Origin of the sequence: Sphingomonas gei (assembly GCF_004792685.1) — a bacterium.
In the GTDB taxonomy this organism is placed as follows: Bacteria; Pseudomonadota; Alphaproteobacteria; order Sphingomonadales; family Sphingomonadaceae; genus Sphingomonas; species Sphingomonas gei.
The window spans coordinates 115,183-172,853 of sequence record NZ_SRXT01000008.1; the positions used below are offsets into that span (position 1 = coordinate 115,183).

43 protein-coding genes (2 of these 43 only partly in view) are annotated in these 57,671 nt (G+C 65.7%); 18 read left to right on the plus strand and 25 right to left on the minus strand.

All coding sequences use genetic code 11. The features are described 5' to 3' along the window. Both argJ and E5A73_RS19265 read left to right on the plus strand, forming a co-directional pair. A protein-coding gene (gene argJ / locus E5A73_RS19260; RefSeq protein ID WP_135965473.1) for a bifunctional glutamate N-acetyltransferase/amino-acid acetyltransferase ArgJ crosses the window boundary here: on the plus strand, nt 1–141 show its 3' end. 1,086 nt of this gene lie to the left of the window's left edge; 141 of the gene's 1,227 nt are visible here — the last part of the coding sequence; its start codon lies beyond the left edge, outside the window; the stop codon is at nt 139–141. A 3-nt stretch (nt 142–144) separates the two neighbouring features. Continuing rightward, nucleotides 145–564 (plus strand): GFA family protein, encoded by a 420-nt coding sequence (locus E5A73_RS19265; RefSeq protein ID WP_135965474.1) that lies wholly within the window; start codon nt 145–147, stop codon nt 562–564. Nucleotide 565: 1 nt separating this feature from the next. Here E5A73_RS19265 and cobA read toward each other — a convergent pair whose 3' ends face one another. The 8 genes from cobA to E5A73_RS19305 all read right to left on the minus strand — a co-directional run bounded on the left by cobA (nt 566) and on the right by E5A73_RS19305 (nt 12,010). Next, nucleotides 566–1,345 carry a uroporphyrinogen-III C-methyltransferase gene (cobA, locus tag E5A73_RS19270; RefSeq protein WP_420822589.1) on the minus strand — a complete coding sequence of 260 codons (780 nt, stop codon included), beginning with the start codon at nt 1,343–1,345 and terminating at the stop codon, nt 566–568. After that, complete coding sequence (locus E5A73_RS19275) at nt 1,338–3,923, minus strand: nitrate reductase (RefSeq protein WP_135965526.1); 2,586 nt, start codon at nt 3,921–3,923, stop codon at nt 1,338–1,340. Before E5A73_RS19275 ends, cobA begins: the two co-directional genes overlap by 8 nt. A 2-nt stretch (nt 3,924–3,925) precedes the next feature. After that, on the minus strand, nt 3,926–4,264 hold the full coding sequence (nirD, locus tag E5A73_RS19280; RefSeq protein ID WP_135965476.1) for a nitrite reductase small subunit NirD: 339 nt from the start codon (nt 4,262–4,264) through the stop codon (nt 3,926–3,928). Next, nucleotides 4,261–6,765 carry a nitrite reductase large subunit NirB gene (gene nirB, locus E5A73_RS19285; RefSeq protein ID WP_135965477.1) on the minus strand — a complete coding sequence of 835 codons (2,505 nt, stop codon included), beginning with the start codon at nt 6,763–6,765 and terminating at the stop codon, nt 4,261–4,263. Before nirB ends, nirD begins: the two co-directional genes overlap by 4 nt. Before the next feature lie 269 nt (nt 6,766–7,034). Beyond that, nucleotides 7,035–8,291 carry a nitrate/nitrite transporter gene (locus E5A73_RS19290; protein ID WP_135965527.1) on the minus strand — a complete coding sequence of 419 codons (1,257 nt, stop codon included), beginning with the start codon at nt 8,289–8,291 and terminating at the stop codon, nt 7,035–7,037. A gap of 247 nt (nt 8,292–8,538) precedes the next feature. Continuing rightward, nucleotides 8,539–9,744, minus strand: coding sequence for a CmpA/NrtA family ABC transporter substrate-binding protein (locus E5A73_RS19295; RefSeq protein WP_135965478.1), 1,206 nt, complete (start codon nt 9,742–9,744; stop codon nt 8,539–8,541). Beyond that, on the minus strand, nt 9,741–10,322 hold the full coding sequence (locus tag E5A73_RS19300; RefSeq protein WP_135965528.1) for an ANTAR domain-containing response regulator: 582 nt from the start codon (nt 10,320–10,322) through the stop codon (nt 9,741–9,743). The genes E5A73_RS19295 and E5A73_RS19300 overlap by 4 nt, the downstream gene beginning before the upstream one ends. A gap of 14 nt (nt 10,323–10,336) precedes the next feature. Further along, on the minus strand, nt 10,337–12,010 hold the full coding sequence (locus E5A73_RS19305) for an MFS transporter (protein ID WP_135965479.1): 1,674 nt from the start codon (nt 12,008–12,010) through the stop codon (nt 10,337–10,339). 99 nt (nt 12,011–12,109) lie between these two features. On the opposite strand from E5A73_RS19305, the gene E5A73_RS19310 reads away from it, so the two are divergent. From E5A73_RS19310 to E5A73_RS19335, 6 genes are all read left to right on the plus strand, one after another. Further along, on the plus strand, nt 12,110–12,376 hold the full coding sequence (locus tag E5A73_RS19310) for a DUF6356 family protein (RefSeq protein WP_135965480.1): 267 nt from the start codon (nt 12,110–12,112) through the stop codon (nt 12,374–12,376). A gap of 4 nt (nt 12,377–12,380) precedes the next feature. Continuing rightward, nucleotides 12,381–13,727, plus strand: coding sequence for an FAD/NAD(P)-binding protein (locus tag E5A73_RS19315; protein WP_135965481.1), 1,347 nt, complete (start codon nt 12,381–12,383; stop codon nt 13,725–13,727). Between the two features lie 62 nt (nt 13,728–13,789). After that, nucleotides 13,790–14,830: a 4-hydroxyphenylpyruvate dioxygenase gene (hppD, locus tag E5A73_RS19320; RefSeq protein WP_135965482.1), complete on the plus strand. Its 1,041-nt coding sequence runs from the start codon at nt 13,790–13,792 to the stop codon at nt 14,828–14,830. A gap of 191 nt (nt 14,831–15,021) precedes the next feature. After that, on the plus strand, nt 15,022–16,302 hold the full coding sequence (gene hmgA / locus E5A73_RS19325; RefSeq protein WP_135965483.1) for a homogentisate 1,2-dioxygenase: 1,281 nt from the start codon (nt 15,022–15,024) through the stop codon (nt 16,300–16,302). A 102-nt stretch (nt 16,303–16,404) separates the two neighbouring features. Beyond that, nucleotides 16,405–16,761, plus strand: coding sequence for a Rieske (2Fe-2S) protein (locus E5A73_RS19330; protein ID WP_240700282.1), 357 nt, complete (start codon nt 16,405–16,407; stop codon nt 16,759–16,761). 81 nt (nt 16,762–16,842) lie between these two features. Then, nucleotides 16,843–17,991 (plus strand): isovaleryl-CoA dehydrogenase, encoded by a 1,149-nt coding sequence (locus E5A73_RS19335; protein WP_135965484.1) that lies wholly within the window; start codon nt 16,843–16,845, stop codon nt 17,989–17,991. A 51-nt stretch (nt 17,992–18,042) separates the two neighbouring features. Here E5A73_RS19335 and E5A73_RS19340 read toward each other — a convergent pair whose 3' ends face one another. Next, nucleotides 18,043–20,115 carry a M13 family metallopeptidase gene (locus E5A73_RS19340; protein WP_135965485.1) on the minus strand — a complete coding sequence of 691 codons (2,073 nt, stop codon included), beginning with the start codon at nt 20,113–20,115 and terminating at the stop codon, nt 18,043–18,045. 123 nt (nt 20,116–20,238) lie between these two features. On the opposite strand from E5A73_RS19340, the gene E5A73_RS19345 reads away from it, so the two are divergent. From E5A73_RS19345 to E5A73_RS19375, 7 genes are all read left to right on the plus strand, one after another. After that, the gene (locus tag E5A73_RS19345) at nt 20,239–21,840 is read left to right on the plus strand and encodes a carboxyl transferase domain-containing protein (RefSeq protein WP_135965486.1); all 1,602 of its coding nucleotides are present in this window, start codon (nt 20,239–20,241) and stop codon (nt 21,838–21,840) included. A 101-nt stretch (nt 21,841–21,941) separates the two neighbouring features. Then, a complete protein-coding gene (locus E5A73_RS19350) occupies nt 21,942–22,412 on the plus strand; it encodes a nuclear transport factor 2 family protein (RefSeq protein WP_240700283.1) in 471 nt (156 codons plus the stop codon). Further along, nucleotides 22,409–22,717 carry a DUF3088 family protein gene (locus tag E5A73_RS19355; protein WP_135965488.1) on the plus strand — a complete coding sequence of 103 codons (309 nt, stop codon included), beginning with the start codon at nt 22,409–22,411 and terminating at the stop codon, nt 22,715–22,717. The genes E5A73_RS19350 and E5A73_RS19355 overlap by 4 nt, the downstream gene beginning before the upstream one ends. A 148-nt stretch (nt 22,718–22,865) precedes the next feature. Then, a complete protein-coding gene (locus E5A73_RS19360) occupies nt 22,866–24,791 on the plus strand; it encodes an acetyl/propionyl/methylcrotonyl-CoA carboxylase subunit alpha (protein ID WP_135965489.1) in 1,926 nt (641 codons plus the stop codon). A gap of 157 nt (nt 24,792–24,948) precedes the next feature. Further along, the gene (locus E5A73_RS19365) at nt 24,949–25,413 is read left to right on the plus strand and encodes a GNAT family N-acetyltransferase (protein ID WP_135965490.1); all 465 of its coding nucleotides are present in this window, start codon (nt 24,949–24,951) and stop codon (nt 25,411–25,413) included. Beyond that, nucleotides 25,413–25,865, plus strand: coding sequence for a MaoC family dehydratase (locus E5A73_RS19370; RefSeq protein ID WP_135965491.1), 453 nt, complete (start codon nt 25,413–25,415; stop codon nt 25,863–25,865). The genes E5A73_RS19365 and E5A73_RS19370 overlap by 1 nt, the downstream gene beginning before the upstream one ends. 242 nt (nt 25,866–26,107) lie before the next feature. After that, on the plus strand, nt 26,108–27,634 hold the full coding sequence (locus E5A73_RS19375; protein WP_135965492.1) for an FAD-dependent monooxygenase: 1,527 nt from the start codon (nt 26,108–26,110) through the stop codon (nt 27,632–27,634). Here E5A73_RS19375 and E5A73_RS19380 read toward each other — a convergent pair. The 4 genes from E5A73_RS19380 to E5A73_RS19395 all read right to left on the minus strand — a co-directional run bounded on the left by E5A73_RS19380 (nt 27,573) and on the right by E5A73_RS19395 (nt 32,976). Beyond that, a complete protein-coding gene (locus tag E5A73_RS19380) occupies nt 27,573–28,889 on the minus strand; it encodes a serine hydrolase domain-containing protein (RefSeq protein ID WP_135965493.1) in 1,317 nt (438 codons plus the stop codon). The genes E5A73_RS19375 and E5A73_RS19380 overlap by 62 nt on opposite strands. An 84-nt stretch (nt 28,890–28,973) precedes the next feature. Continuing rightward, on the minus strand, nt 28,974–30,017 hold the full coding sequence (locus E5A73_RS19385; protein WP_135965494.1) for a rod shape-determining protein: 1,044 nt from the start codon (nt 30,015–30,017) through the stop codon (nt 28,974–28,976). Between the two features lie 153 nt (nt 30,018–30,170). Beyond that, nucleotides 30,171–31,778: a phytoene desaturase family protein gene (locus E5A73_RS19390; RefSeq protein WP_135965495.1), complete on the minus strand. Its 1,608-nt coding sequence runs from the start codon at nt 31,776–31,778 to the stop codon at nt 30,171–30,173. A gap of 1 nt (nt 31,779) precedes the next feature. Then, nucleotides 31,780–32,976 (minus strand): aromatic ring-hydroxylating oxygenase subunit alpha, encoded by a 1,197-nt coding sequence (locus E5A73_RS19395; RefSeq protein ID WP_135965496.1) that lies wholly within the window; start codon nt 32,974–32,976, stop codon nt 31,780–31,782. A 50-nt stretch (nt 32,977–33,026) separates the two neighbouring features. On the opposite strand from E5A73_RS19395, the gene E5A73_RS19400 reads away from it, so the two are divergent. Continuing rightward, nucleotides 33,027–33,620 carry a TetR family transcriptional regulator C-terminal domain-containing protein gene (locus E5A73_RS19400; protein WP_135965497.1) on the plus strand — a complete coding sequence of 198 codons (594 nt, stop codon included), beginning with the start codon at nt 33,027–33,029 and terminating at the stop codon, nt 33,618–33,620. Here E5A73_RS19400 and E5A73_RS19405 read toward each other — a convergent pair. From E5A73_RS19405 to E5A73_RS19425, 5 genes are all read right to left on the minus strand, one after another. Continuing rightward, nucleotides 33,586–35,187, minus strand: coding sequence for a sensor histidine kinase (locus E5A73_RS19405; protein ID WP_135965498.1), 1,602 nt, complete (start codon nt 35,185–35,187; stop codon nt 33,586–33,588). The two genes, E5A73_RS19400 and E5A73_RS19405, sit on opposite strands and share 35 nt — an antisense overlap. After that, complete coding sequence (locus E5A73_RS19410) at nt 35,184–35,888, minus strand: response regulator transcription factor (protein ID WP_240700285.1); 705 nt, start codon at nt 35,886–35,888, stop codon at nt 35,184–35,186. The genes E5A73_RS19405 and E5A73_RS19410 overlap by 4 nt, the downstream gene beginning before the upstream one ends. Nucleotides 35,889–35,899: 11 nt before the next feature. After that, nucleotides 35,900–37,513, minus strand: a complete 1,614-nt coding sequence (locus E5A73_RS19415; protein ID WP_135965499.1) for a DUF4153 domain-containing protein — start codon at nt 37,511–37,513, stop codon at nt 35,900–35,902. Nucleotides 37,514–37,618: 105 nt separating this feature from the next. After that, the gene (locus E5A73_RS19420) at nt 37,619–38,947 is read right to left on the minus strand and encodes a sugar MFS transporter (RefSeq protein ID WP_135965500.1); all 1,329 of its coding nucleotides are present in this window, start codon (nt 38,945–38,947) and stop codon (nt 37,619–37,621) included. Between the two features lie 93 nt (nt 38,948–39,040). Continuing rightward, nucleotides 39,041–39,988, minus strand: coding sequence for an ROK family protein (locus tag E5A73_RS19425; protein ID WP_135965501.1), 948 nt, complete (start codon nt 39,986–39,988; stop codon nt 39,041–39,043). A 111-nt stretch (nt 39,989–40,099) separates the two neighbouring features. Between E5A73_RS19425 and E5A73_RS19430 the strand changes: the two genes are divergently transcribed. Continuing rightward, nucleotides 40,100–41,428: a sugar porter family MFS transporter gene (locus E5A73_RS19430; protein WP_206366549.1), complete on the plus strand. Its 1,329-nt coding sequence runs from the start codon at nt 40,100–40,102 to the stop codon at nt 41,426–41,428. A 31-nt stretch (nt 41,429–41,459) separates the two neighbouring features. After that, the gene (locus E5A73_RS19435; RefSeq protein ID WP_135965502.1) at nt 41,460–42,659 is read left to right on the plus strand and encodes an ROK family transcriptional regulator; all 1,200 of its coding nucleotides are present in this window, start codon (nt 41,460–41,462) and stop codon (nt 42,657–42,659) included. A 253-nt stretch (nt 42,660–42,912) separates the two neighbouring features. Here E5A73_RS19435 and E5A73_RS19440 read toward each other — a convergent pair whose 3' ends face one another. The 7 genes from E5A73_RS19440 to E5A73_RS19470 all read right to left on the minus strand — a co-directional run. Then, nucleotides 42,913–45,231, minus strand: coding sequence for a GH92 family glycosyl hydrolase (locus E5A73_RS19440; protein ID WP_135965503.1), 2,319 nt, complete (start codon nt 45,229–45,231; stop codon nt 42,913–42,915). A gap of 5 nt (nt 45,232–45,236) precedes the next feature. Then, the gene (locus E5A73_RS19445) at nt 45,237–46,670 is read right to left on the minus strand and encodes a glycoside hydrolase family 125 protein (protein ID WP_135965504.1); all 1,434 of its coding nucleotides are present in this window, start codon (nt 46,668–46,670) and stop codon (nt 45,237–45,239) included. Then, nucleotides 46,667–49,021 (minus strand): GH92 family glycosyl hydrolase, encoded by a 2,355-nt coding sequence (locus E5A73_RS19450; protein ID WP_135965505.1) that lies wholly within the window; start codon nt 49,019–49,021, stop codon nt 46,667–46,669. The genes E5A73_RS19445 and E5A73_RS19450 overlap by 4 nt, the downstream gene beginning before the upstream one ends. Nucleotides 49,022–49,169: 148 nt before the next feature. Next, nucleotides 49,170–50,225 (minus strand): glycoside hydrolase family 43 protein, encoded by a 1,056-nt coding sequence (locus tag E5A73_RS19455; protein ID WP_135965506.1) that lies wholly within the window; start codon nt 50,223–50,225, stop codon nt 49,170–49,172. A gap of 149 nt (nt 50,226–50,374) precedes the next feature. Continuing rightward, nucleotides 50,375–53,368, minus strand: a complete 2,994-nt coding sequence (locus E5A73_RS19460; protein ID WP_135965507.1) for a TonB-dependent receptor — start codon at nt 53,366–53,368, stop codon at nt 50,375–50,377. A gap of 192 nt (nt 53,369–53,560) precedes the next feature. Beyond that, entirely contained in the window at nt 53,561–55,519 is a 1,959-nt protein-coding gene (locus E5A73_RS19465) for a glycoside hydrolase family 2 protein (RefSeq protein WP_240700286.1), read from the minus strand. 11 nt (nt 55,520–55,530) lie between these two features. Beyond that, nucleotides 55,531–57,671 carry the 3' portion of a GH92 family glycosyl hydrolase gene (locus tag E5A73_RS19470; protein WP_135965509.1) on the minus strand. It continues 229 nt past the right edge of the window, so the window shows 2,141 of its 2,370 coding nt (coding positions 230–2,370); its start codon lies beyond the right edge, outside the window; its stop codon occupies nt 55,531–55,533.

Below are 57,671 nucleotides of genomic sequence, written 5' to 3' on the forward strand. Positions count from 1 at the left end.
GAGGCCCCTGTGGCCGCGCATCTCAAGGGCCGAGAAATCGAGATCGGGGTCGATCTCGGCCTGGGCGAGGGCCGCGCCACCGTCTGGACCTGCGACCTCACCCACGGCTATATCTCGATCAACGCCGATTACCGGAGCTGAGCGATGGAAGGTGGCTGCCTCTGCGGCGCGGTACGCTATCGGCTGGCGTCCGCGCCCGATGACGCGGGCTGGTGCCATTGCCGCACCTGCCAGCTGAACTCGGGCAGCCCGGCAATGGCGTTCGCCACCGTGCCGACCGACGATTTCGTCTTCACGCAGGGCGTCGATCTGGTTGGCAAGATCGCGTCGAGCGACTTCGGGCACCGGCGTTTCTGCACGCGCTGTGGCACGCCGTTCCTGATGCAGGTGGACCACCAGCCCGACACGGTCGATTTCAGCATTGCGACGCTCGACGAGCCCGACGGGGTGACCCCGGGATTTCACATCTTCTACGCCAGCCGGATCGCCTGGGCCGAAGCCTGCGACGCCCTTCCACGACACGACCGGTTCCGGCCCGACACGCGCGGGCTGTCGCCGGATTAAATTAACTCGCTTCCGCGCGATCGGCTATCCGCAGCGCGACCGCGTCCTTCACCCGCACTGACTCCCCGACCAGGATCAGCGTAGGCTTGCCTTCAGCTACTGCCTCCACGGCCAGCGGCAGCAGATCGAGCCGGGTGCGCAGGCAGCGCTCGCTGGCGAGGCTGACGTCGCAAGCGATCAATACCGGCGTCTTCGGGTCTAGCCCGTGCGCGATCAGATTGCGGCTGATGTCCGCGGCGGCCGATCGGCCCATGTAGAAAGCGGTGGTGCAGCCGGGATCGGCGAGCTGCGTCCAGTCGAGATCGAGCGGTTCGCCGGCTTTGGCATGCGCCGTGACGAACTGTACGCGGCGCGCGAGCCCGCGCAGCGACAATGAGATGCCCGCCGATGCCGCGGCGGCGCTGGCGGCAGTGACGCCGGGGCAGATTTGCGCACGCACGCCGATTTCGGCGAGCGCCGCGACTTCCTCCATCGAGCGCCCGAACATCGACGGATCGCCGCCTTTCAGCCGCACGACGCGTTCGCCGGCCAGCGCGGCCTCGACCAGGAGCACGTTGATCGAACCCTGATCCTTCGAATGCCGGCCCGAACGCTTGCCCACCGGCACCTTACGCACATGCGCCGGGATCAGCCCGAGCACTCCTTCGCCGACCAAAGCATCATAGAATACCACGCTCGCCGCGCAGAGCAGGCGTTCGGCCTTGCGGGTGAGCAAGTCGGGATCGCCCGGCCCCGCGCCGACCAGCCACACTTCGCCCAGCCCGATGATTGCGTCACGCATTGGCCGCACTCCTGTTCTGCTCGATCAGCCGGCGGATCGCCGGGCGGCACGAGCCGCAATTGGTCCCCGCCGAAAGCGCCGTGCCGACCGCCTCGACGCTGGTCAGTTGTTGCGACGCGACCGCGTGGACGATCGTCTTGAGCCCGACGTCGAAGCACAGGCAGACGATCGGCCCGCGATCCTCGCGCGCGCCGGGCGCAGTGCCGGCCAGTACTGTCGGGCTCGCCGCTTCACCGATCTGCGCGATCAGCCAGTCGCGCGACGGGAGCAGCCCCTCGCGCGTGACGAACAAGGCCGCGGCCAGCTTGCCGTCCTGCAAGACTGCGAGGCGTCGCGACCCGCGAGCGCGATCCAGCGCCTCGATGCGCTCGCCTTTGGGCAGCAGCGCGTCGAGCTGCGCCGGATCGCCCTCGCCGGCGAGTTCGTAGAGCACACCGCCCGGCACCTGCACCCGCGTCGCCCACAGGCAATCGGGCGGGCGCACCTCGCCCGCAGCGAGCAGGAAACCGCGCCATGCTACCGCGACCGGCGCGATCGCCGCAGGAGTCGATTTGAACCCCGGCTGCCCCGAATGCGGATCGACCAATGGGCGGGGCAGCAGCCCGGCACGCCCGCCAGTCGCGTGCTGGTCGGTCCAGTGGATCGGGACGAACAATTCGCCGCGCCTTTGTCCCGCGCTGAAGGTCACCCGGAACACGCTTTCGCCCTGCGGGGTCGAAACGCGCGCCAGCCCGCGATCGGCAAGCCCTAGTTCCACCGCGTCCTCCGGATGCACCTCGACCAGAGGCTCGTCGCGATGCCGCGCCAGCTTGGGGCTCAGTCCGGTGCGCGTCATCGTGTGCCAATGGTCGCGATAACGCCCCGTATTCAGCGTCATCGGCCATTTCGCCAGCGGATCCTGCGGCGCCATCTGCTGCACCGGGATCAACCGTGCCTTGCCGTCCGGCGTCGGGAAACGCCCGTCCGCGAAGGCGTCGCCGCCCCAGCGATAGGGCTCGAGCGCGTCATAGGCTGCATTGCCGAGCGCCGCCTGTCCGGGAAGCGCAAACAGCCGCGCACCGCCATTCTGATACGTCGAGAGCCGCGCGTGCTCGCGAAAGATGTCGGCAGGCCGATCATAAGCGAAGGCCGTCCGCCACCCCATCCGCGCGGCGACTTCCTTGACGATCCACCAATCGGGCATCGCCTCCCCCGGCAAGTCGAGCATCGCGCGCTGGCGGCTGATCCGCCGCTCCGAATTGGTGACCGTGCCGTCCTTCTCGCCCCATGCCGCGGCCGGCAGGCGGACATGCGCGAACTTGCTGGTATCGGTCTCGGCGATGACATCGGAAACCACGACGAATGGGCAGGCCGCCAGCGCGTCGCGCACCCGCCCGGCATCGGGCATCGAGACCGCGGGATTGGTCGCCATCACCCATAATGCCTTGATCCGCCCCTCGCCCACCGCGCGGAACAGGTCGACTGCCTTGAGCCCCGGCTTGCACGCCATGCTCGGCGCCGCCCAGAAGCGCCCGACCCGCGCGACATCGTCGGGCGCGAAACCCATATGCGCCGCCAAGGTCGAAGCGAGCCCGCCGACCTCGCGCCCGCCCATCGCATTGGGCTGGCCGGTGATCGAGAACGGCGCCGCGCCGGGCTTGCCGATCCTTCCTGTCGCGAGGTGGACATTGGTGATCGCGTTGACCTGATCGGTGCCGCGCAGCGACTGGTTCACACCCTGGCTGAACATCGTGACGGTGCGTGGGTTTGCAGCGAACAATTCGAAGAAGCGCCTGAGGTCGGCGGGCGGCAAGTCACACGCCTTCGCCACCGACCACAGGTCGCTCCCCTCTCCAACCTTGTCCCAGAAGTCATCCGGTACGCTGACGCTGCGGGACAGGTAGGTCTCGTCGATCAGTCCATTGATGCGGCAATGCGCGAGCAGGCCGTTCATCAGCGCGACGTCGCTGCCCGGCTTGATCGGCAGATGCAGGTCGGCCTCGTCGGCGGTCTCGGTGCGGCGCGGATCGATCACCACCAATTTGGCGCCCGCGTCGCAGCGTGCGCGTATCCGCTGATAGACCACCGGATGGCACCAAGCGGTGTTCGATCCGACCAGCACGATCAGGTCCGCGGCATCGAGATCGTCGTAGCTCGCCGGCACCACGTCCTCGCCGAACGCGCGCATGTGTCCGGCGACCGCGCTCGACATGCACAGCCGCGAATTGGTGTCGATGTTCGCCGAGCCGATGAATCCCTTCATCAGCTTGTTGGCGACGTAATAATCCTCGGTGAGCAATTGGCCCGAAACGTAGAAAGCGACGCTGTCGGGTCCGTGCTCGGCAATCGTCTGGCGGAATCGCTTCGCCATCAGGTCGAGCGCCTTGTCCCAGCTCGCCTGGCGCTTGCCGATCATCGGATGGAGCAGCCGCCCATTCAGCCCAACCGTCTCGCCGAGATGCGTGCCCTTCGAGCAGAGCCGGCCTTGGTTGGCTGGATGCTCGTGATCGCCCTTGATCTCCACCGAGCGCGCACCGGTGCGCGTCGCAAGGATGCCACAGCCGACGCCGCAATACGCGCAGGTCGTGCGGACTTCGATCACTAGGCCGCCGCTTTCAGCGTGCTAGCCCGGCAGATCAACACCCGCCCACCACTGACCTTCACCGGCACAACCGGCGTACACCCCTTGTCCTCGCCCTGCGCCGAGCCCGTCGCCAGTGCGATGTTCCAATTATGCAGCGGGCAGGCAACGCTGTGCCCATGCACGATCCCCTGGCTGAGCGGCCCGCCCTTGTGCGGGCAGCGATTGACCAATGCGAACACCTGATTGTCGCCGGTGCGGAACACCGCGATTTCTTCGCCCCCGGCAACCGGCACGGTGCGCGAGCCGCGCACAGGAATCTGCTCCAGCCAGCCGATGTCGAGCCAGTCCGCGGTCATGCCATTGCTCCTTCGGGACGAAATTCGGCCATGTGCGCATGCTGGCGCGCATCGTCGGCGACGCGCTCGGCCCAAGGGTCTTCCTGGCTGAAGCTCTGCGAGAACAGGAAGCGCGCGGCCAGCGCGTCGCGGCCCTCGGCATCGTCGGCGATCCGAGCCTTGATATAGTCGACGCCGACTCGCTCGATCCACGGCGCGGTGCGCTCCAGATAGCGCGCTTCCTCGCGGTAAAGCTGCACGAAGGCGGCGCAGTAATGCATCGCCTCGGCCTCCGTCGCCACCTTGCACAGGAAATCGGTGGCGCGGACCTTGATCCCGCCATTGCCCCCGACCGACAATTCGTAACCGCTGTCGACGCAGACCACGCCGAAATCCTTGATCGTAGCTTCAGCGCAATTGCGCGGGCATCCCGACACCGCGATCTTGAATTTGTGCGGCATCCACGACCCCCAGGTCATCCGCTCGATCTGGACGCCAAGGCCCGTCGAATCCTGCGTGCCGAAGCGGCACCATTCGGAGCCCACACAGGTCTTCACCGTGCGCAGCGACTTGCCGTACGCGTGCCCCGAGACCATCCCCGCGGCGTTGAGATCGGCCCAGACCGCGGGCAGATCCTCTTTCTTGATCCCGAAGATGTCGAGCCGCTGGCCCCCGGTGACCTTGACCATCGGCGCCTCGAACTTCTCGACCACGTCGGCGATCGCGCGCAGCTCGCGCGGACTGGTGATCCCGCCCCACATCCGCGGGACGACCGAATAGGTGCCGTCCTTCTGGATATTGGCGTGCATCCGCTCGTTGACGAAGCGGCTCTGCTGGTCGTCCTTATAGTCGCCGGGCAGCGCGCAGAGCAGATAGTAATTGAGCGCCGGGCGGCAGCTCGAGCAGCCGTCGGGCGTGCTCCAGTGGAGCATCTGCATCACTTCGGGGATCGATCGCATCCCCTGCGCGACGATCTCGCGGCGAACGTCGTCATGGCCGAAGCTGGTGCATTTGCACATCGTCTTCGGCCCCGCCTGGACCGCATCGCCAAGCGTGACCGCGAGCAAAGTCTCGACCAGCCCTGTGCACGAACCGCAACTCGCCGAAGCCTTGCACCCGGCGCGCACCGCATCGAGGCTACACGCACCCTTGTCGATGCAGGCGACCACCTGCCCCTTGGAAACGCCGTTGCAGCCGCAGATCTCGGCATCGCCCGAGAGCGCCGCAACGGCCGCCTTAGGGTCCGCCTGCCCCCCTCCTGAGGCGAAGGCTTGGCCGAAGATCAGCATTTCGCGGAGTTGGGAGACATCTTCCTGTTTTCGCAGCAGGTCGAAATACCAGCTCCCGTCGCCGGTATCGCCGTAGAGCACCGCCCCGACGATGCGATCGTTCCTGACCACGAGCCGCTTGTAGACCCCGCGCGAGGCGTCGCGCAGCACGATGTCCTCGGCGCCGTCACCACCCGAAAAGTCGCCTGCGGAGAACACGTCGATCCCCGAGACCTTGAGCTTGGTCGACGTGACCGAGCCCCTATACCCGCTATGCTTGTCGACCAGCCCGTCGGCGAGTGCGCGGCACATTTCCCACAGCGGCGCGACGAGGCCGTAGACGAGTCCGGCATGCTCGACGCATTCGCCGACCGCGAGCACATTGGCATCGCTGGTCACCATGTGATCGTCGACCTGGATGCCGCGCCCGACCGCAAGCCCCGCTGCGCGAGCGAGCGCAGTGCTCGGGCGGATGCCGACCGCCATCACCACGATGCTCGCGGGGATCACCGTGCCGTCCTTGAGCCTGACACCCTCGACCGCATCGGTGCCGAGGATCTCGGCGGTGTCGGCGCCGGTCAGAATCGTCTGCCCGCGCGCCTCGAGCGCCGATTTGAGGAGCCACCCCGCTGCCTCGTCGAGCTGGCGCTCCATCAGCGTCGGCATCAGGTGGATGACCGTGACCTTCATGCCGCGCAGGCTCAGCCCGTGCGCAGCCTCGAGCCCGAGCAGTCCGCCGCCGATCACCACTGCGTCGCCGCCTTTGCCCGCCGCGGCCAACATCGCATCGACGTCGCTCATGTCGCGGAAGCTGATCACCCCGGGCAGATCCTTGCCCGGCACCGGGATGATGAACGGATCCGAGCCGGTCGCGATCAGCAATTTGTCGTAGCCAAGCGTGCGGCCGCTGCGCGAGGCAACTATTCTGGCTTCGCGGTCGATCGCGACGATCGGATCGCTGGAGATCAGCTCGATCCGGTTGTCGCGATACCAGTCATGCCCGTTGATCACGATCTCGTCGAAGGTCTTCTCCCCCGCGAGCACCGGCGAGAGCATGATCCGGTTGTAATTCACATGCGGCTCGGCACCGAAGATCGTCACGCGGTAGCGCAGCGGATCGCGCGCTAGCAATTCCTCGACCGCGCGGCACCCAGCCATGCCGTTGCCCACCACCACCAGATGCTCGCGGCGCACCGGCACGTCGGGTGCCCCCTCCGCCGCCTCGCCGGTCCAGCCTTCGCCAATCAGCTCCATGCTCAAGCTCCAGAACGCAAAAAGGCCGCCATGCCGGCCGCTGGAGAAATCCAGCGCCTGCATGGCGGCCTTGCCAATCACCCTGACCGGCGGTCTGCCGGTCGATGCACCACCGGTTCCCGACCTTGGGAGCGGCAGCTATGTCTTGTTCGAGCGTCCTTGCCCGATACAGAGCATGATGCTGATTCGCGCCGGTTTGTTCAAGTGCGAATTTTGCATTGCAGCACGAGCATTTCGCTTGTCCCCAAACCGTCACCACCCGCGCCAGTTCAGATGCGCGCGCCGCTCGTCCAGGTTGCTCGCCACCGCCCCTCCACCAGCCGCAGCCCCCCCAGCGCCACCAGCGCCAGCCCGGCGAAGATCAAGAACCCCGCCGAGAAGCTCCCGGTCAGTTGCTTGGCGAAACCCAGCGACGAAGCGAGGTAGAACCCGCCAATCCCCCCGGCCATGCCGACCAGCCCGGTCATCACGCCGATTTCGACTTGAAAGCGCTGCGGCACCAGCTGGAACACCGATCCGTTGCCGGTGCCGAGCGCGAGCATCGCCAACACGAACAGCGGCAGTGCGCTCGCCACGCTCGACGCCGCGCTCACCCCGGCCAGCGCGACCGCCGCGACCACGAACACTGCCGACAGCGCCTTCACCCCGCCGATCCGGTCGGCCAGCGCGCCGCCCAGCGGCCGCACCAGCGATCCGGCGAACACGCAGGCCGCGGTGCAATAGCCGGCGGTGATCGTGCTCAGCCCGAACCGGTCGGTGAAATAGATCGGCAGCGACGCCGCCAGCCCGACGAACCCGCCGAAGGTAACCGCGTAGAACCCCATCAGCCACCACGCGTCGGGCAGCTTGAGCGGCTGGAAATAGGCGGTCAGCTTCTTGGGCGCAGGCGCATTCGGCGCGTCCTTGCCCATCAGCATATAGGCGACGAACACGACCGCAAGCGGGATGCAGGCGAGCCCGAGCACCGAATTCCATCCGAACAGCTTGGCGAGCGTCGGAGCGAACAACGCGGCGAGCACCGTCCCCGAATTACCCATTCCCGCGAGCCCCATCGCCTTGCCCTGATGCTCGGGCGGATACCAGCGGCTCGCGAGCGGCAATGCGATCGCGAAGCTCGCCCCGGCGAAGCCGAGGATCACGCCCAGCGCGAGCGTCCCCGCGAAGCTGTTCACGCCCAGCACCCAGGCCGTGAACAGCCCGACGATCACGATGATCTGGCTGATCGCCCCGGCACGCTTGGGCCCGATCCGATCGACCAGCAGCCCGTTGACGACGCGCAGCAGCGCCCCCGCCAGGGTCGGCGTCGCGACCATCAACCCCTTTTGCGCCGCGGTCAGCTGCAACGTCTTGGCGATGTCAGGCGCGAGCGGGCCGAGCAATACCCAGACCATGAACGCCAGATCGAAATAGAGGAATGCCGCGATCAACGTCGGCGTGTGTCCCGATTGCCAGAAGCTCGACTTTGCCCGTGCCGGCGCCGGATCCACATCCGCGCCGCCCCCGGCATAATCGAAGCCTTCGCGCATTAGCTCTGCAATCTTCATCGCCCGAACTCCCCTGTGCCCTAGGCACCGAACAAAGCTGCGCCGCAGGCACGAAAAAAGCCGCCTCCGGCCTCGTGCACATGCAGGGACCGGACAGCGGCTTTGCTGATGATATCGAGAAGGACCGCCCCCGCGCTGGGGCATCCTCCATGGACGCGCATCATCGCGCGTCGACCCTAAAGCTTCCTCAATTCGATTCTTTTCGCAAGTGCAAAAAACTTATCCACGATCAGCGCGCAAGTGCAGCAAGATATCCGCTGATATCCTCGGGATCGAACACCGCACCGTCAAAGAAGCGGTCGGGGCCGAGAGTCAGTGCCCCGCGATGCGCGCCAACCGGCAGCGGCGCGGTCAGCGCGCCTTCCAGCTTCATGCTCGCGCCGGGCATCGGCAGCCCTGCCGCCCCCAGCGCGCGACGATACACATCGGGCCGGAACACGTCTGCCGCCTGGCGCTCGGTGGCGGGATCTGCCTCGACCATCCCCCAGCGCACCAGTTGCGAATAGATCCACAGCGCCTGGCTCCGCCACGGGAACCCCGAAGCCTCGCGGTGGAACAGCACGAACTCGGGAACGGCAACCGGAGCGTCGCCGCGGCGCAGCATCAACTGGCCACTGAGCCCCGCCATGATCCACTCGGCAGGCTGGCCGACATGCTCCGGCCGCTCGAGCATTTGCGCCAGTTCCTCGCGATTCGCCGGGTCGTCGCACCACGCCGCCGCTTGCGACACGGCGACGAGCAGTCGATCGACGGTTTCGGCATTGGCCTCCATCCAGTCGGTGCGCATCGCCAGCACCTTCTCGACTCCGCGCCGCCAGATATTGACTCCCGCCGCCACGATCTCGCCCGCGCCCTCGGCCACGGCGACGCTGTTCCACGGCTCGCCGGCGATGAACCCGTCGATCTCGCCCAGCCGCAATGCCTCCCCCATGAACGACGGCGGCAGCACGCGCAGATTGACGTCGCGATCGGGATCGACCCCGCCATACGCCAGCCAGTAGCGCAACATCAGCGCATGGCTGGAGAAGCGATGCACCACGCCGATCACCGGCTTGCGCTTGTACAGTCCGATGGCGTTGGCAAAGTCGTGCGCGGTCGCCTCGGGATCGTTCACGCGCTTGGCCGGCTCGGGGTCGAGCGCCAGCGCGAACGCGCTCGCCATCACCAGCGCATTGCCGTTGACGTTGAGCTTGAACGGCGCAGAGATTGCCGCCGGATGCTGGCTGAGCCCAAGGTTCACAGCGATCGCCAGCGGCGCGAGCATGTGCGCGGCCTGCACCTGGCCGTAGACCAGCCGATCTCTGAGGGTCGCCCAGGAAGTGGTGCGCACGAGGTTGAGATCGATGCCTTGCCCCTCGGCAAAGCCCTTCGCCCGGGCGACGATCAGCGGCGCGCTGTCGGTCAGCGGCAGGAAAGCAAGCGATAGCGGAGTCATGGCTGCCCCCCGAGCAGGCTGTGCGCGGTGATCAGCGCGTCGGCGACCTCGGCGATTCGCTTGTTCTGGCGCATCGCGGTCGAGCGCAGCAGCGCGTAGGTGTCGGGCTCGGACAGGCTGCGGGTCTGCATCAGGATCGCCTTGGCCTTGTCGATCGTCTTGCGATCGGCGAGCGCGGTGCGCGCCTCGTCGAGCTCGCTCTGCATCCGGGCAAACGCATTGAAACGGCGGATCGCAAGATCGAGGATCGGCTTGACTCGGTCTTTGCGTAGCCCGTCTACGACATAGGCCGAGACCCCCGCATCGATCGCCGCACCGATCATCGCATCGTCGGACTGGTCGACGAACATCGCGATCGGCCGCGCCAGCGCGCGGCTCACCGCGAGCATCTCCTCGAGCGTGTCGCGGCTCGGACTGCCAAGGTCCATCAGCACCACGTCGGGCGCCATCCGCTCCAATTTGGCGACGAACGCGCCCTGCGGCAGCACGACATGGATGTCGTCATAACCCGCCTCGCGCAGCCCCTCTTCGAGCACGGACGCGCGCAAGCCGCTGTCGTCGACGATCACGATCCGCAAGGTCGCAGCCGGGGTCAATCGTCGATCGAGCGCTTGTAGGTCTCGGGCAGCAGGAACAGCCCCAGCACGAGCGTCGCCAGCGCCGCCACCACCGGATACCAGAGCCCGTAATAGATGTCCCCGGTCGCCGCGACCATCGCGAATGCCGTCGCCGGCAGGAATCCGCCGAACCAGCCATTGCCGATATGATAAGGCAGCGACATCGACGTGTAGCGGATCCGGCTCGGGAACAGCTCCACGAGCATCGCCGCGATCGGCCCGTAGACCATCGTCACCAGCAGCACGAGCAAGGTCAGCACCAGCACGACCATCGGCTTGTTGATCGCCGCCGGATCTGCCTTCGCCGGATAGCCCGCGCCGACCAGAGCCGCCTTGGCCGCATCCTGGAAGTCGGCGATCCCGATCGCCGGCACCGCGCCTTCGGTCAGCGCGTCCTTGCGCGGATCGTAGACCGGGATCTGCTGCGCGCCGACCTGCACCGTCGCGGTCGTTCCCGCCGGTGCCTCGACATTGCGATAGCCGACGCCCTGCTTGGCCAGGAAGGTCTTCGCGATGTCGCAGCTCGAGCCGTCGAACTTGTTCCTGCCGATCGGATCGAACTGGAACGAGCATTCGGCAGGATCGGCGGTCACCGTCACCGGGGAAGTCCGCAGCGCATGCGCCAGGGCCGGATTCGCCGCCTCGGTGAGCATCCCGAACAAGGGGAAATAGCTCGCCGCGGCGATCGCGCAGCCCGCCAGGATGATCGGCTTGCGGCCGATCCGGTCGCTCAGCCAGCCGAAGAAGACGAAGAACGGCGCGCCGATCGCCAGCGCGATCGCGATCAGGATGTTGGTCGTCCAGCCGTCGACCTTGAGCGTCTTCTCGAGGAAGAACAGCGCATAGAATTGTCCGGTATACCAGACCACCGCCTGCCCGACGACGGCGCCGAACAAGGCGATCAGCACGATGCGCAGATTGCCCCAGCGCGCGAATGCCTCGGTCAGCGGCGCCTTGGAGGTGGTGCCCTCATCCTTCATCTTCTGGAACACCGGGCTCTCGCTCAGCTGGAGCCGGATCCACATCGATACGCCGAGCAGGACGATCGAAACGAGGAACGGCACGCGCCACCCCCAGTCGGCGAACGCTTCCTCGCCGATCGCCCAGCGGGTGCCGATCACGACGAGCAAGGCCGCGAACAGCCCCAGAGTCGCGGTCGTCTGGATCCAACTGGTGTAGAGCCCGCGCTTGTTGTTCGGGGCATGCTCGGCGACATAGGTCGCGGCGCCGCCATATTCGCCGCCCAGCGCAAGGCCCTGCGCCAGCCGCAGCACGATCAGGACCACCGGCGCGGCGACTCCGATCGAGGCGTAGCTGGGCAGCAGCCCGACGGCGAAGGTCGAAAGCCCCATGATCGCCATCGTGACGAGGAAGGTGTTCTTGCGCCCGACGAGATCGCCGATCCGGCCGAACACCAGCGCGCCGAACGGCCGCACCGCAAAGCCGGCCGCGAACGCCGCCAGCGCGAAGATGAACCCCGTCGTCTCGTTGACCCCCGAGAAGAATTTGGTCGAGATGATCGTGGCGAGCAGCCCGTAGAGGTAGAAATCATACCATTCGAACACCGTGCCGAGCGACGATGCCGCGATCACCAGCTTCTCGTTCTGCGTCGCCTTGTGGTGATCGGGCTGCCCCGCGGTCTCGGCCATGAATCGCTCCCCTCTTGTTATCGCTACCCAACCACAAGCCGGCGCGGCTGCAAACCCCTCGCGCTTCACAGCGGCGGCACATCGTTCTAGATAGCCAGAATGATCGACCGCTACTTCCTGTCTCACCCGCGCAGCGTCGGCGAAAGCTATGGCGAGCACGCCGCCACCGCCGCACGCTTCGGCTTCACCATGATCCTGGGCGGCGCCGCCTGCGTGATCCACGCGGTGCTGCCCAACCTGTTCACCCGCACCGCGAGCGACACGGTCAAGCGGCTCTACGGCCAGATGAAGGCGCGCCAGCCCGCTTTCTCGCAGGAGCGCCCGGCGTTCCAGCAGCCCGAGTGGCAGATCGAATACGAAATCTAGCCGGGTGATCGAACACGTCGCCATCATCGGCGCAGGCTTTTCGGGGACGCTGCAGGCGATCAACCTGCTCCGCCACAAGGGCCCGCGCGCCACGCTGATCGAGCGCGCGCCGGTCGCCGGCACCGGGCTCGCTTATGGCGCCGCGCACCCGAGCCATGTGCTCAACGTCCGCGCCGGCAACATGAGCGCCTTCCCCGACGACCCGTCGCACTTCGTCCGCTGGATCGAGGCGCGCGGCGTGGCCGACGCGCCCAGCGCGTTCATCCCGCGCGTAATCTATGGCGAGTATCTTCGCGAGCTGCTCGAAGCCGCGCTGCGCGATCCCAGCGGCCGGCTCACCCTGCTCCGCGACGAGGTCCAGGACGTCAAACTCGACGGCGGCGTGAAGGTCCGGCTCCGCGACCACACGCTCGAAGCCGATGCCGCCGTGCTCGCGGTCGGCAACCTGCCGCCGCACGACCCGCCCGGGCTCGACCCGGAAAAGCTCTCGGCGCATCGCTACAAGGGCGATCCCTGGGACGCCTCGGTCCCCGAAAACCTCTCCCCCGACGATACCGTCCTCGTCATCGGCACCGGCCTCACCATGGTCGATGTCGTCCTCTTGCTCGACGCGCGCGGCTTCCGCGGCAGGATCGTCGCGCTCTCGCGGCGCGGCCTCCTCCCGCGCCCGCACGGTCCCGGCACCGACTGGCAGAGGATCGACGAGCGCCCCGCCAGCACTGCCTCGCGCCTCCTCCAGTCGGTCCGCAGCCGCGGCGACGCGGTCGGCTGGCGCAACGCAGTCGACGAGCTCCGCCCGTTCACCCAGGCGATGTGGGGCAATGCCAGCGAAGCCGAGCGCAGCCGCTTCCTGCGGCATTTGCGCCCGTGGTGGGACGTCCACCGCCACCGTCTCGCGCCAGAAGTCTTCGCTCGTCTGACCGCCGTGACCCAGCGCGGCCAGCTCGAAGTGATTGCCGCTAAGACGCTCGGCTTCGCCGAGCAGCCGGACGGCATCCAGATCGACTTCCGCCGCCGCGGTACCGACGCTGCCGAAACGCTGCTCGCCCAGCGCATCGTCAACTGCACCGGCCCGCTCGGAGACCTGGCCCGCACCCAGGAACCCTTGCTCCAGAAGCTCGCGGCACGCGGGCTGATCCGCCCCGACGCCGCCCATCTGGGCATCGACGTCGACAATCAGGGCCAGACGATCGCCGCCGACGGCCGCGCCAACCCGAACCTCTACGCTCTGGGCCCAATGACGCGCGGAGCGTTCTGGGAAATCGTCGCCGTGCCCGACATCCGGACACAGACCTGGAACGTAGCCCGCCGCCTCTCCAACGCCCATTGGGTCGGCGGCGAAGGGCTCTAGCGTTACGCCGGACAGAGTTGGTATCAATTGACACTATCTGGCGGGTCGCGTATTTCCCCCGCATGGAAAACCCCGCAAATCCGCTCGGCCTCAACGGCTTCGAATTCGTCGAGTTCACTTCGCCCGACCCCGACGCGATGGCGCGCCAGTTCGAGCAGATGGGCTTCGTCGCCAGCCACACGCACCCGCGCAAGCACGTCACCCGCTACAAGCAGGGCCGCATCAACCTGATGTTGAACCGCGATGAGACCGGTCGCGTTGCCGAGTTCCGCGCGGCGCACGGCCCGTCCGCGAGCGCGATGGCGTTCCGCGTCGCCGATCCCGTCGCCGCGATGGCATGGGCGCTCGAAAACGGCGGCGAGCGCACCGACGAGGACGACACCGTCATCCGCGGGATCGGCGGCTCGTATCTCTATTTCATCAGAGACGGCGCCGACCTCTATGCCGATTGGGACGAGGTCCCCGGCTGGCAGCAGGCGGAGGCCGAGAACAATGTCGGGCTCGATCTGCTCGACCACCTCACACACAATGTCCGCCGCGGGCAGATGCGAGTGTGGTCGGAATTTTACAAGACGCTGTTCGGCTTCGAGGAGCAGAAGTATTTCGACATCAAAGGCCAGGCGACCGGGCTGTTCAGCCAGGCGATGATCGCCCCCGACAAGGCGATCCGCATCCCCTTGAACGAGAGCCAGGACGACAAGAGCCAGATCGAGGAATTCATCCGCGAATATCACGGCGAAGGCATCCAGCATCTCGCGCTGACCACGCCCGACATCTACGACACCGTCGAGCGGCTGCGCGCCCGCGGCGTCAAGCTGCAGGATACGATCGAGACCTATTTCGAGCTGATCGACAAGCGCGTCCCTGGGCATGGTGAGGATATCGAGCGGCTCAGGAAGAACCGCATCCTGATAGACGGCAGCGTCGAGAGCGGCGAGGGCCTGCTGCTCCAGATCTTCACCGAGAACATGTTCGGCCCGATCTTCTTCGAAATCATCCAGCGCAAGGGCAATGAAGGCTTCGGCAACGGCAATTTCCAGGCGCTGTTCGAGAGCATCGAGCTCGACCAGATCCGCCGCGGCGTGATCAAGGTCGACGCCTGAGATCAAAAGAAGATAGAGGTTCGCGCGGAGACGCGGAGCGTTTGCTTGCGCCAGCCGCCTTCCGTTTCTGGCTGCGGAAATCCTGCCGCCAAGGCGACGGGACGCATGGGCTGCAGGCACAAATCTCCGCGTCTCCGCGCGAACCAATTTCTTCTTCCTGCCCACGCCGAATGCTATTCCCGGAGGCCAGAATGACCGACTATTTCCCCGGCTTCGGCAACCATGTCTCGACCGAGGCCGTCCCCGGCGCCCTTCCCGTCGGCCGCAACAGCCCACAACGCCCCGCCTTCGGCCTTTACGCCGAGCAGCTTTCGGGCACCGCGTTCACTGCGCCGCGGCACGAGAATCGTCGCTCGTGGCTCTATCGCCTGCGCCCGAGCGCCGAACATCCGCCCTTTACGCGCTACGAAGGCGCAAAGAACTTCGCCCCTGGTGCCGTTCGGGCGCCCCTCGCCCCCAATCGCCTGCGCTGGGACCCAATCGAAGCACCCGCCCCGAACACCGATCTGATCGACGGCATGACGACGATGCTCGTCAATCGCGACCCCGCCGATCTGGAGGGCGTCGCGCTCCACCTCTATGCCGCCAACCAGGATATGGACGCGCGGGTCTTCGTCGATGCCGATGGCGAATTGCTGTTCATTCCGCAGGCAGGCCGGCTGCAATTGCTTACCGAACTCGGCCGGATCGACATCGCCCCAGGCCAGATTGCGCTGATTCCCCGCGGCGTGAAGTTTCGTGCGTTGGTCCCCGACGGCGAGGCGCGCGGCTATGTCGCCGAGAATCATGGAAGCCTGTTCCGCCTCCCCGATCTCGGCCCGATCGGCGCCAACGGACTCGCCAATCCGCGCGATTTCGAAGCCCCGGCGGCGTGGTTCGAGGATCGCGACGAGCCGTTCGAGATTGTGCAAAAGTCGTTGGGAAACCTGTGGACAACCACGCTCGACCATAGCCCGCTCGACGTGGTTGCGTGGCACGGCAATTTCGCGCCGTGGCGCTACGATCTCGCCCGCTTCAACACGATCAACACGGTCAGCTTCGACCATCCCGATCCGTCGATCTTCACTGTGCTCACCAGCCCGAGCGACGTGCCCGGCCGCGCCAATGTGGACTTCGTGATCTTCCCGCCGCGATGGATGGTCGCCGAGGACAGTTTCCGCCCGCCCTGGTTCCACCGCAACGTGATGAGCGAGGCGATGGGACTGATCCACGGCGCCTATGACGCCAAAGCCGAGGGCTTCGCGCCGGGCGGTCTCTCGCTGCACAATTTGATGTCGGGCCACGGCCCCGATGTCGCCAGCTGGGAACGCGCGAGCAACGCAGATCTCAAGCCGCACAAGATCGAAGGCACGATGGCGTTCATGATCGAGACCTGCTGGCCGTATCGGCCGACAGCGTTTGCGCTGGAGCGGGCACAGCCGGATTACGACGCCGCGTGGCAGGGTTTCCCCAAGGCGAAGCTGCCGCAGTGAAATCACTCCCTCTCCCCGTTCGTGCTGAGCTTGTCGAAGCACCGTTCTTCTTTCGAACGGAAGAACAAGAACCGCCCTTCGACAATCTCAGGGCGATCGGTTGTGGGTGATCGCCTCACCACCACGCCCCCCAACGTCACGCTCGGCCCGCTCACCATCGTCGTCGACGGCCGCGCGCGCGGGTTCGTGCTCGAGATGCGCGCCGGGCGCTTCCACGGCTTCGTCGTGCGTCGCGGCGAAGAGGTCCATGGCTATGTCGATCGCTGCCCGCACATGGGGCTGCCGCTCGCGCGCGATCTCGACGAATATGTCACGCCACGCGGCGACTTGCTGATGTGCTCGTGGCACGGCGCGATGTTCCGCATCGAGGACGGGTTCTGCGTGGGCGGCCCCTGCGGCGGCGCTTCGCTCCAGCCTTGGCCGGTCGCAGTGAAAGACGGGATGCTCGTGACCGCCTGACGGCTTGCGATCGGGCGCGAGATCGGCGAAAAGCGTGCCAAATAGGACAGCATTACTGACACGTCCTCAAGGAGAGGCAGCATGGAACCCACGCTCGATTTCGGCCTCGGCGAAACCGCCGACATGATCCGCGACACCACCGCGCGCTTCGCCAGGGAGCAGATCCAGCCGCTGGCGGCGCGCATCGACGCCGAAGACTGGTTCCCGCGCGAACTCTGGCCGGCAATGGGCGAACTGGGCCTGCACGGCATCACCATCGACGAGCAATATGGCGGCCTCGGGCTCGGCTATCTGGAACACGTTATCGCTTGCGAGGAGGTCAGCCGCGCCTCGGCGTCGATCGGACTCAGCTACGGCGCGCATTCGAACCTGTGCGTCAACCAGATCGGCCGTTGGGCGAACGACGCGCAGAAGGCCAAATATCTGCCCAAACTCATCTCGGGCGAACATATCGGTAGCCTGGCGATGTCCGAAGCCGGCGCCGGCTCGGACGTGGTCTCGATGAAGCTCCGCGCCGAGAAGACCGCCAATGGCTACGTCCTCAACGGCACCAAATTCTGGATCACCAACGCAGCCTATGCCGACACGCTCGTCGTCTACGCCAAGACCGGCGAAGGCAGCCGCGGGATCACCACCTTCCTGATCGAGAAGGACATGCCCGGCTTCTCGATCGGCCAGAAGATCGACAAGATGGGCATGCGCGGCTCGCCCACCGCAGAGCTCGTCTTCAACGACTGCGAAGTCTCCGACGAGCAAGTGATGGGCCCGCTAAACGGCGGCGTCGGGGTGCTGATGTCGGGGCTCGATTACGAGCGGACCGTGCTCGCCGGGATCCAGCTCGGGATCATGCAGGCGTGCCTGGACGTCGTGCTCCCCTATTTGCGCGAACGGAAGCAATTCGGCCAGCCGATCGGCCATTTCCAGCTGATGCAGGCGAAGGTCGCGGACATGTATGTCGCGCTCAATTCGGCGCGCGCCTATGTCTATACGGTAGCGAAGAATTGCGACGCGGGGCGGACGACGCGGTTCGATGCGGCAGGCGCGATCCTGCTGGCTTCGGAGAATGCCGTGCGGGTATCGCTCGAGGCGATCCAGGCGCTCGGCGGCGCGGGCTATACCAAGGACTGGCCGGTCGAACGCTTCGCCCGCGACGCGAAGCTGCTCGATATCGGCGCGGGGACCAACGAAATCCGGCGCATGCTGATCGGGCGGGAGTTGGTGGGGGGCTGAAGCCCCCTCGGGGAGGGCGCTTGTCTGCGCAACCGCAGGCGATGTCCCCCCTTACCAGACCTTCACCCGCTGCTCGGGCGTCAGGAATAGTTTCTGCCCCGCCTGCACCCCGAACGCCGGATACCAGGCATCGAGATTGCGTACCGTCTGCGCGCGCCAGCGCGCTGGCGCATGCGCATCGGTGGCGATCCGCGCGCGCAACGCCTGTTCGCGCGATTTGTCGCGCCATGCCTGGGCATAAGCGAGGAAGAAGCGCTGGTCGCCGGTCAGCCCGCCGATCACGGGCGGCTCCTTGCCACTTAGCGAAGCGCGATACGCCTCATACGCCGCGGTGAGCCCCGCCACGTCGGCAATGTTCTCGCTCAATGTCTGCTGGCCCCTGAGGCGCAGCCCCGGCAGCGCTTCATAGGCATCGTATTGCGCCGCCAGCGCCCTGCCGCTTGCCTTGAACCGCGCCAAGTCGGCGGGAGTCCACCAGTTGCGCAGCCGGCCACCGGCATCGAAATTGGCGCCTAGATCGTCGAAGCTGTGGCTGATCTCGTGCCCGATCACCGCGCCGATCGCGCCGTAATTGGCCGCGGCGTCGGCGCCCGGATCGTAGAACGGCGCCTGCAGGATCGCGGCGGGGAAGTTGAGCGCGTTCTGCAGCGGCAGATTGACGGCGTTCACCGTCTGCGGAGTCATCCACCATTCGCCGCGGTTCACCGGCTTGCCGAGCTTGGCGAGTTGGTGACGATATTCGGCAAGCTCGGCGCGGCGCAGATTGCCGACCGGATCGTCGGCCCTCACGTCGAGACCGGCATAGCTGCGCCACGTCTCGGGATATCCGATCCCGACCTGCATCCCGGCGATCTTCCTGCGGGCTTCGGCCTTGGTCGCCTCCGCCATCCACGGCAGCGCCGCGACGCGCCTATCGAACGCTCCGAGGATGCCCTTCACCATCGTCTGGATGTCGGCCTTGGACGAGGCGGGGAAAAACTCCTTCACGTATAGCTGGCCTACTGCGTCGCCGAGCCACGCATTGACCGATCCGATCGCCCGCTTGTCGCGCGGGCGCGGCTTGGGCTGGCCGTTCAGCGTGTGGCTGAAGAATTCGAAATGCGCCTGGTCGAAGGCGGCGGGGAGGACATCGGTGACTTCGTCGATGCGATGGAAGGTCAGCCAGTCCTGCCACGCCTGGAGCGGCTCGCTGGCGACCAGCCTGGCCATCGCCGCCACGGTCTGCGGATGCCAGACGATGAAGTCCTGCTGCCCGCCCAGGCCCGCCGCGGCCCAGAAAGCATCCCAGTCGATCCCAGGCGCCTTCTTCGCAAAGTCGGCCTTCTTCCACGGGTTGTTCGCCCTGTGGATGTCCTGGCTGGTGACAATGTCGGTGTGCGCGCGGGCGATCTTGCTCTCGAGCTCGAACACCCGCTGTGCCCGGGCATCGGGCTCGGTAACGTTGGCGAGGCTGAGCAGCTTGCCGATATAGGCGCGATACTGATCGCGGATCGCCGCCATCTCGGGCTTGTCCGACAGATAATAGTCGCGCTCCGGAAGCCCGAGTCCGCCCTGCAGCAGATAGGGCACATTGGTGTCGGGGCGATCCAGCGCCTGGCTGATGAACAGCCCGAACAGATTCGCCGTCTCGAAATTGGTCGCATTGAGCGGGTCGACGTCGGCACGGATATTGGCGCCGAGCATCGTCGACAGTGCCTTATTGTCTTTGAGCGTCGCGACCGCGTCCATTTCAGAGCCAAGCGGCGCCAGCCCGCGCTGCTCGATCGCGGCGGTGTCGGTGAAGGCATTGTACCAGTCGGCAATGCGGCGCTGATCGGTGCCGGGCGCGGCATTGGCCTTGAGCGCGGCCTGGACGATCGCGGCGTTGTTGGCCTCCGCCTTGTTGAACACTTCGAGGAAGGCGCCGGTGCTCGAACGATCGGCGGGGATTTCGGTGTGGGCGCGCCAGCCGCCATTGGCATATTCTTCGAAATCGTCGCCGGGCTTCACATTCCTGTTGAGCGCCGCGACATCGACTCCGATCGCCGCCCCCGCCTCGGCAGTCTCGTTCCCCGGAGTGCCGCCACCCGGCGTGCAGGCCGCGGTTGCGAGAAGCAGTGCAAACAAAGCCGCGCGAGTCTTCACCTAGGGCTCTCCCACTGAATCGAACGTCGTGGGTGCTACTCCGCCAGCGCGGCGCGCGCCAGTCTTCCCAAGCGGCGGCACGCAGTGTAGGCAGGGCAAAACTAGGACAGGAAGGATGCCCTAATGAGCGCTCCGGTGCTCGACAGCAAGGTGTCGCCCGATGGGGAGGAATATCGCGCCCGCGCCGCGCACAACCGGGCGCTGGCAGAGCGGCTGCGCGCCGATGTCGCCACGGCGGCGCTCGGCGGCTCCGAGGCCTCGCGCGACCGCCATACCAGCCGCGGCAAGCTGCTCCCCCGCGAACGGGTGGAGCGGCTGCTCGATCCCGGATCGCCGTTCCTCGAGATCGGCCAGCTCGCCGCCGGCGACATGTACGAAGGCGAGGTCCCCGGCGCCGGAATGATCGCCGGGATCGGCCGCGTCTCCGGCCGCACTTGCATGATCGTCTGTAACGACGCGACGGTGAAGGGCGGCACCTATTACCCGATGACGGTCAAGAAGCATCTTCGTGCGCAGGAGATCGCCGAAGCCAACCGCCTGCCCTGCATCTACCTCGTCGATTCGGGCGGCGCCAATCTTCCCCACCAAGCCGAAGTCTTCCCCGACCGCGACCATTTCGGGCGGATCTTCTTCAACCAGGCCAATATGTCGGCGCTCGGCATCCCGCAGATCGCCTGCGTGATGGGCAGCTGCACCGCGGGCGGCGCCTATGTCCCCGCGATGAGCGACGAGAGCGTCATCGTGCGCAACCAGGGCACGATTTTCCTCGCCGGCCCGCCGCTGGTCAAGGCGGCGACCGGCGAAGTGATCAGTGCAGAGGATCTCGGCGGCGGCGACTTGCACGGCCGCAAGTCTGGCGTTGTCGATCACGTCGCGGAGAATGACGAGCATGCGCTGACGATCGTCCGCGACGCCGTCAGCCATCTCCCTGCGGACCGCACGCCGGACATCGCATTGCTCGCCCCGCGGCCGCCGAAATACGCGCCGGAAGAGCTCTACGGCATCGTCCCCGAAGACGTCCGCGCGCCCTATGACGTCCACGAAGTCATCGCGCGGATCGTCGACGGCAGCGAGTTCCACGAGTTCAAGGCGCTCTACGGCACCTCCCTGGTGTGCGGCTTCGCGCATATCTGGGGAATGCCGGTCGGGATCATCGCCAATAACGGCATCCTGTTCTCGGAAAGCGCGCAGAAGGGCGCGCATTTCATCGAGCTCGCCTGCCAGCGGCGCATCCCCCTGCTCTTCCTCCAGAACATTTCGGGCTTCATGGTCGGTGGCAAATATGAAGCCGAAGGCATTGCCAAACATGGCGCCAAGCTCGTCACTGCAGTCGCCACCGCGACGGTGCCCAAGATCACCGTGCTGATCGGCGGCAGCTTCGGCGCAGGCAATTACGGCATGTGCGGACGGGCTTACTCGCCGCGTTTCCTGTTCAGCTGGCCCAACAGCCGCATCTCGGTGATGGGCGGCGAACAGGCGGCAAGCGTGCTGGCGACGGTCCACCGCGATGCCGACAGATGGAGCGATCAGGAAGCCGAAGCCTTCAAGGCGCCGATCCGCCAGCGCTACGAGGACGAAGGCAATCCGTGGCACGCCACTGCACGGCTGTGGGACGATGGCATCATCGATCCGGCGCAAACCCGCGACGTGCTCGGACTGGCGTTTGCCGCGACGCTCAACGCGCCGATCCCCGAACGCCCGGCGTTCGGGGTGTTCCGAATGTGAGGCCAGGCGATGCGCCTTGCTCAATCCTCCCCGCCCCGAGACACGCTCGGGTAGGAACTGAAAGGTTCGCTATGAAGCTTGTCGTCGCAGCCGTTCTCGCCATGGCCTCGCTGCCGGCCTTCGCGCAAACCACCCCCGTCGCGCCGATCGTGAAGGGCACCGCTTTGCCCCCGCCCGGCACCGAAGCCGCGGTGCTGGCCCCCGTCAACGCCCTGTTCGCCGGTCTCGCCAGCCGCGACGGCGCAGCGATGGCGGCAACGCTGCACGGCGATGGCGGGATCACCGTCGCCGTTGCCCAGCCCGACGGCACCAAGACAATCCGCCAGCAGAAATTCGCCGAATGGGCCGCCGGCATCAAGCCCGGCCCCGAGCGTTACGAAGAGCGCATGCCCGCCCCCGCGATCGAGATCGACGGCGACATCGCGATGGTGTGGGGCGACTATGTCTTCCTGATCGACGGCAAGCTAAGCCATTGTGGCGTCGACCATTTCAGCCTCGTCCGCGTCGATGGTCAATGGAAGATCACGAACCTCGCCTGGACCTCGCGCACAACCGACTGCCCCGCGCAATGAGCCGCGACACGCTGTTCCTGCTCGAACACGCATTCGCCGATCCGGCGCTCGGCGGCGAGCGCGTCTTCTATTGCAAGGACTGCATGACGATCGAAGGTCTGCTCGCGACCTTCCCCGAGCGCGCCGCAAATATCGACATCGTCCGCGTGCCCTGGCCGCGTCCACGCGAAGCCGTGGTCGAAGCGATCGGCGAGGCGCACCAGAATCTGCCAGCCCTCGTGTGGGACGGCGGCTTCGCCAACGAGATCGAGGCGCTGCTCGCCGCGCTGGCCGAGCGCCACGGCTTCCCGGAGCGGCACCCATGATCGCTGGTAATGTAGGATTTTCTCTGCTTCGACCGAATGACGGCGCAGCGAGTCAACTTGCCTTAAAACACGCGTTTCGAGTCAAGCAGAGTCAACTGCCGGGCTCATTTGCCGGCGCCGATTCGACCAGTTGGTGGACACGCAATCGATGATGAAGTCCCTGCTAATCGCCAATCGCGGCGAGATCGCCTGCCGCATCATCCGTACCGCAAGGGCGATGGGGGTGCGCACGGTCGCGGTCTATTCGGATGCCGACGCGAACGCGCTCCACGTCCGCCAGGCCGACGAAGCGGTGCATATCGGCCCCTCCCCGGCGCGCGAAAGCTACCTCGTCGGCGACAAGATCATCGCCGCGGCCAAGGCGACAGGCGCCGAGGCGATCCATCCCGGCTATGGCTTCCTCTCGGAGAATGCCGACTTCGCGCAGGCCGTGCTCGACGCCGGGCTGGTCTGGGTCGGCCCGCGCCCCGACAGCATTCGCGCGATGGGCCTCAAGGACGCCGCCAAGGCACGGATGATCGCTGCGGGCGTACCGGTCACCCCCGGCTATCTCGGCGAGGACCAGGCGCCCGAGCGGCTCCAGTCCGAGGCCGATGCGATCGGCTATCCGGTGCTGATCAAGGCGGTTGCCGGCGGCGGCGGCAAGGGCATGCGGCGCGTCGATGCTGCGCAGCAATTTTCCGAAATGCTGCAGTCGTGCAAGCGCGAGGCCGCCTCTTCGTTCGGCGACGATCGCGTGCTGCTCGAGAAGTACATCCTCAGCCCGCGCCACATCGAAGTCCAGGTATTTGGCGACACCCATGGCAATGTCGTCCATCTCTTCGAGCGCGACTGCTCGCTCCAGCGCCGCCACCAGAAAGTCATCGAGGAAGCCCCCGCCCCCGGCATGGACGAAGCGACGCGCGAGGCGATCTGCGCCGCCGCAGTGCGCGCCGCCAGGGCCGTCGACTATGTCGGCGCCGGCACGATCGAGTTCATCGCCGACGCGTCCGAAGGTCTGCGCGCCGACCGCATCTGGTTCATGGAAATGAACACCCGGCTGCAAGTCGAGCACCCGGTCACCGAGGAGATCACCGGGCAGGATCTGGTCGAGTGGCAGTTGCGCGTAGCGAGCGGCGAGCCCCTTCCCAGGCGGCAGGACGAACTCAGCATCGACGGCTGGGCGATGGAAGCCCGGCTTTATGCAGAGGACCCAGCGAAGGGGTTCCTGCCGAGCATCGGCCGCCTCGACGTGTTCGATCTCGATCCCTTCTACGGTGCCGCACGGATAGACGCCGGCGTGGAGCAGGGCGGCGAGATCAGCTCATTTTACGATCCGATGATCGCCAAGATCATTGGGCGCGGCGAATCGCGTGAAGATGCGCGAGAACAGATAATCGGTGAACTGCTCAACGCCACGATCTGGCCGGTCCGCACGAACGCGGGATTCATTGTCAGGTTACTGCGGCATTCCGGGTTCGAGCGGGGCGAGGTCGATACCGGACTGATCGGTCGGGACATCGATCAGCTCACCGCGCCAGAGCCGCCGAGCTCGGGTATCTTGAACGCCGCGCTCGGGGTTTTGGCCATGCCCGACGGCCGGGATGTCGTTGGCTGCGATGTCCTGGAGCACCAGATCGCCCAAGCCGCCCGTCCCTGGACCAGTTCCAGCGGCTTTCGCCTCAATCGCCCCGCGTCGCTCGCGGCGCGTCTCGTCGATCAATCCGGCACAGTATACGAATTCGATCGCGGTGACGGCATCGACCCGGCATTCGTCAGTCGCCGTGAGGAATGGGCCATTGTGCCCGAGCTCGGCACGACCTTCGCGTTCCGACCCTATGCAGTCCGCAGCTCAAACCTCGGCCCAGCCGCCGACGGCGCCATCCTCGCCCCGATGCCCGGCCGCATCACCGCGGTCGAAGTCACCCCCGGCGACACCGTCACCAAGGGCCAGCGCCTCGTCACGCTAGAAGCGATGAAGATGGAGCACAGCCTCACCGCCCCGTTCGACGGCGTGGTCGCCGAGCTCAACGCTGCACCCGGCGCGCAGGTGAACGAAGGCACGCTGCTGGTGAAGGTCGAACGTTCGGAATAGCTGTTCCCCGGCGAAGGCCGGGGCCCAGACTCGGCGTTGCTACTTTCAAGGCTGGACCCCGGCCTTCGCCGGGGAACAAGGAATAAGAAGATGACGGCCAGAATTTGGGACAACAAGTGGTGCGAGTCGTGAGGCTCCTTTGTATCGACGCGCCCGAATGAGCGACCTGCTGATCCGCAAGGCCGCGCCCGGCGACCTGCCGGCGATCCTCGCAATGCTCGCCGAGGACACAATCCCCGCCGACCGCGAGACCGATCCCGCCGACCCGCGCTATCGCGCCGCATTCGACGCGATCGCCGCCGACCCCAACCAGTTGCTCGTCGCCGCCGAGATCGACGGCCGCGTGGTCGGCACGCTCCAGCTCAGCTTCCTGCCCGGCCTGTCGTTCCGCGGCGCGTGGCGCGGCCAGATCGAGGCGGTGCGTATCGCCAGCGACCTGCGCGGGCGCCGCTATGGCGAGCAATTGATCGCCTGGGCGGTCGCGCGCTGCCGCGACCGCGATTGCTTCCTCGTCCAGCTCACCTCGTCCAACGCGCGCACCGATGCGCACCGCTTCTACGCGCGGCTCGGCTGGACGCAGAGTCACACCGGGTTCAAGCTCAAGCTGAAGGAGCCGCGCTGATGGCCGGACGCTTCTATGACGAATGGCAGATCGGCGACCGCGTCGAGCACAGCCTCCGCCGCACGGTCACCGAGACCGACAACCTCCTCTTCTCCGCCCTCACCCACAACACCCAGCCGCTCCACATCGACGCCGAGACCGCGCGCGCGAGCGAGTTCGGGCAGATCCTCGTCAACGGCACCTTCACCTTCAGCCTCATGGTCGGAATCACTGTCGGTGACACCACGGCGGGCACGCTCGTCGCCAATCTCGGCTATGACAAGCTCGCGATGCCGAAACCCGTGTTCCTCGGCGACACGCTGCACGCATCCTCCGAAGTGATCGAGCTGCGCCCCAGCAAATCACGTCCGGGCCAGGGGATCGTCACCTGGAAGCACAGCATGCACAACCAGCGCGACGAACTGGTCTGCGAGTGCCTGCGCTCCGCGCTGCTGCGGAGCCGTGCCGGCTGAGCGGCTGGCGGGCCAACCCCCGTTGCGCATCGGCCGCAACGATGTTAATCGAGCTGCGTCGGAAAAGGCAGACTTGGTCTGGTGAGCCCAAGTCCTTTCGGTAACGAAAGCTCTGGTCTTTGGCCTCGTGCTCGAGATCCCCACGACGAACGTCGGACACCGTGCAGGTGCCCAATCGTTCGTCCGTGTGGGTCTGAAGCTCAGGAACGCTCCGGTCGAACATTTCGACCAAGGAGTATTCTGTGCCCACTCAACTCTATCTTCATGATGTCGTAATTGCCGGCGCCGGCCCGGTGGGGCTGTTCCTGGCATGCGAACTGCGCCTGGCGGGCTGCTCGGTGCTGGTGCTGGAGCAGGCGCCGGATCCATATTCTCCGTTGAAGGCACTGCCGTTCGGACTGCGTGGCCTGTCGATCCCGTCGATCGAGAGCCTCGATCGCCGCGACCTGCTGGATGCCATTAAAGATCGCGCACTCGGCAGCGGCGCTCCGGCAGCTCCGCACTGGATGCAGCGACCGCGGCGCCCCGGTGGCCATTTCGCGGGCATCCAGTTCTTCCACGATCAAGTTGACAGCGCCGCATGGCCATACCGCCTGCCCGGCCCGGTCGGCAGCGTCGCCTCCGATATGGCGAGCATCGAGACCGTTCTGGCCACCCGTGCGACGGCGATTGGCGCTGAGTTGAAGCGCGGCCACAGCGTCGACGCTTTCGAGCAATCGAACGACGAGGTTACCGTCCGGGCGGGCCCCGAGACGTTTCGAGCGCGATGGCTCGTCGGCTGCGATGGCGCGCGCAGCATCGTACGCAAGACGGCCGACATCGCCTTTGTCGGAACCGATCCGGAATTTACCGGCTATTCGGCGCAGGTCGAGCTGGCGGGTCCGGACCTGCTCGAGCCCGGGCGTCACTATACGCCGCTGGGCATGTACACCTATGCACCGCCCGGCACGATCGCGATGATCGATTTCGACGGCGGTGCCTTCCATCGTAGGCGGCCCGTGACCCGCGATCACATCGAGGCAATGCTGCGCAAAATCTCTGGCAAGGACGTCCGACTGACGGCGCTGAAGCTTGCCACCACGTGGACGGACCGCGCCTGTCAGGCATCCGACTATCGCAAGCGCCGCGTATTGCTGGCGGGCGACGCTGCGCACATCCATTCTCCACTCGGAGGTCAGGGCCTCAACCTCGGGCTCGGCGACGCGATGAACCTCGGCTGGAAGCTCGCCGCCACCATCCGCGGCGACGCCCCGCCCGGGCTGCTCGACAGCTACACGCTCGAGCGACATCCGCAGGGCGCGCGAATTCTCGATTGGTCGCGCGCGCAAGTTGCGCTCATGCGGCCGAGCCCCGGTTCGCGCGCGCTCGCAGCCGTGCTCGGGGATCTAATCGAGAGACGCGACGGCGCGACCTATTTCGCGGAGCGCGTCTGGGGGGTCGGACTTCGCTACGATCTTGGCGGGGACCATCCGCTCGTCGGTCGCAGCATGCCTGACTTCGAATTGGCCGACGGAAAGAGGGTGAACGAACATCTGCGGCGCGCGCGAGGATTGCTACTGGATTTCGACGCGTGTGCGTCACGCCAAATGCTCATCGCGCATTGGGGCGATAGGATTGCCTATGCCGCGAATCACACGGAAAATCGGCTGGGTCTCAGCGCAGTGCTGGTGCGGCCCGATGGTATCGTCGCTTGGGCGAGCGACTCTCCTATCGATGATGAAAAGCTGGCGCAGGCGACGATGCGGTGGTTCGGAGAGCCGACGGGATAGCCAGCTTCGCGTCCACGAGATCCAGCCAATCGGTTGGTGCCAAGCCGTAGAGCATGTCGAAAAACTCGAGCTGCAGCCGCGCCGGCCTCGACTGGTTGCTGTTCCACAACATCACGATGCCACTCTTGTCCGCCGGATCGAACAGAATGAGCGAGCCATAACCGTCCACCGATCCGCGATGGCCGACCAATACATGACCGGCATAGGTGAAGCTGCGCCAGCCTAGCCCATAAGCGGCGTTTGCCAGCGCGCGATCCATCGGTCCGCGCCGCCCGTGGGGTGGGGTAGAGACCCGTGGCCGATGCAGGATGTCGAGCATCGGGAGCGGCAGCACGTTCGGTGCGTCCCCCATCTGCGCGCGCATCCACCGGATCAGGTCGCGGATCGACGAGTTGACGCCGCCCGCCGCCGGCACCCGATAATAGCTGTCGTTCACGATCGCGGGCGCCTTGTTCCGATGGTGCGGCCGCGCCCAGCTCGCAGCGCCCTGCAACCCGGCCCGACCGATACTCGCGTTGGTCATGCCGAGTGGGGTAAACAGCCGCGCACGGGCAATGCTCGCATAGTTTTGCCCCGTTACGCGCTCCACGATCTCGCTCGCAGTATCGAAAGCGATGTTCTGGTATGCGTAGCATGTCGCCGGCGGGCAAAAAGGCGGGAGCGTGCCGAGGGCGGCGCGGAGCAGCTTCGGATCCTCGCCTGCCTCCAGCCGCTCGTCCCAGGCGTTGCGGACCAGGCCGAGCCGGTGCGAAAGCACATCGGCAATTGTGACGCGGCGCGCGTCGCCGGGAAGCGTGAGCGTCGTACCCATCGTCGCCAGCGGCGCATCGAGCGACAGCCTGCCCTCCTCCGCTAGCTTGGCCACGAGTGCGGATGCCACACTCTTCGAGAGCGATGCCCAGCGGAACACCGTAGCGGGAGTGACTGGATCGCCCGAGCCTGCGACCGTCTCTCCAAACCCCCTGGCGAAGCGCACCTCCCCGCGCTCGACCGTCCCGACGGCGAGGCCCACCATGTCCGGGTCCTGCATCAGCGCGGTGATCCGTTCTTCCAGCCGCCGATAGTCGACCTTCGACGGCAAGCCGCCGGAAACCGGATCGGCAGACAGACTGCTGACAACGGCTCGCGCAGGTTGATCGGGCACGCTCAGCTTCGAGCGCGTTACCCCCAGCGTCACTGCCGCCCCCGCCACAAAGGCCAGCCCCAGGACCGCTGCCAGCCTCTTGCCCCGTGCCGCCTCCCTCACTCCGTCCATTCGCGTCCCGTCTTCTCCGGCATGCTCTGGCGATAGAGCATTCCTTCCACCTGACCCTGGCCAATTCCAGCCCTCTAGTCGACGCTAAGCGCCGGTCATCACGCCGCGATATACCGGGTCCTCCAAGGCACGCCCCGCGCCGTTCGCCACGCACATCAGAGCATTTTCGGCCACGACGACCGGCAAGCCGGTCGCCTTCGAGAGCACCTGGTCCAGATGTGTGAGCAAGCTGCCACCGCCAGTCATGACGATTCCCTGATCATAGATATCGGAAGCCAGCTCAGGCTCGGCCTTTTCGAGTGCGGAAAGCGCTGCTTCCACAATCTGCGCGGTCAGGTCGGCCAAAGAGTGGGCGATCTCTCCCTGGCTGACCTCCACTTCTGAAGGCATGCCCTTGACCAGGTCACGCCCCCTGACCTTGGTCACTGCGCCAACACCGTCTTCAGGCATTTGCGCCGTACCGATTTCGACCTTTATCCGTTCGGCCGTGGCTTCGCCGACCATCAAATTGTGCTTGCGCCGAATACCCGAGGCGATGGCTTCGTCCATTCGATCTCCGCCGACACGAATGGACGCGCTGTACGCCAGCCCTCGCAGCGAGAGGATTGCGACCTCGGTCGTCCCTCCGCCAATATCGACGACCATGGCGCCCAGCGGTTCGGTGACGGGCAAACCGGCACCGATCGCCGCCGCCATCGACTCCTCGATCAAATACACTTTGCGCGCGCCGGCATTCGTCGCAGCCTGCTGGATCGCACGACGCTCCACTTGGGTGGCGCTGCTGGGTATGCTGATTGCGATCTCCGGACCGCCCAAGAACCTGCTCGAGCCGCCCCGCGCCTTGTCGATGAAATACTTGATCATCTGTTCCGCAACGTCGATGTCGGCGATGACGCCGTCGCGCATCGGCCGGATCGTTCGGACATTGTCTGGAGTCTTGCCCAGCATGAGCTTTGCCTCCGCACCGATAGCGCGGACGCGGGATATCCCGTTGATCGTCTCCATCGCCACCACAGAGGGCTCGCTAATAACGATCCCTCTGTCTCGCAGGTAAACTACCGTATTCACCGTGCCGAGGTCGATCGCGAGATCGTAGGAAGCGCCTGGAAAGAAGCGAGGAAACCGCATCGAAGTCAATCTGTTGGCGTCGTTAGGGGCTCGCTGCGAAGCGAGCGGCTCATCGACTGCGTGGAGAGGTCCGGTGGGCTCGCGCAGAGGGCAGGTCAACCCGGTTAGCGGCTGCCCGAGTGGGGCGGGCGCCAACTCGATGTAGACAGAGGGTCAGAACGGCAGCAGCCGCGCGAGGAGCGAGCGATCCCGCAGAATCTCGTGTGCAGCATTATGTCCCGGCGCGCCGGTCACCCCGCCACCAGGATGGGTGCCCGAGCCACACATATAGAGCCCCCTGATCGGCGCGCGATAATCGCCATGCCCCAGCACCGGCCGCGCTGCCCAAAGCTGGTCGAGCCCCATTGCGCCGTGGAAGATGTCGCCACCGATCAGCCCGAACTTGCGCTCGAGATCGAGCGGCGAATGAATCTGCCGCGCGATCACGCTCGCCTTGAAATTGGGGGCATGGTCATTGACCGTCTCGATGATGAGATCGGCGACCTGTTCGCGCGCATCGTCCCAGCTGCGCCCGCCGGGAAGTTCGGGAACGAATTGCTGGCAGAACAGACTCGCGATGTGCATGCCCTTGGGGGCGAGGCTGTCGTCGATCGTGGTTGGCAGCTTCATCTCGATGATCGGCTTCTTCGACCAGCCATGGACCTTCGCGTCGTCATACGCTTGATCCATATAGTCCATGCCCGGCGCAATGATGATCCCGGCGGTATGATGCTCGGCCTTGTCCTTGCCGGGCAGCACGGTGAAGTCGGGCAGCTCGGTGAGCGCGACGTTCATCCGAAAGGTCCCCGATCCGATCTTGAAGTTCTTCATCCGCCGGTTGAAGTCGGCCGGCAGGTCGCTAGAGTCGAGCATCTGCCGAAAAAGCATCGCCGGACCGACATTGGCGGCTACGATCGGTGCGGCGATCTCCTCGCCGCTATCCAGCACCACCCCGGCCGCCTTGCCGCCATCGATGAGCACGCGCGCGACAGGCGCCTCGACGCTAATCTCCACCCCGGCCTCCTCGCAAGCGAGCGCCATCGCTTGGGTGATCGCGCCCATGCCGCCGACCGAATGGCCCCAGGCGCCGAACTTGCCGTTCACTTCGCCGAAGACGTGATGGAGCAGGACATAGGCCGAGCCGGGGGTCGAGACGCCGGCATAATTGCCGACCACGGCGTCGAACGCGAAGGCGGTCTTGACGTGGTCGTCTTCGTACCAGCCATCGAGGAAGTCGCGCGCTGATTTGGTGAAGACGTCGAGCAAGTCACGCTGCGCCTCGATCCCCAGCTTCGACAGCGGCCAGCCCTGCGTCGCTCCGGAAAGCAGCGTGCGCAATCCTCCCCCAGCATTGGGCGGGGTTTTGAGCGCGAGATCACGGAGCACCTGCGCGACCTTCTCCAGCGCCGCGTCATAACGCGGATAGGTGTCGGCATCCCGTTGCGAGAAGCGCGCGAACTCGGCCTGGGTGCGCGCGGTGCCGCCACCGAGCGTGATGTAATCGTTCTCGAACGGGAAGAAGTTGCTGATCGTCCGCTCGATGATCCGGAAGCCGCGGTCGTGCAGCTTCATATCGGCGATCACCTTGGGGCGGAGCAGGCTGACGGTGTAGCTCGCCGTCGAATTGCGGAAGCCGGGATGGAATTCCTCGGTCACCGCCGCGCCGCCGACGACGTGGCGCCGCTCGAGCACGCGGACCTTGAGCCCGGCGCGCGCGAGGTAGAAGGCGCAGACCAGGCCGTTATGGCCGCCGCCGACGACGATTGCGTCGTATTTCTTCATGCTACCCCCCGGAATCAACGCCATGCGGACGCCGCGACCATCCGGGAGCCGGTGCCCGGTGCAGCCGTGCTTCCGGAATGCGTGCCCGAATCTTCGCCGCAAAGCCGCGCAGACACACTTCGCTCGCGCCGATCGGTCCCACGGTGTAGCTGCTCGACGCCATGCCCTGCTGGATGCGCTCGATGAGCCAGGTATCCTCGGCGTTGACGACGCGGTTGATGCGCCAGTTGGCGTAGCGCACCAATTTCATCTCCCGGCGGTCATCCGGCAGCGCGAATGCCATCTCACGCAGCACGCAATTGGTCGGCGACATCGGCAGCCATTGCATGAAGTCGATCTGGTCGGCGTAGAGGTCGAACGCCATGTTGGGCCAGAGCTTGTAGTAGAGCCAGCGTCGCTGGTTGGCCTCGGGCAAGTGATCGACGGGCGGCAGGTTGCGCTGGTAGAAGGCTTCCCAAGGATTGGCCGAGGGGCGATCGACCAAGGTGCCCGACATCTTGTCGACCCAGCCGGAAGCCTCGATCGCATAGCTTTTGCCGAACAACCGGGACAGTCCGCCATGCGCGACCGGAATGTGGAGATTGTCCGAATAATTGTCGCCGACATTCTTCCAGTTTACCGCGCGTTCACGCGTGCGGATATCGCCGATCCGGCGCATCTCCTCGAAGCGATAGGGCGCGATTTCGGCATCATAGGGTGCCATCATCCTGGCGACCGAGGGGCCGCCATCGTCCTCGAGCCGCACGAACACGAAACCCCGCCAGATCGAGACGTCGACCGGCACGAGACCGCTCGTGTCCATGTCGAGCGTCGGATAATCGCGCCGCATCGGCACGCCGGAGAGGCGGCCATCGAGTTCATAGGTCCAGGCGTGATACGGACAGACCAGCTTCTGCGCACAGCCCGCATCGCCCTCGACGATCCGCATCGCGCGATGGCGACAGACATTGTGAAAGGCGCGGATTGCCCCGTCGCGGCCGCGAAGCGCAACGATATTCTCGTCGAGATAGCGGATCGTCCGCCAGTCTCCGGCCTTCGCCAGATCGCTTTCGTGGCACAGGATCTGCCACGACGGTCGCAGGATGCGCGCGCGCTCGAGCTCGAGGAATTCGGCGTTGCCGTAGATCCAGCCGGGCAGCGACCAGTCTGCGTCTGGATCGACGCCGGGGCTGGGCATGGATGCGGCGAGGGTCGCCATGGCCGGGCTCCGCAATTGCTTGTTGAACGATCGTATAATAAGCTTGAGCGATGAGCAAGCCCGCCTTCAACCGGGTCGCGCCCGATGCCAGGCGTCTGTCGCTGATCGAGGCGACGGCGCGGGTGCTGGCGCGCGGCGGCGCGAACGGCGCCTCGGTGCGCGCTATCGCTACCGAGGCCGGCGTGTCACCCGGGCTCGTTGCGCACCATTTCGGCGGCGTCGATGCGCTGATCGCGGCCACGTATGCGCAGGTAAGCGAGCAGGTTTCGGCCGCACTCGATGCCGCGGTCGCCGCGGCCGGCGACGATCCGCAGGCGCGGCTCAATACCTATGTGGCGGCGAGCTTCGCGCCGCCGATTGCTGATCCTGCATTACTCGCGACCTGGACGGCGTTCTGGGGGCTGGTGGTCGCGCAGCCGGCAATCGCTGCGCTCCACGACGCGCAATATGCGGGCTATCGCGCCGAGCTGGAGAAATTGCTCACCGCCTGCGGGCTTGCTCCGGCTGCAACGCGGCGGGCCGCGATCGCAATCACCGCGCTGGTCGACGGGCTGTGGCTCGAGCTCTGCCTGTCGCCCGCGGCGCTTGACGCGGACGAAGCCCGCGCCATCACCGAGGCGCAGATCGCGGCGCTGGTTCGGTAATCGCCGCCACCGGCAGCATGACGACGAACCGCGAGCCGTGTTCGACGCAAGGCGTGAGCGTGATCGCGCCCTGCTCGGCCTGGAGCAGCGACACGGCGATGGCGAGGCCGAGACCGGTGCCCCCCACCGCGCGGCGCGTGGTGAAGAACGGCTCGAAGACGCGCTCGGCATCGGCGGGCACGATGCCGCCGCCATTGTCGCTCACCGACACTTCCAGCGCATCGCCGGTCCGGCTCAGCGCTATACTGACTTCGGTAGCGTCGGCCTGACGGGCATTCTCGATCAATGTCGTCAGCGCCATCTCGATCGTCGAGGCCTGGACCGCGACACGCGGCAGTGTGGGCGGTTCGGCGATCTGCACACGGAAGCCCGGGCCGTCATGCGCATCGGCGACGCGGCGGACGATGGCCAGCGCATCGACCGTGACGTCGGGATCGGGCTGCGCCATGTCGGCGCGGGCGAGATCGAGCAGCCGCGTGACGAGCTGCGACAGGCGTGCGGCGTCGGCCTTGATGTTACCAAGGAAACGCTCGCGCTCGGCGAGCGTCATCGTCGCGCCGTGATCCTCGAACAGCTCGATCGCGCCCGAGATGCCGGCGAGCGGGGTCTTGAACTCATGGCTCACCGAGGCAGCGAAATCGCGCAGATATCGCGAGCGTCGGTCGATCGCCGCTGCCATTGCGCGGAAATTCTCGAACAGTGCGCGGATTTCGATCGCCGCGGTGACCGGCGTTTCCGGCACCGCTCCCGTGCCTTTGGCGACGCCACGAGTCGCTTCGCCGAGCGCCTCGATCGGTCGGGCGATACCGCGCGACAATAGTCCGGTCAGCACCAGCAGCATCACGAAAATCAAACCGATCCCAAGCAGGATCTTGCCGCGATCCTCATAGAGCCCGCGAAACAGCGCGCGCGGTGAACGGGACAGCAACAGCGCGCCGACCACGCGCCCGTTGACGATGATCGGCCGGACGTGGTGAATCCGCAGCGACGAGGCGCGGCTGAGCCACTCGAAGGCATAACGCTGGCTATAGGCGCCGTTGGTGCGCAGCACCGTTCCCACTTTGCCCCGCAGCGCCGCGGCGACTTCAGGCAGTTGGGCATAGCTCCCGCCCGCTTCATGGCCGATCAGAATAATGCCGTTGCGGTCGATCAACTGGAGCGAGGCGAGCGTGGTGCGCGCCGTGGCGACGAGGATCGGCTGGAGTCGGCGCGCCATCGCGATCGCGTCGGGAGCGGGTTGACCAGTACGCGGCAGCGCGTGTGGGCGTTCCGGAAAGACGTGGGTAGTGCGCAGGTCGATGGTCGACGCTTCCGCGCGCCAGGAACGCGGGTCGGCGGCGCTGGCCTCTACATCAGGCCACTGCGCCTGCGCAGCTGCGGCGAGTGCCGCCCCCTGTGCGATCAACTCAGCCTCGGTTTGCCGGACCAACGTGTTTTCGTAGACACGCAAGAACAGCGCGCCCGCGCCGGGCAGCGCCGCCGTGAACAGCAAGGTCCCGAACAGAATCGTCCGCAGCTTGAGCGCCGGCCAGTGCCGCTTGACGCCTGCCTTCAGTGCAGCGATCACGCCGCCGCGCCTGTGCAGCTCCCGATACGATAGCCCACGCCGGCGCGCGTCTCGATCACGTCGGTGCCACCGACGCCGGCGAACTTGCCGCGCAGATTGCGGATATGGCTGTCGATCGTCCGATCCGTAACGGCGAAGCCGGGGCCGTGAAGCCGGTCGATGATCGCATCGCGGCTGAATACCTTGGCAGGCATCACCGCGAGCGTACGCAGGATCGAGAATTCGGTGACGGTGAGCGCGATCTCGGCGCCCGCCCAGGTCGCGCGCCAAGCATCGACATCGAGCGCCAGCCGGCCATGCTCGATCCGCCGTCCTTCGTCCGTCGCGGGCGGCTTCGCGCTCGCCCGCCGCAGGATCGCCATCGACCGCGCGACCACTTCGCGCGGAGAGAACGGCTTGACGACATAATCGTCGGCACCGAGCTCGATACCGAGCACCCGGTCGATCTCGTCGTCGCGCGACGACAGGAACAGTATCGGCAAGTCGCCGGCGGCGCGCAGCCGCCGGCACGTTTCGAGCCCATCCATCCTGGGCATGTTGATGTCGAGCACCACCAGATCGACGCGCTGCTTGTCAACCAGATCGAGCACCGCCTCGCCGTCACCGGCCTCGATCGTGTCGAGCCCGGCCTTGGCAAAGGCGAAGGCGAGCAACTGCCGGATGTGCGGGTCGTCGTCGGCGATCAGGATGGTGCGCGGCATGGGGCACATGATCATTGCGCAGCCTCGTTCGTCAATGCCGGCCGTGGCAGGATCTGCTCAGCGACCGAGGGCGCGGGCGTGGCGGGTTCGACCGGGGGCGCGGGCTCCGGCGCGGGCGGCGGCAGAAGCGCACCGTCGCAACCCCGGCCAGCCGGGCCTCGCGATGGCGATGCGGGCAGCTTGCCTGCGGCGAGCATCGAGCGAACCTGTCGCAGCCGGCGCGAATTCCGCCACGTCCATTCGCCCCCCGATTGCCCGTCGATCATCTCAACCAGCACTTCATGGCGGACCCAAGCGACACGCTCGGCGAAATCGGGCTTCAGATCGAGGCGCAATTCGAGCGCGACCAGCGAAGTCAACGCCGACGGGCCGAGCTCGCGGAGATAGCATAGATCGAGCGCCGCCCCCTTGCCTCCGACCTCTCGCGCATGGCGGATATTCCACGCCGCGGAAGTCGAGCCAAGATCTGCCATCGTGCATCCCAGCAGGACCAGCAACGCGGCACCGGCATTGGCGTTGATCAACCATGCCGCGCTGCGGCCGCGCAACATCCTCCAGACGATCAGTACCAGGCCGAGCGCCACGAGTGCCATCCAGATCAGGGCTGCAATGCGCAGACCGGTCAGCGAATAGACTTCGATATAATCGACAGTACGGAGGATGCTGGAAGCAACGAGAAATACGTTCTGCGCGATCCACAGCACTACCAACCGCCGGATCGCCGGAATTGCTGCCGTGGACGAGCCGGGGCGGAGCGCGACGAGAACGAACAGGCCGGCAAGCAGCGCCGTGACGATCAGGGGATAGGCGCCGCGATGGGCATAATCGGCCAGCGTCACCCCCTCGGGCAACGGCGCGCCGCTCCACAGAAAGGCGAGATCGAGGCCGTTCTGCACTGCGAACAGCACATTGAACATCAGCAAGGCAAGCAGCACCGATCCGGTCGAGACACCGGGAAGTAGCAACGGCGCACCGGTCGAGGGTGCGAACGTTGGAAGATTGACCCGGCGCGGGCGCAACGTCGCCCAGACCGTTGTTGCGATCATCACCCAGAATACGAACCGGCCGATCGCTTCATCGTCGAAGCGCGGCGCACCGATGCGGTAGAGCGCATCGCCGATCACCGGGTTCGCGCTGGCGAACAAAGCGAGGAACATTGCGCCGCCGATCAGCGGCAGCGGCAGCAGCGGGAGGATACGCTGCTTCGGCAAATTCCGGCCCAGCGGCCCGCGCAGCCGCAACATATCGTGCCAGGGGCCGACGAGGCTGGTGGTTCCGTGCAGGATCAGCCGGAGCACCCAGCGCCCGGCATGATCGAAGCCGGCACTGCGGGGCAGCAACACCATCATCGTCAGGCAGGTCCAGAACAGCACCATGGCGCACATTCCGGGCGCATCAAGCAGCGGCACCGCCAGCAGCAATGCCCCGGCGGCGGCCATCCAGCTGCGGCGGTCGCGCCAAACCGTCGGGGTCAGCGCCAGCGTCGCGGCCGTCCAAGCCAGCGCAAACAAGCCGAGCGTGGAGCCGACCCCCTTGGGCACCCAGAACAGCCAGTCCGCCAGCCCGACCAACGCGGCCGCTGCCACGGCCTTGGCGATGAAGCTCGATGATATTCGCGACCGCATGGAAAGCTCCCATTGTCTGGGTGCCTTCTCGCTCGGCGATGTGCCGATCGCGCGGTGGTCCTCGTCAGCCTATGGCGCGCTTCCCGTGCAGATCCGGTGCAGAGCTCAGTGGACCGAAGTTGCCGCTTCCCGCCGCAGGATCGGCGCACGCCCCGCGAGGAACGCGAACACGCACAAGGCCAGATAGCAGGCCGCAGGCACGATCAGCGCGAAGGCATAGCCGTTCCCGTCGGACACCGCGCCGACAAGCAGCGGCAGCAACGCGCCGCCGACGATCGCGGTGCAGAGCAGGCCCGACGTCGACTCCACCGTTCCCGTCGAGCGCTCGAGGGTCAGCGTGAAGATCACAGGGAACATGATCGAATTGAACAGACCGATCGACAGCGCGACGAAGCCCGCGGTCACCCCGCCGACGGCGAAGACGTAGAAGCACATCGCCGACGCGATCGCAGTGAACAACGCCAGCAGCAGATGCGCGCGGACCACCGCGAGCAGCCCCGAGCCGATCGCACGGCCGACCATCGCGCCGAGCCAATAGAGCGCGACTGCCTTGCCGGCTTCCTGCAGCGAAACCCCGGGCACCCCGTCGCTGCCCATCAGATAGCCGAGCACCGGCACGCCGAACGCCGCATCCGAATGCCCCCACACACTGTTGTCGTTGAGCAAAAGCGCCATCTGGGTGCCGATCGACACCTCTGCGCCGACATAAAGGAAGATCGCCAGACCGCCGAACAAGGCCCAGCGCGAGTTGAGCGCAGAGAACAGGCCGGCTGTGGAAGCGACCGGCGGAGCGGCGTCGGTAACCACACGGCGGCTGAGCCAGAAGAACAATGCCAGCGCCGCGATCAAGCCGCAGATCCACAGATAGGCCGAATCGATCCCGGCAAGCGCATTGGCGCGGACCGCGTCGGTGATCACCTCGCCCGTCTTGACCTCGACGCCCTTGAGAAACAGGTGCGCGCCGAGCAGCGGCCCGAGAAAGGTGCCGAACGAATTGAAGGTCTGGCTGAGCGTCAGGCGGAGGTGGCTGCGCCGCGGATCGCCGAGCGCGGCGGCGAGCGGATTGGCGGCGACCTGCAGAATGGTGATCCCGCTGGCGAGGATGAACAGCCCGAGCAGCACCAGGGTGAACACCGCGAGGTTGGCCGCGGCAAGCATCACCAGGCATCCGGCGATCATCAGCCCCAGGGCGATCAGGATCGTCGGGATCGATTTGGCACGCGACAGCAAGGCGGCCGCTGGAAAAGAGACGAGGCCGTAGGCGATGAAGAACGCAAACGCTGCGGCCTGCGCCTGCAGATTGGTCAGCGTGAAGATCCCCTTCACCGACGCGACCAGCGGGTCGATCAGCGAGGTGATGAACCCCCAGGCGAAGAACAATGTCGTCACCGCGGCGAATGCCAGCGTGGTGCTCCGGGAGCTCGATCGCGCCAAGGCCTTATCCTTCCTGATGCCGCGAGCGCCGCTTCGTGCCCGCATTTCTTATGTTTGATTGGCTAATTCGCACGGCTTTGCCCAATTGGCGAGTCATGCCGCGTCCACCGCGGCTGCGGCCAGTGCAATCGAGCCGAGCGGCCCCGCCATGTCGCCGAGCGCAGGTTCGGTCACGTAATGCCCGCCCTCGGGCATCTGCATATAGCCGTTGAGGCTTTCGAGCAGCCGTTGCTCTATCCGCCCGAGAAGATGCGGCTGGGCAGTGAGCACCCCGCCGCCGATCGCGATCCGCCGCGGTGCCGCGCCGCAGACCAGCGCATGCGCCATCGCCGCGATATAGCCGACGATCGGTTCCCAGACCGGATCGTCCTCGGCGAGTTCGCGGACCGTGCGGCCGGCAAGGCGCGACACCAGGGCCGAACCCGAGGCCAGGCCCTCGACGCAATCATCGTGAAAACTGCAGACGCTGGGATAGGTGTCCGAAGCGAGGCGCGGTACGCGCATATGACCCCATTCGCCATGTGCGAACCCGCGGGTCGGCCGGCCATGCACGACCAGCCCGACGCCGACGCCGGTGCCGATCGTGACATAAGCGAAGTCGTCCATTCCCTTTCCGCAGCCCCAGGCGATCTCGGCCAGTGCCGCGCCGTTGACGTCGGTGTCGAAGCCGACCGGAACGTCGAAGGGCGCCGAGAGCACGCCGCGGACATCGGTTCCCGGCCAGCGCGGCTTGTTGGTCGCCAGGATCTGGCCGTAGCGCGGCGAGCGCGGGTCGAGTTCGATCGGGCCGAACGAAGCGATTCCGAGCGCAGCAAACCCGACTCCCTGGTGCCATTCGTGCAGCACCTCGAGCAACGCCGGGAGCGTCTCTGCGGGGCTGGTGGTCGGGACGGTGCGCTGGTCGAGCACGTGATCGGGCCCGAAGGCGAGCGTGCACACGCATTTGGTGCCGCCCAGCTCGACGCCCGCAAAGGGCCGTTCGCCCGCCGCCGCGCCGTCCGATACGCCTACTCCGCCGGACGACGGCAAACCGTTGGACATTCCCCCTCCATTCGCGGCTATTGTCCGCCTGAGAATCCTTGGGCTTGTACAGCCCGTCGACCGCATTAATAATCCAAATTTCATAATTCAATGGCCGAGGAGAGGATTGCGATGAGTGCAACCAACGCCAAGCTGAACCCATCGGCGATTATCGCCGCCAGCCTCGCCGGGCTTTTGTTCGGATTCGACACCGCGGTGATCGCGGGCGTGACCGATGCACTGCGCGGCACGTTCGCGCTTTCGCCGGCACAGCTCGGGGCCGCGGTATCGGCTGCGTTGATCGGGACGTTGGTCGGCGCGCTCGGCGCGGGCGGCCCCGGCGACAGGTATGGCAGCCGCAATATCCTGCTGTGGATCGCCGTCGCCTATATCGTTTCGGCGCTCGGCTCGGCGCTGAGCAGTGGCCTCGCCATGCTGGTCGCCTTCCGCTTTCTCGGTGGGCTGGCAATCGGAGGGTCGTCGGTGCTGGCGCCGGTGTACATCGCCGAAGTCAGCCCTCCCGCGCGCCGCGGCATGCTCGTCGGCTTCTTCCAGCTGAGTATCGTGCTCGGCATCCTTGGCGCCTATGTCAGCAATTTCGTGATCGGGCAGGCCACTGACGGCGAACTGGCATGGCGGCTGAAGCTGGGCGTCGCCGCGGCGCCTGCGATTCTCTTTCTGGTCCTGATGCTGCGGGTGCCGCAAAGTCCGCGCTGGCTTTTTCATCGCGGACGGACCGGCGAGGCGAAGGAGGCGCTCGAGACGCTATCGATGGGCGATCCCGATACGCTGTTCGCCCAATTCGCCCAAGGCGCCACCGCGCCGGGCGACGCCAGACTGCGCTGGAGCGTGCACCGCCGCCCGATCCTGCTCGCAATTGGGCTCGCCATGTTCAACCAGCTCTCGGGCATCAACGCGATCCTCTATTATCTCGGCGACATCTTCGCCGCGGCGGGCTTCGACACCGTCTCCGCCGACTTGCAGGCGGTGGCGATCGGCGTGGCCAACCTCGCCGCGACTTTGCTCGGCATGGCGATCATCGACCGGGTCGGCCGCAAACCGTTGCTGCTCGTCGGCGCGTTCGGCACCGCTGCCGCGCTCGCCGCCGTCGCGCTCATCTATTCGACCGGGCAGGGGCAGGCATTGCTGCTCCCCGCGCTGATCGGCTTCATCCTGTTCTTCGCCATCTCGCAAGGCGCCGTCATCTGGGTCTACCTGTCCGAGATATTCCCGACCGCAGTCCGGGCTCGCGGCCAGTCGCTGGGCAGCGCGACACATTGGGGGATGAATGCGCTGATCGCTTTTGGCTTTCCCGTCGTGGCGCAATATACCCAGGCACTGCCATTCTGGCTGTTCGCCGGCGCGATGCTGGTGCAGGCTGGCGTGATCTGGCGCTACTTCCCCGAAACCCGCGGGGTTGCGCTGGAGACGATGGAACGGACAGTCGAGGGCCGAGAATGACACGCTTGAAGATGATTGATAGCGCTACCGCATGACGGCCACGACGACCCGCACCCGCCCCCGCCTTTCCGGCACCAATCTCGAGCGCGCCGCCGACCACAACCAGCGCGTGACGCTTCACGCGATTCGCGTGCTCGGGCCGCTTACCCGCGTCGAGCTCGCCGGGATCACCGGTCTGACCGGACCCGCGATCGCCAACATCACCAAGCGGCTGCTTCAGGACGGGCTCATCGACGAAGCCGGGCAGCGCCGCGGCGGCCGCGGTCAGCCGCCGACCAAGCTCGTGGTGCGGCCCGATGCGTGTTACTCGATCGGCGTCAATATCGACCGCGATCATATCACGATCGTGCTCGTCGACTTCTCGGGCGAGACGCTGATGCGCGTCTCCGAGGAAGTCGACTTCGCGCTGCCCGATCACGTCCGCGGACTGTATCGGCGCTCGATCAAGAACATGCTGCGCAAGGCCAAGGTGGATATCGCCAAGGTCGTCGGGCTCGGGATCGCGATCCCCGACGATCTCGGGCTGGTCGACCTGCCGGGGCGGCCCGCCGACTATGCGACCTGGGACAGCGTCAACATCGCCGAGCTGTTCCGCGAGCCGCTCAATTTGCCCACCTTCGTCGAGAACGACGCTGCTGCCGCGGCGATGGGCGAGATGCAATTGGGGCTCGGGCATACCAACAACAGCTTCTTCTACATCCTGATCTCGTCGGGTCTCGGCGGCGGGCTGGTCGTCGACGGCTCCTATCTGCGCGGTGCCGACGGACGCAGCGGCGAGCTGGGCTTCATGCGGGCCGCCGATGGCGCGGCGCCCGGCGAGCAGGTCCAGCAGATGGTCTCGCTGTCGGGGCTGGCACGGCATCTCGAGCAGAACGGCTGCAGCCTCGACGACGTGATGGGCGACGCCGATCCGGACGCGGCGGCCAAGGCCTGCGTCGCCGCCTGGCTCGAAGACGCAGCGCTGCGGCTCACTGTGCCGCTCGACGCGATCAACTGCCTGATCAACCCCGCCGCGGTGCTGGTCGGTGGACGGCTGCCGACCGCGTTGCTCGAACGGCTGGCCGAGCGCGCCAACGAACTGATGCAGGAGCGTGCGGGAATGCTCCCGACGGTGGCGCCGGTGATACGCGCGGCATTGTCCGAAGACGCCCCCGCGGTCGGCGCGGCGATCCTGCCGTTCAGCCATTTCCTGCTGCCCAAACAGGCGGCCTTGTGGAAGGCTTCCGCTTGACCCGACGCCCAACCAAAGGGTTGGCGAGTTCGGCGGCCCAACCTTTTGGTTGGCTGAGAAAAGCACGGATTTACGTGGGTCTTGCCGTTTAGAGGGCCGAGTCAACTTTCGGTCGCTTGACTCGTTTGCGCATGTGCGAGTCAATCGGTGGATCGATATGCGGGGTGCTGCGCGCTTGCCCATGCGGCGAACGAAAGCAGAACATTTCCTACATTTCCAGCATTATTCCCTGTCCCTCGGGAGACGGAGATTGCTACACCGGCACCCGCCCGAACGAGGGCGGGCGATCGGCTTTGGCGGTGCCGAAGCGGGAGGGCTTGCTGCCCATCTCGAACACCAGTTCACCGCCCTTCGCCAGATCGGCATGGCTGATCCAGTTGCGTGTCCACGGCTTGCCGTTCCAGCGCACCGACTGGACATAGGGTGCATTCGGCGCGTTGCCCTTGGCGACGACGCGCAGAGTCTTTCCCTGCCCCAGCCGGACCTCGGCGCGGTCGAACAAGGGTGCGCCGAAAACATAGACTGCGCTCACCGGATCGACCGGATAGAAGCCCAATGCGCTCAGCACGAACCAGGCGCTCATCTGGCCGCAATCGTCGTTGCCGATCTCGCCGTCGGGATCGGATTTGTACATTTCATCGCATAGCCGGCGGACCATCGCCTGCGTCTTCCACGGAGCGCCGGCAAAGGCATAGAGATAGGCGACGTGGTGGTTGGGTTCGTTGCCATGCGCATATTGGCCGACCAGCCCCGAAATGTCGGGCGGCGCATTTTCGGGCAGCGTCGATGGCGCGTTGAACAACGCGTCGAGCTGCTTCTCGAACGCCGCGTCGCCGCCGAAATGCTCGATCAGGCCGTGGACGTCGTGCTGGTTGAGGAAGGTCGCCTGCCAGCCATTGGCCTCGGTATAGTCGCGATGCTTCTTGGGCTCGTGGCCGATCTGGATCGGGTCGTAATCCGCCCACCATTCGCCGTCCGAGAATTTGGGCTTGGCGAAGCGGGTTTTGGCGTCGAGCACATTGCGGTAATTCCGGCTACGCTGGCGCAGCGTCTCGGCATCGTCCTTTGCGCCTGCCGCGTCGGCGAGCACCGCCATTGCCCAATCGTCATAGGCATATTCCTGGGTGCGGCTGACCGATTCCCAGATCTTGTCGGCGGGGATGTAGCCGAGATCGTAATAATAGCAGCGGCCGAGCGAGCCGTCGCTGTCCTTGAAGGTGCGATCGAAGGCGCGGCGACGGATATTGGGCCAAGCGGCGGCATAATCCGCCTTGATGCCCTTGGCATGCGCTTCGGCGAGCACCGAGACCGAATGCCAGCCGATCATGCAGCCGGTCTCGACGCCCTGGAGCTGCCAGACCGGCGGCCCATAGGGGCTCTGCTGGGTCTGGCGGACGAGGTCGCGGGTGAACATCGCCGCGCGCTCGGGCTGCACGAGGGTGAGCAGCGGATGGAGCGCGCGATACGTATCCCATAGCGAATAGGTGCTGAATGCGGGCGTGTCAGCGGGCGCTTGATGCACTTGCCGGTCCATCCCGACATAGCGTCCGTCGCGATCGGTGAAGAGCGTCGGCGCGAGGAAGCAATGATACAGCGCGCTCGCCATGATCGTGCGCTGAGCCGGCGTGCCGCCCTCGACGCGGACGCGATCGAGTTCCTTCGCCCAGGCGCGGCGCGCGGCGGTGGCGGTTTTGTCGAAATCCCAGCCGGAAGCCTCGGCAGCGAGCGCCGCCTTCGCGCCGGCGACGTCGACTGCCGAAATGCCGGTCTTGATCAGGATCGGCGCGCCGCCCGCCTCGTCGAAGAAGAGCGCGGCCTTGAGCTTGTTGCCGGTGACGCCCCTGGCACCCGCGGGCTTATTGTCGTCGCCAAAGAATTCGACGCGGCTCGGCTTGCGCGAGAGCTGCAGCGCGAAATGGATCTGGCGGCCCTTGGCCCAGCGATGCACCCGGCGGCTGCCGGTGAGCACGCCGTTCGCATCGATCGCCAGCGATGCCTGGTCGACGATCGTTCCCTTGTCCCACACGTCGAGGATCATGTGGGCGAAGTCGATCAGAATGTGGCCGGCCCCCTTGGGGAAATGATAGCGGTGCAGCCCGGTGCGCTCGGTCACGGTCAGCTCGGCGAGCACCCCGGATTCCAGCTTGACGCGGTAGTAACCGGGCTCGGCATGTTCTTCGGAGAAGCGCTGACGATAGCCCGTATCGGGATCGTCGAGCTTGCCCGGATCGAGCTCCAGCGGCCCGCGCGTCGGCACCACCAGCACGTCGAGCATGTCGCCGATGCCGGTGCCCGAGAGATGGGTGTGCGAGAAGCCCATGATCGAGCCGTCGGTGCGGTGATAGCCCGAGCACGCGTCCCAGCGGCTATTGTCGGTGTCGGGGCCGAGCTGGACCATCCCGAACGGCAGCGACGGCCCGGGAAAGGTGTGGCCATGCCCGCCGGTGCCGATGAACAGGTCAGGCTTGGTTGCTGCGGGCCGGGCCTGCGTACCCGCGAGCGATGGCGCGGCAGTGCCCAGCGCGGCGATCCCGGTTCCGGCGAGCAGCTGGCGGCGATTGGCAGTGAGCATGGGTATCAGATCCGGCTGGAAAGCAGCGAAGGCTTGCGCTTGGCGATGTCGAGGATCAGCTCGCCAAACAATCCGTTGGTCCAGGCGAACCATTTCCGCGTGAAGTTGCTCGGATCGTCCTTGTGGAAGCTCTCGTGCATGAAGCCGGTACCGGCATGCGTCGCCTTGAGCCAGCGCAGGCATTGGAGGATCGTGGCGTCGTCGTCGCTGTTGCGGGCGTGGACGATGATCGACATCGGCCAGATCATGTCCATCCCGACATGCGGCCCGCCAATGCCTTCGCCCGCGCTGCCCTGGAAGAAATAGGGGTTGCGCTTGCTCCAGGCGAGCGCGGCGGTGCGACGGAACAGCGGGTCGTCGCGATCGACCGCGCCGAGCAACGCCAGCCCGCACAGGCTCGGCACATTGGCGTCGTCCATGAAGATCGCATTGCCGAAGCCGTCGACTTCGAACGCCCAGACCTCGCCGCCCTGCCCGTCCGACATCTTGCCATGCGCGTTCAACGCTGCTTCGACCTCGGCAGCGAGCGCCAGGCAGTCCTGCGCCGCTTCGGCATCGCCGCGCGCCTCCTGATGCACCTGTGCGACATGGCGCAGCGCCGATACCGCAAACAGGTTCGACGGGATCAGGAACGGCAATACCGTCGAATCGTCCGACGGACGGAACATCGAATGGATCAGCCCGACCTTCGCGGTCGGCGCGCCATAGCCGCCGAGCATCAGCGTCTCGGTCGGCGACTTGTCGACGCGCTGGAAGTGATAGGGCCCGGGCCCGTCCTTGCGCTGCTGCTCGCGGAAGGTCGCGACGACGCGCTTGGCGCCCTGCGACCAGAGATCGTCGAACGGCGCCTTGTCGCGGGTCGCGGTCCAATAGCCGTGCGCGAGGCGCAGCGTGTAGCAAAGCGAATCGACTTCCCATTTACGCTCGGCGACGCCCGGCTTCATGTCGGTCTTGTCGGTCTGCGACCATTCGAGATCGGTCTTCTTCGACAGGTCTTCCATGAAGGCGTTGGCATAGGAATCGAGCAGGATGCAGCGCGCCTGGCGCTGGATCAGCCCATGGAACAGCCGCCGCAATTCGGCGTCCTTGGGCGCCAGATGGACATAGGTCTGCAGCTGCGCCGAACTGTCGCGCAACCAGAGCGCATTGATGTCGCCGGTGATGACCACCGCGTCGGGCTTGCCGTCGAAGGTGCCGAACTGGGCGACCGTGGTGTCGAGCGTGTTCGGATAGCAATTCTCGAACAGCCACGCGATCTCGGGATCGGCGATCTTGGCCTTGACTGCCTTGATCTCGGCCTCGACCGCCTTGCTGACGAAGCGCCGCGCGCCGGGCGCCGGACGCTTCGAGACGAAGCTGTCCGCTGCCAGCGCGCGCGCCGGCAGCGATGCCGCCGCGGCCAGTGCGCCGGCGCCGGCAATCAGTTCACGACGGTTCATTTACGCTCTCCGGGGGCACTCATCGAGAAGGGCGCGCTGGCCTTGTCGGCGCCCCATTGCTTGTTGGGCGTCGGCCCCATCACGAAACGCAACGTCCCGCCTGCCTGCAGCGCCTCGCGGGTTAGCCAGGTCTTGTCGTGCTTCGTGCCATTGAACGTCACCGATTGGATGTAGACGTTCTGTGCGTTGTTGTTGACGCCCTCGATCGTCAGGACCTTACCCGTCGGCATGGTGACCCGGACTTTTTCGAACAGCGGGCTGCCGATCGCATACTCACCGACGGTCGGCGTCACCGGATAGAAGCCGAGCGCCGAGAACACGTACCAGGCCGAGGTCTGGCCATTATCCTCGTCGCCGGGATAGCCGTCGGGGGTCGCGGAATAGAGCTTGGTCATCACGTCGCGGGCGTGCTTCTGGGTCTTCCACGGCTGGCCGGCCCAGTCGTAGAGATAGATCATGTGCTGGATCGGCTGGTTGCCATGGGCGTATTGCCCCATGTTGACCACCTGCATCTCGCGCGTCTCATGGATCACCGAGCCGTAATAGCTGTTCTCGAACAAGGGCGGCAGCGTGAAGATCGAGTCGAGCCGGTCGACGAACTTCTTGTCGCCGCCCATCTGGTCGATGAGCCCCTGAACGTCCTGCATCACCGACCAGCTGTAATGCATCGAATTGCCTTCGGTGAAGGCATCGCCCCACGCATAGGGATTGAACGGCTTCATCCAGCTGCCGTCCTTGTTGCGCCCGCGCATCCAGCCCGATTCGGGATCGTAGAGCTTGCGGTAATTCTGCGCCTGCGCAGCGTATTTCTTGGCATCCTCGGTCTTGCCGAGCGCCGCGGCGAGCCGCGACAGCGAGAAGTCCGCGGTGGCATATTCGAGCGTGCGCGCGGCACTCTCGTTGATCCCGACATCATAGGGAACATAGCCGAGCTGGTTGTAGAACTCGACGCCCTCCCGGCCCACTGCGCCGACGACGTTGCCGCGCTTGTCCTTCGGGCGCCCCTCGGAGGTGGTCGCATTCTTGACCATCGCTTCGTAGAGCGTCTCGACATCGAAGCCGCGCACGCCATTCAGATAGGCGTCGGCGATCAGATTGGCCGAGTTCGAACCAATCATCACGTCGCGGTGGCCGGGGCTCGCCCATTCGGGGAGCCAGCCCGATTCCTTATAGGTGTTGACCAGCCCTTGCATGATCTGGCTGTCGACTTCGGGATAGACCAGGGCGAACCACGGGAACACCGCCCGCCACGTGTCCCAGAAGCCGTTGTCGGTGAACAGCGGTCCATCATGGACCTTGCCGTCATAGGGGCTGTAATGGACGGTCTTCCCCGATGCGTCGATCTCGTGGAACATCCGCGGGAATTGCAGCATGCGGTACAGCGCCGAATAGAAGACCCGGCGGTTGTCGATGTTGGGATCGCTGACCTCGACCTTCCGGAACTCGTGTTCCCATGCCGCCTTGGCCTTGGCCTCGGTCGCGTCATAGCTGTCGCGGCCGATTTCGCGCGCCAGGTTACGCTCGGCCTGGTCGAGGCTGATGAACGACGACGCGACCTTGACGCCGACCTGCTCGCCATCGCGGGTCTTGAAGCTGACCACCGCTCCGGCGCGGCCATCCTCGCGAGTCAGCGCGGCGCTCAACTGGCCGTTGCTGTCCCAGGTGCGGGTGACATCGAAGTCCTTGTCGAACTCCGCGACGAAATAGTTGCGGAAATTGTCGGGCACGCCGCCGTGATTGTTGCTGACATAGCCGGTGATCCGCCGCCGCGCGGGATCGACCTTGACCATCGCTCCGCCATTCTGGCCGTCGAGGATGATATGCGCGTCGTCGCTCTTCGGGAAGGTGAAGCGGAACTGCGCGGCGCGATTGGTCGGCGCGACTTCGGCGGTCACGTCGTAATCGGCGAGATAGACCTTGTACTTGTACGGCCGCGCTTCCTCGGCCTTGTGGCTGAACCAGCTCGCGCGCTCGTCCTGGCCGATCTTGAGCGCACCGGTCTCGGCGAACAATGCGAAGACCGCGTAGTCGTTCATCCACGGGCTCGGCTGATGCGTCTGCTTGATGCCGTTGATCTTCTCGGCATCGTAGGTGTAGCCCCAGCCATCGCCCATCTTGCCGGTGACCGGGGTCCAGAAGTTCATCCCCCACGGCACCGCGACCGCCGGATAGGTGTTGCCATAGGAGAGCCCGTGGCTCGAATCGGTGCCCATCAGCGGGTTGGCGAGATCGACCAACGCTTCCCGCTGCGCGGTCTGGGCGGCGGCGACCGGCACGAACGAGGGGAGGCAAAGCCCGGTGGTCGCGAGGAGGGCAACGGCGCAGCGCAGCGATCGAGCGAAGATCTTCAAAACAATTCTCTCCCTGAATAGCTGTTCCCCGGCGAAGGCCGGGGTCCAGTTGCGGCGGCGTAGAGATGGCAGCCCGTCATTTCATGTAACTTCGAGAATGGGCCCCGGCCTTCGCCGGGGAACAGCTGGGACAAGTGAGAGACGACCTTCATCGAGTTCGACGGAGCGGATGCGGCGCGACACCTTCGTTGGTCATCACCACCGGCTTTATCGTGCCATCGGCAGCGAATACCAGCCGATCGAGCGCCAGTTCGCGATGCTCGCCGCGCTCCTCGCCCAGCGGGCGGCGGTGATAGGCGATCACCCATTCGTCGGTGCCGGGGACCTGGACCACCGAATGGTGCCCTGCCCCGCGCGCGATCTTGAAATCCTGCTGCAGGATCTTGCCCATCGGCTTGAACGGTCCGACCGGGCTCGGCCCCATTGCGTAGGCGACGCTGTAATCGGGGCCGGTCCAGCCGCCCTCGGACCACATCAGGTAATAGACGCCCTTGCGCTGGATCAGGAACGAGCCCTCGACATAGCCGGGGGGCGTGATTTCCTTGAACAGCGATCCGTCGGCATGCGGCACGACCGATTTGAGGTCCTTGCTCAGCCGGACCACGTTGCAATGCTGCCAGCCGCCATAATAGAGATAGACCTGTCCGTCCTTGTCGCGGAAGGCGAACGGGTCGATCGGCTGCGCGCCGTTGTGGAACTTGCCGACCAGCGGCTTGCCGATCGCATCCTTGAACGGCCCGCCGGGCCTGTCTGACACCGCCAGCCCGATGCCGCCGAGCTCGCCATCCTTCTGGATGTCGTTGGCGCTGAAGAACATGTAATATTTGCCGTTCGCCTCGATCACCGATGGCGCCCAGATCGCGAAGGCGGCCCAGGCGGCGTTCTTCACGTCGAAGACGTGGGGGTGCTTGGTCCAATGGACGAGGTCGGGCGAGGAGAAGGCGTTGAAGAAGGTCTGGATGCCGTAGGACGGCCGCACCATCTTCTGCTTGCGCAATTCGATCTGCGCCGGCGTGAAGCCAGGGGAGAAATCAGGCGTCGCGCCATGATCGGAATAGGTCGGATAGATCCAGTAGCGCCCGCCGAATACGTGGATCTCGGGATCGGCGTACCAGCCGGCTATGATCGGATTGGGCGCAGGCGCCGAGCCCGCAAGGAGCAGTGCCGCCGCGGTGGCGAGGCCAGTGAGTATCTTGCGCTTCATGCCGCCTGATCCAACGATAATATTGCGCCGGTATGGCCGGCTTGTCGCACGAAATCCCCTTTTGCAGAAAGGTGGAGGTGACCCGCGAGCGAGTCACCTCCTTAGGAGCCTTGGGGGCTTATCGTGCGTGCGTCAGCAGGGCCGACACGTCAGAACTTGTACGAGATGCCGAGATAGGCACGGCGACCCGAATAGACGTTCGCGGTGAAGCGATCCTTCGTGTCGTTGCCCAGATGCTGGCGCTGTTCGGACTTGGTCAGGTTGATGACCGAGCCGGTGATCTGGAAGTTCTCGAACACGTCGAGCGCCGCGTTGAGATCGACCTGCTCGTACGGATCGTCATAGAGGTTGATGCCCGAGGATAGTCCGCGCACGACCTCGCCGCGGCGATTGTACGAAGCGCGCACCAGGATCGGGCCATGCTCGTAGAAGATCGAGGCGTTGACCTGGGTCTTCGCGCTGCCGACCAGCGCCGATTCACCCAGCTTGGTACCGTTCAGCTCGACGGCGGCCTGCGAGGTGTCGTTATAAGTGAAGTTCACCTGCGCGCCGAGGCCGAAGTCCAGCGTATGCTGGGCATAGACTTCGACACCCTGCGACACAGCACTCGTGCCATTGGCCTGAGTCGAATATTGCTGGACCGTCACGGTTTCGCCGGCGACCTCCTGCGGCAAGTCGATCACGACCGGAACGATGAAGTTCGACACGTCCTTGCGAAACAGCGTGAAGCCCAGCACCGAGCCGCGATTGAAATACCATTCCGCCCCGACGTCATACTGCCATGCGCTGAACGGCTTCAGGTCGAAATTGCCGCCGTCGCCGAACCAGCCGGCCCGCGCGCCGAACTCCGCGCGATCGAACACGAACGCGTCCGAGTTGAACGTCAGACCGCGCGAGCCCGCCAGATCGCCATAGCCCGGCCGCGCGATGACCTTCGACGCCGCCGCACGCAGCAGCAGGTTCGGCATCACGTCCCACGAGATGTTGAAGCTCGGCAGGAAGTCCGTGTAGCTCTTGCTCTCCGAATTGGGGCTGAATACGCGGTCCTGGCGATCCGCTTCCGGGATCACCGTGCAATTGCCGTCGGCGCCCACGGGCTTGTTCGGGTCGAACGGACCAAGGGGCCCGTTCACGCAATAGTCGTTCTCGTAGGTGATGCGGTCGGTCGACGTGCCGTCCTGCTTGGTATTGACCACGCGGACGCCGATATTGCCGCGGACATTGTCCATCTTGAAGTTCGCCTGGGCATAGCCGGCCCAGATCTTCTCCTGGATGTTGTACACGTTCTGCGGCTCGGGAACGCGAACCGGACCGCTATAGGTCTTGTTCAGATAGCTGATATAGTTCTGGATGTTGATCGCCGGGAAAGCCGTCGTCTGGAACCCGCCGGCGATGTTGCCGAGCGAAGTCGGGTAGAAGATCTCCGGCAATGCCAAGGCGCCGCCCGGCGTATCCTGGAAGCGCCGCGTGTTGGCAGCGTCCGAATACCATTCGAACTTACCGGTCTCGCGATGGATGCGGCCGTCACGCCATTTCGCACCGACCTGGATCGAATCGATGAACGACGCATCGAAACTCCGGGTCACGTCCACCTGCGCGTAGCGCTGGGAGAGCGTGCTGTTGGTGAAGCCCGAACCGGTCGAACCGAGATCGATCTGGGCGACGCCGTTCAGCATGTTCTGGATCACGTTGGGCGAGAATGCCATCGCGATCGACTGATCGGTGAAGTTCCACTGGCTGAGCGCATTGCCGTTGACGGTGCCGTTGCGCGGCTTGGCCTGGGCGTAGAATTGGAACGACGGACCGCCCTTGGCCTTGGTCTTGCCGAATACGAAATCGACGTTGAGGTGGCCGAGTTCCCAATTGCCGCGCACGTCATAGGTGTTGGAGACGCTCTTCTCGCGGACATAGGTGTCCTGCGGCGCGGGGGTTTCCATCGTGCAGAAGGTCACCCGGCAGCCGGTGCCTTCGGGCGGAACCGTGAAGGTCGCGCCGGTCATGATCGTGCCGCTCTTGTCGAACGTCGCGTCCGAGAAGAACCGGCCGAAGCCCCATTCGGGAACCTTGATCGTGCTGCGCGTATAATCGCCGTTGAGCTGGAACCGGAAATAGTTCGCGGTGATCTCGAGATTGTCGAACGGCTTGGCCTGCATCGTCGCCTGGATGCCGAGGCGCTTGCGCTTCTGGTCGGTGATCGTCTCGGCGACCGACTGGGGCGCCCAATAGCCGCTGTACCGCTTGCCGCCCAGAGTGGTCTGGCCGGCATTGTCGCCATTGTCCCAATAGTCGATCGCGGAATCATTGGCATAGGGGTTGCCGTTGACGTCGGTCGCGGGGTCGGCGGTTTTGCTGTCGGTCCACCACTGCCAGCTGTCGGCGGAGGCGCTGAGCGAGCGATTGGTGCGCACCTGATAGGTGCCGCCGACCAGGAAGCCGAGCGTCTTGTCTTCGTTGTGCCACGAGACCAGCCCCGTGACGTTGGGCTCGACCTTTTTGGTGACGTCCGAATAGGTGCCTTCGGCCGAGACGCTGCCCGACCAGGGCTTGAGGTCGAACGGCTTGCGCGTGCGGTTGATGATGACGCCGCCCACGCCGCCTTCGTCGAGCCGCGCTTCGGGCGACTTGAACACTTCGACGCTGCCGATCAGCGCCGAGGGCAGCAGCAGGTAATTGAACGAGCGCGATGGGTCGTCGCTGCCGTCGGCGGAGGCGATGAAGTTGCCGTTGAGTTCGGTCAGCGTCAGGTCGGAGCTGAGGCCGCGAATGCTGACCTTGCTGCCTTCGCCGCCGTCGCGCTCGATGATGACCCCGGGGACGCGCTGGAGCGAATCCGCGACGTTCTTGTCGGGGAACTTGCCGACATCCTCGGCGGTGATCACGTCCACGAAGGCATTGGCCTGGCGTTTCTGCGACAGGCTCTCTTCGATCGAAGCGCGATAGCCGGTGACGACGATGTCCTGGCCCTCGGCCGCATCATCGGCCTGGGTGGGTTCGGCCTGTGCCGTTCCGGCGCCCTGCGTCCCCGCCGCGTCCTGCGCATGTGCCGTCCCGCAGAGTGCGACGAGCACGCTTGCCGACACCATCAGGTCGCGTGCGAACCGCCTGCGCGAAGCACCACCCTGCTCGTTATGCTGAAATTTCATGTCCCTCTTCTCCTCCCTTTGCCGCGACGTCCTCGCCTCCGGCATGTTGTCGACTCTGCGGCGACTGCCGCGACCAACTTTCCCGAACACAGAATATTAAAAGCAATTTGTCAATTGGATCGGGTCAGTTTGTGTTTCGCCCCCGACGACCTGCCTGGCGAGGTCGTCCGCAAGCGTTGAAATGCACTGCAATTAAGGTGACGGCGGTATTGAGGCCGGGGTCTCCGCCGTTTGCCAAAGCGGCTTGGCCATCGCGGCGAATGCTTCGGCCGGCGCCTTGGAAACGGCGCGGTCATAGGTCAGCAGGCCGTTGATCTCGCCTTCGACATCGGTGGTCTGGGTATAGACCGAGGCGCTCAGCCCATGAACCTTGGCCTGTCGGACGACTTCCTCGAACTTGCGGCGATAGCGCGCGAGATAATCGGTCGAGTCCTTCGCGACCTGGTAACTCCAGTTGCGCTTGCCGGCGCGCCATAGATGCCCCTCGATCGGGCGCCCTACCCCGCCATATTCGCCGATCACGATCGCGCGCTCGCTCTGCCGGCCCGGCACCTTGGGCACGTCCTCATACGTGTGGATGTCGAAGACGTCGGAGTCGCGCGACGCGACGTCGATCCAGCCGCTGTCCGAATTGACCAGCCGGCTCGGGTCGATGCCTTTGACGAAGCGCGTCAGCGTGGCGGAATCGTACTGCCCCCAGCCCTCGTTGTTGACCACCCACATCACGATCGACGGGAAGGCGCGCAGGTCGCCGATCATCTGCGAGAGCTCGGCCTGCTGGTCGCTCATCACGTCGGACGACAGCACCGCCTGGCTCTGGCTGGTGCCGGCGACGAACTGGTCCTCGCCGCCGCCCGAGGGCATGTCCTGCCAGATCAGCATGCCCAGATGGTCGGCATCGTAATAATAGCGCGCCGGTTCGATCTTGATGTGCTTGCGCACCATGTTGAACCCGGCCTTTTTGAGGAACTCGAGGTCGTAGCGCATCGCCTCTTCGGAAGGCGGGGTGAGCAGGCCGTCGGGCCACCAGCCCTGATCGAGCGTGCCGTTCTGGAAATAGGGCTTGTTGTTGAGCAGCAGCATCGGCTGGCCGGCGACCGTCCCCGGGCCGACCGAGATCTTGCGCATCGCGAAATAGGCTTTGACCGTGTCGCGCGGCGCTCCCGCGACTTGCGCGGCGGCATAGGTGTCGCTTTCGCCGCGGGTGAAGCGTGCATCATAGGCCGCGCGGTCGCGCTCGGCCTTGCCGGCATAGGGGTCCTTCACCGTCACCAATTCAGCGACGAGATCGTAGAGGAACGGGTCCTCGGGCGACCAGAGATGCGCGCCGGGCACCGCGATGCTGGCGTGCCGGTTGGCGCGGATGATCGTCGAGGCGATCGTCTGCCCGCCCGAGCGCACGCTGAGCCGCACCGCATCGGTGTCGTTCGCCCAGGCGCTGAGCGCAACATCGACTTCGACCCTGCCGGTGTCGATATTGGGCGTCGCGCGGACATCGGCGATGTGGAGCTTCGACACCGGCTCGAGCCACACTGTCTGCCAGATCCCGCTCGACGCGGTGTACCAGATGCCGTCGGGCTCGAGGATCTGCTTGCCGCGCGGCTGGCTGCCGGCGCTGGTCGGATCGGCGACCTGGACGACGACTTCGTTGGTGCCGGACTTGAGCGCCGTAGTGATGTCGATTCCGAAGCTGTCCGATCCGCCCTTGTGCGCGCCGACCACCGCGCCGTTGACCCAGATCACGGCCTCGTAATCGACCGCGCCGAAATTGAGCCTGACATTCTGCCCCGCCCAGTCGGCAGGCACGGTGAAGGTGCGGCGATACCAGATGCGATCCTCGGGCAGCACTTTCCGCGCGACGCCCGACAGCCGCGACTCGACCGGGTACGGCACGAGGATCTTGCCCTGCATCGCCTGCGGCTGCGGCGTGCCGGCCTTGACGATCGCATAGTCCCACAGGCCGTTGAGGTTGAGCCACTTGTCGCGCTGGAGCTGCGGGCGCGGATAGCTGCGCCACGCATTTTCCGGAGTCACCGCCTTGCCCCAACGCGTCGTGATCGCGCCGGTATAGACCGTATCGACGGGCGCCTGCTGGGCCAAGGCCGCAGCAGGAAGCCAGGCCAGCGCGGAAGCGAGGAGTATCGTGCGCATCAATCTTCCTCTCAGTGCCGCGACATCGAAGGCGGCGCGTCGCCGGGAGCGCTGCCCCATGCGCTCGGCTTGGCACCCATCACGAGCACCAGCTTCGCGCCATTCGCGATATCGGCGTGGCGGAACCACGATTTGGTCCAGGCGCGGCCGTTGAGGGTTGCCGACTGGATGTAGAGGTTCTTGGCCGAATTGTTCTTCGCGACGATCTCGAGCGCCTTGCCATTGCCCATCTGGAGCACCGAACGATCGAAGATCGGGCTACCGATGATATATTCGTCGCTCGACGGATCTACCGGGTAGAAGCCCAACGCCGCCATCGCATACCAGGACGAGGTCGCGCCCTGATCGTCCATCCCCGAATAGCCATAGCCGCTTTCGTCGCTGCCATAGAGATCGCGCAGGATGCGCCGGTTGAGTTCCTGCGTCTTCCACGGCTGGCCGCTCCACACATAGAAGAACGGCGCCTGCTGGTCAGGCTGATTGCCATGGACGTACTGGCCGATCACGCCGGTGCAGTCGCGGCAGATGCCGGTCGGGTTGTAGGGCTTGGTGAAGAATTCATCGAGCTTGGCGTTGAAGCCCGCACGTCCGCCGAGCGCGTCGATCAGCCCCTGGACGTCGTGCGGCACCAGCCACAGCGTCGACCAGCCCGACGCTTCCTTCATCATGAAGTTGTAATAGGGCTCGGCCGGATCGAACGGGCTGATCCACTTGCCGTCGGCAGTGCGCCCGCGGACGAAGCCGATCGAGCGATCGAACACGTTGCGCCAATTGGCCGCGCGCTTGCGGAACAGCCTCGCATCGTCGCTCTTGCCGAGCCGCTGAGCGAATTCGGCCATTGCGTGATCGTCCCACGCATATTCGAGCGTCTTGGCGGCGCCGGCCTTGCCGCCGGCATAAGGCGGGCTGGGATTGCCCTTCGGAATCTCGTCCGACACCCAGCCCTGTTTGTCATATTCGGCGAGGAAGTCGCGCGGCCCCTTGGGGTCGGTCGCGTTCTTGCGCATATATTCGTAGGCGGCGGCGTAATCGAAAGGGATGCCGCGCCGCATCGCGCCGAGGTAGAGGAACACGGCATTGTCGCCGTGGAACGAGCTGTTCATGAAGCCGCGTTCGCGCGCCATGTCGAGCTCCGACTGCATGATGTCGCGCACCGCCTCGGGCTCCATCAGCTCGAGCAAGACGATCTGGTTGCGCCCGGTATCCCAGAACGGCACCGGCCCATAGCGGTCATAGGCCGCGGTCTGGGTCCTACCCTTGCTGTCGGTAAAATCCTCGCCCTTGCGCGCGACCAGCCGCGGGCTGGCGAAGGACTGGAGCAGAGTCGAATAAAACAGCATCCGCTGCTTGGGCGTGCCGCCGGTCACCTGAACGCGGTTGAGCAACTGCGCCCATTCGGCGCGCGCCTTGCCGCGAATACCGTCGAAGTCCCAGCCCGGGCTCTCGGCGCGCAGCCGCGCTTCGGCGACCTGATAACTGGCGCCATGCGCGATCTTTACCAGCACCGCCTCGCCCTGCGCGGTGGTGAAGTCGAGATAGGAGCCGGCGAATCCGCCCTCGATGCTGCGGGTATCGGGCTGGACGTCCTTGTCGCCGATGCCATAGCCGCGCGCAGTGCCCGGCGCCTTGCGGAAGGTGCCGTAGCGCTTGAAAGGCTTCGAGAACTCGGCGACGAAATAGCGCCCGTCGCGCGTTTCATTGTCGTTGTGGCTGGCGACCACGCCGCGCACCGTCCGGTCGCCGACGATCTCGACCGTGCCGCCGCGCCCCTGCAGGTTGAGAATGATGTGTGCGCGCTCGGTCGCCGGAAAGGTGAAGCGCATCAGCGCCGTCGCCTGCGTCGCGGTGAGCTCTACCTTGGTCTTGAAGGTATCGAGGAACACCGAATAATAGCCCGGCGCCGCCGTCTCGCGCGCCTTGTCGTACCACGACTGGGTATAGACCGGCGGCACCGTCCAGTCGCCGACCACCGGCATCAGGGTCGGCGTGGCGCGCGCGCCATAAGTCGGGCCACCGCCGCCGGTGAAGCCGATCATCGTGGGACTGGTATAATAATAAGGCGTGGCGACGCCCCACGGATAGCTCAGCTCGACATTGGAATTGACCGGCGCTGCTTCGACCGCGCTGTGCGGCAGCCGCGCGCCGGGAGAGG

Coding starts and splice junctions, on each gene's coding strand:
- E5A73_RS19265 (WP_135965474.1), top strand. CDS start 145: ATGGAAGGTGGCTGCCTCTGCGGCGCGGTACGCTATCGGCTGGCGTCC.
- cobA (WP_420822589.1), bottom strand. CDS start 1,345: ATGCGTGACGCAATCATCGGGCTGGGCGAAGTGTGGCTGGTCGGCGCG.
- nirD (WP_135965476.1), bottom strand. CDS start 4,264: ATGACCGCGGACTGGCTCGACATCGGCTGGCTGGAGCAGATTCCTGTG.
- nirB (WP_135965477.1), bottom strand. CDS start 6,765: ATGGAGCTGATTGGCGAAGGCTGGACCGGCGAGGCGGCGGAGGGGGCA.
- E5A73_RS19290 (WP_135965527.1), bottom strand. CDS start 8,291: ATGCGCGAAGGCTTCGATTATGCCGGGGGCGGCGCGGATGTGGATCCG.
- E5A73_RS19295 (WP_135965478.1), bottom strand. CDS start 9,744: ATGACTCCGCTATCGCTTGCTTTCCTGCCGCTGACCGACAGCGCGCCG.
- E5A73_RS19305 (WP_135965479.1), bottom strand. CDS start 12,010: ATGGCCGAGACCGCGGGGCAGCCCGATCACCACAAGGCGACGCAGAAC.
- E5A73_RS19310 (WP_135965480.1), top strand. CDS start 12,110: ATGATCGACCGCTACTTCCTGTCTCACCCGCGCAGCGTCGGCGAAAGC.
- hppD (WP_135965482.1), top strand. CDS start 13,790: ATGGAAAACCCCGCAAATCCGCTCGGCCTCAACGGCTTCGAATTCGTC.
- hmgA (WP_135965483.1), top strand. CDS start 15,022: ATGACCGACTATTTCCCCGGCTTCGGCAACCATGTCTCGACCGAGGCC.
- E5A73_RS19335 (WP_135965484.1), top strand. CDS start 16,843: ATGGAACCCACGCTCGATTTCGGCCTCGGCGAAACCGCCGACATGATC.
- E5A73_RS19345 (WP_135965486.1), top strand. CDS start 20,239: ATGAGCGCTCCGGTGCTCGACAGCAAGGTGTCGCCCGATGGGGAGGAA.
- E5A73_RS19350 (WP_240700283.1), top strand. CDS start 21,942: ATGGCCTCGCTGCCGGCCTTCGCGCAAACCACCCCCGTCGCGCCGATC.
- E5A73_RS19355 (WP_135965488.1), top strand. CDS start 22,409: ATGAGCCGCGACACGCTGTTCCTGCTCGAACACGCATTCGCCGATCCG.
- E5A73_RS19360 (WP_135965489.1), top strand. CDS start 22,866: ATGATGAAGTCCCTGCTAATCGCCAATCGCGGCGAGATCGCCTGCCGC.
- E5A73_RS19365 (WP_135965490.1), top strand. CDS start 24,949: ATGAGCGACCTGCTGATCCGCAAGGCCGCGCCCGGCGACCTGCCGGCG.
- E5A73_RS19370 (WP_135965491.1), top strand. CDS start 25,413: ATGGCCGGACGCTTCTATGACGAATGGCAGATCGGCGACCGCGTCGAG.
- E5A73_RS19380 (WP_135965493.1), bottom strand. CDS start 28,889: ATGGACGGAGTGAGGGAGGCGGCACGGGGCAAGAGGCTGGCAGCGGTC.
- E5A73_RS19385 (WP_135965494.1), bottom strand. CDS start 30,017: ATGCGGTTTCCTCGCTTCTTTCCAGGCGCTTCCTACGATCTCGCGATC.
- E5A73_RS19390 (WP_135965495.1), bottom strand. CDS start 31,778: ATGAAGAAATACGACGCAATCGTCGTCGGCGGCGGCCATAACGGCCTG.
- E5A73_RS19395 (WP_135965496.1), bottom strand. CDS start 32,976: ATGGCGACCCTCGCCGCATCCATGCCCAGCCCCGGCGTCGATCCAGAC.
- E5A73_RS19400 (WP_135965497.1), top strand. CDS start 33,027: ATGAGCAAGCCCGCCTTCAACCGGGTCGCGCCCGATGCCAGGCGTCTG.
- E5A73_RS19410 (WP_240700285.1), bottom strand. CDS start 35,888: ATGCCGCGCACCATCCTGATCGCCGACGACGACCCGCACATCCGGCAG.
- E5A73_RS19415 (WP_135965499.1), bottom strand. CDS start 37,513: ATGCGGTCGCGAATATCATCGAGCTTCATCGCCAAGGCCGTGGCAGCG.
- E5A73_RS19425 (WP_135965501.1), bottom strand. CDS start 39,988: ATGTCCAACGGTTTGCCGTCGTCCGGCGGAGTAGGCGTATCGGACGGC.
- E5A73_RS19430 (WP_206366549.1), top strand. CDS start 40,100: ATGAGTGCAACCAACGCCAAGCTGAACCCATCGGCGATTATCGCCGCC.
- E5A73_RS19435 (WP_135965502.1), top strand. CDS start 41,460: ATGACGGCCACGACGACCCGCACCCGCCCCCGCCTTTCCGGCACCAAT.
- E5A73_RS19440 (WP_135965503.1), bottom strand. CDS start 45,231: ATGCTCACTGCCAATCGCCGCCAGCTGCTCGCCGGAACCGGGATCGCC.
- E5A73_RS19445 (WP_135965504.1), bottom strand. CDS start 46,670: ATGAACCGTCGTGAACTGATTGCCGGCGCCGGCGCACTGGCCGCGGCG.
- E5A73_RS19455 (WP_135965506.1), bottom strand. CDS start 50,225: ATGAAGCGCAAGATACTCACTGGCCTCGCCACCGCGGCGGCACTGCTC.
- E5A73_RS19460 (WP_135965507.1), bottom strand. CDS start 53,368: ATGAAATTTCAGCATAACGAGCAGGGTGGTGCTTCGCGCAGGCGGTTC.
- E5A73_RS19465 (WP_240700286.1), bottom strand. CDS start 55,519: ATGCGCACGATACTCCTCGCTTCCGCGCTGGCCTGGCTTCCTGCTGCG.